Annotated in this window: 30 protein-coding genes and 1 tRNA gene (1 of these 31 cut by a window edge); 19 read left to right on the top strand and 12 right to left on the bottom strand. The window is 73.9% G+C overall.

Translation table 11 applies throughout. The annotated features are described in order from the left end of the window. The first annotated feature begins 292 nt into the window (after positions 1-292). From A4V12_RS12070 to A4V12_RS12060, 3 genes are read left to right on the top strand one after another with little or no spacing between them, the layout of a single operon-like run. Positions 293-1,174: an ABC transporter permease gene (locus A4V12_RS12070; RefSeq protein ID WP_064069307.1), complete on the top strand. Its 882-nt coding sequence runs from the start codon at positions 293-295 to the stop codon at positions 1,172-1,174. Further along, positions 1,150-1,977 (top strand): ABC transporter ATP-binding protein, encoded by an 828-nt coding sequence (locus tag A4V12_RS12065; protein WP_064069299.1) that lies wholly within the window; start codon positions 1,150-1,152, stop codon positions 1,975-1,977. The genes A4V12_RS12070 and A4V12_RS12065 overlap by 25 nt, the downstream gene beginning before the upstream one ends. Beyond that, the gene (locus tag A4V12_RS12060) at positions 1,974-3,359 is read left to right on the top strand and encodes an LLM class flavin-dependent oxidoreductase (protein WP_064069298.1); all 1,386 of its coding nucleotides are present in this window, start codon (positions 1,974-1,976) and stop codon (positions 3,357-3,359) included. Before A4V12_RS12065 ends, A4V12_RS12060 begins: the two co-directional genes overlap by 4 nt. A 144-nt stretch (positions 3,360-3,503) precedes the next feature. Here the strand turns inward: A4V12_RS12060 and A4V12_RS12055 are convergent, their stop codons facing one another. After that, on the bottom strand, positions 3,504-3,974 hold the full coding sequence (locus A4V12_RS12055) for a DUF309 domain-containing protein (protein WP_064069297.1): 471 nt from the start codon (positions 3,972-3,974) through the stop codon (positions 3,504-3,506). A 261-nt stretch (positions 3,975-4,235) separates the two neighbouring features. Between A4V12_RS12055 and A4V12_RS12050 the strand changes: the two genes are divergently transcribed. Continuing rightward, positions 4,236-4,309, top strand: a tRNA-Pro gene (locus A4V12_RS12050). A 348-nt stretch (positions 4,310-4,657) separates the two neighbouring features. On the opposite strand, the gene A4V12_RS12045 is transcribed toward A4V12_RS12050, so the two are convergent. Next, on the bottom strand, positions 4,658-4,843 hold the full coding sequence (locus A4V12_RS12045; RefSeq protein ID WP_064069296.1) for a DUF1737 domain-containing protein: 186 nt from the start codon (positions 4,841-4,843) through the stop codon (positions 4,658-4,660). 384 nt (positions 4,844-5,227) lie between these two features. On the opposite strand from A4V12_RS12045, the gene A4V12_RS12040 reads away from it, so the two are divergent. After that, positions 5,228-5,770, top strand: a complete 543-nt coding sequence (locus A4V12_RS12040) for a hypothetical protein (RefSeq protein WP_064069295.1) — start codon at positions 5,228-5,230, stop codon at positions 5,768-5,770. A 54-nt stretch (positions 5,771-5,824) separates the two neighbouring features. Here A4V12_RS12040 and A4V12_RS12035 read toward each other — a convergent pair whose 3' ends face one another. Beyond that, positions 5,825-6,004 (bottom strand): hypothetical protein, encoded by a 180-nt coding sequence (locus A4V12_RS12035; protein WP_064069294.1) that lies wholly within the window; start codon positions 6,002-6,004, stop codon positions 5,825-5,827. Positions 6,005-6,363: 359 nt separating this feature from the next. On the opposite strand from A4V12_RS12035, the gene A4V12_RS12030 reads away from it, so the two are divergent. Beyond that, positions 6,364-7,872: a DUF4246 domain-containing protein gene (locus tag A4V12_RS12030; RefSeq protein WP_064069293.1), complete on the top strand. Its 1,509-nt coding sequence runs from the start codon at positions 6,364-6,366 to the stop codon at positions 7,870-7,872. A gap of 80 nt (positions 7,873-7,952) precedes the next feature. Here A4V12_RS12030 and A4V12_RS12025 read toward each other — a convergent pair whose 3' ends face one another. Together A4V12_RS12025 and A4V12_RS12020 are read right to left on the bottom strand one after the other, a co-directional pair. Then, the gene (locus A4V12_RS12025) at positions 7,953-9,341 is read right to left on the bottom strand and encodes an endo-1,4-beta-xylanase (RefSeq protein WP_064069306.1); all 1,389 of its coding nucleotides are present in this window, start codon (positions 9,339-9,341) and stop codon (positions 7,953-7,955) included. 241 nt (positions 9,342-9,582) lie between these two features. After that, positions 9,583-10,608, bottom strand: a complete 1,026-nt coding sequence (locus A4V12_RS12020) for a LacI family DNA-binding transcriptional regulator (protein WP_079136994.1) — start codon at positions 10,606-10,608, stop codon at positions 9,583-9,585. Between the two features lie 200 nt (positions 10,609-10,808). Between A4V12_RS12020 and A4V12_RS12015 the strand changes: the two genes are divergently transcribed. Genes A4V12_RS12015 through A4V12_RS12000 form a run of 4 tightly spaced genes read left to right on the top strand, consistent with a single transcriptional unit; the run spans position 10,809 to position 16,401 of the window. After that, complete coding sequence (locus A4V12_RS12015; protein WP_423551274.1) at positions 10,809-12,077, top strand: ABC transporter substrate-binding protein; 1,269 nt, start codon at positions 10,809-10,811, stop codon at positions 12,075-12,077. A gap of 18 nt (positions 12,078-12,095) precedes the next feature. Continuing rightward, the gene (locus A4V12_RS12010; protein WP_079136993.1) at positions 12,096-13,130 is read left to right on the top strand and encodes a carbohydrate ABC transporter permease; all 1,035 of its coding nucleotides are present in this window, start codon (positions 12,096-12,098) and stop codon (positions 13,128-13,130) included. Next, positions 13,127-13,945, top strand: a complete 819-nt coding sequence (locus A4V12_RS12005) for a carbohydrate ABC transporter permease (protein WP_064069289.1) — start codon at positions 13,127-13,129, stop codon at positions 13,943-13,945. The genes A4V12_RS12010 and A4V12_RS12005 overlap by 4 nt, the downstream gene beginning before the upstream one ends. An 8-nt stretch (positions 13,946-13,953) precedes the next feature. After that, positions 13,954-16,401, top strand: a complete 2,448-nt coding sequence (locus tag A4V12_RS12000; protein WP_079136995.1) for a beta-glucosidase — start codon at positions 13,954-13,956, stop codon at positions 16,399-16,401. 96 nt (positions 16,402-16,497) lie between these two features. On the opposite strand, the gene A4V12_RS11995 is transcribed toward A4V12_RS12000, so the two are convergent. The 6 genes from A4V12_RS11995 to A4V12_RS11970 all read right to left on the bottom strand — a co-directional run bounded on the left by A4V12_RS11995 (position 16,498) and on the right by A4V12_RS11970 (position 27,265). Next, the gene (locus tag A4V12_RS11995) at positions 16,498-18,717 is read right to left on the bottom strand and encodes an NADP-dependent isocitrate dehydrogenase (RefSeq protein ID WP_064069288.1); all 2,220 of its coding nucleotides are present in this window, start codon (positions 18,715-18,717) and stop codon (positions 16,498-16,500) included. A gap of 37 nt (positions 18,718-18,754) precedes the next feature. Beyond that, a complete protein-coding gene (locus A4V12_RS11990; RefSeq protein WP_064069287.1) occupies positions 18,755-23,278 on the bottom strand; it encodes a non-ribosomal peptide synthetase in 4,524 nt (1,507 codons plus the stop codon). Then, positions 23,275-25,062, bottom strand: coding sequence for an AMP-binding protein (locus tag A4V12_RS11985; protein ID WP_064069286.1), 1,788 nt, complete (start codon positions 25,060-25,062; stop codon positions 23,275-23,277). The genes A4V12_RS11990 and A4V12_RS11985 overlap by 4 nt, the downstream gene beginning before the upstream one ends. Beyond that, entirely contained in the window at positions 25,059-25,325 is a 267-nt protein-coding gene (locus A4V12_RS11980) for a phosphopantetheine-binding protein (protein WP_064069285.1), read from the bottom strand. The genes A4V12_RS11985 and A4V12_RS11980 overlap by 4 nt, the downstream gene beginning before the upstream one ends. Before the next feature lie 348 nt (positions 25,326-25,673). Then, the gene (locus A4V12_RS11975) at positions 25,674-26,438 is read right to left on the bottom strand and encodes a peptidoglycan recognition protein family protein (RefSeq protein ID WP_064069284.1); all 765 of its coding nucleotides are present in this window, start codon (positions 26,436-26,438) and stop codon (positions 25,674-25,676) included. Between the two features lie 173 nt (positions 26,439-26,611). Further along, positions 26,612-27,265 (bottom strand): class I SAM-dependent DNA methyltransferase, encoded by a 654-nt coding sequence (locus tag A4V12_RS11970; protein WP_064069283.1) that lies wholly within the window; start codon positions 27,263-27,265, stop codon positions 26,612-26,614. A gap of 128 nt (positions 27,266-27,393) precedes the next feature. On the opposite strand from A4V12_RS11970, the gene A4V12_RS11965 reads away from it, so the two are divergent. From A4V12_RS11965 to A4V12_RS11955, 3 genes are all read left to right on the top strand, one after another. Beyond that, the gene (locus A4V12_RS11965) at positions 27,394-28,836 is read left to right on the top strand and encodes a WGR domain-containing protein (protein WP_064069282.1); all 1,443 of its coding nucleotides are present in this window, start codon (positions 27,394-27,396) and stop codon (positions 28,834-28,836) included. Beyond that, positions 28,833-29,321 carry a hypothetical protein gene (locus A4V12_RS11960; RefSeq protein WP_064069281.1) on the top strand — a complete coding sequence of 163 codons (489 nt, stop codon included), beginning with the start codon at positions 28,833-28,835 and terminating at the stop codon, positions 29,319-29,321. The genes A4V12_RS11965 and A4V12_RS11960 overlap by 4 nt, the downstream gene beginning before the upstream one ends. 120 nt (positions 29,322-29,441) lie before the next feature. Then, positions 29,442-30,023, top strand: a complete 582-nt coding sequence (locus A4V12_RS11955) for a DoxX family protein (protein ID WP_064069280.1) — start codon at positions 29,442-29,444, stop codon at positions 30,021-30,023. A gap of 227 nt (positions 30,024-30,250) precedes the next feature. Here the strand turns inward: A4V12_RS11955 and A4V12_RS37995 are convergent, their stop codons facing one another. Beyond that, positions 30,251-30,406, bottom strand: a complete 156-nt coding sequence (locus tag A4V12_RS37995; RefSeq protein ID WP_199831265.1) for a DUF6131 family protein — start codon at positions 30,404-30,406, stop codon at positions 30,251-30,253. Between the two features lie 144 nt (positions 30,407-30,550). On the opposite strand from A4V12_RS37995, the gene A4V12_RS11950 reads away from it, so the two are divergent. The 6 genes from A4V12_RS11950 to A4V12_RS11925 form a co-directional block, all read left to right on the top strand. Then, positions 30,551-31,765 (top strand): FAD-dependent monooxygenase, encoded by a 1,215-nt coding sequence (locus tag A4V12_RS11950; protein ID WP_064069279.1) that lies wholly within the window; start codon positions 30,551-30,553, stop codon positions 31,763-31,765. A 756-nt stretch (positions 31,766-32,521) separates the two neighbouring features. Then, on the top strand, positions 32,522-33,793 hold the full coding sequence (locus tag A4V12_RS11945) for an MFS transporter (protein ID WP_064069278.1): 1,272 nt from the start codon (positions 32,522-32,524) through the stop codon (positions 33,791-33,793). Then, a complete protein-coding gene (locus A4V12_RS11940; protein WP_064069277.1) occupies positions 33,750-37,478 on the top strand; it encodes a non-ribosomal peptide synthetase in 3,729 nt (1,242 codons plus the stop codon). Before A4V12_RS11945 ends, A4V12_RS11940 begins: the two co-directional genes overlap by 44 nt. Positions 37,479-37,547: 69 nt before the next feature. Beyond that, positions 37,548-42,575 carry a non-ribosomal peptide synthetase gene (locus A4V12_RS11935; RefSeq protein WP_064069276.1) on the top strand — a complete coding sequence of 1,676 codons (5,028 nt, stop codon included), beginning with the start codon at positions 37,548-37,550 and terminating at the stop codon, positions 42,573-42,575. Between the two features lies 1 nt (position 42,576). Then, the gene (locus tag A4V12_RS11930; protein WP_064069275.1) at positions 42,577-43,293 is read left to right on the top strand and encodes a thioesterase II family protein; all 717 of its coding nucleotides are present in this window, start codon (positions 42,577-42,579) and stop codon (positions 43,291-43,293) included. Between the two features lie 26 nt (positions 43,294-43,319). Then, on the top strand, positions 43,320-43,893 hold the 5' portion of the coding sequence (locus tag A4V12_RS11925) for a glucose 1-dehydrogenase (protein WP_064069304.1). The gene runs 284 nt beyond the window's last position; only the first 574 of its 858 coding nucleotides appear in the window; its start codon is at positions 43,320-43,322; its stop codon lies beyond the right edge, outside the window.

Genomic DNA, 43,893 nt, shown 5'->3' with positions numbered 1-43,893 from the left:
CGCGCGGCGGCCGCCCCGGCCCAAGGGCCCTGCCCCCCCGCCCCCCCCCGCCGCCCCCCCCGCCCCCGCCCCCCCCGCCGCGCCCCTCCCCGGGCCCGCCCCCCCCGCGACCGTGGCCGGCACCCGCCCCGGCGAGGGAGGCCCGGCCGCACTCGCCCCCGGGCCCGTTGGGAAGCTGGGCCCTGAGCGGGCCACCGGTCCAGGCCCCGGCGCCGACCGCCCGCCTGTCCCGGGCCCCAGCCCCCGACACGGCTCCGACGCCGACTCCGACCCCACCCCCGACCCCGGCCACATCCCCGACCCCACCCCCACCCCCGACTCCGGCCCGCACACCCGTCCGAAGGCCGCGGCCCCGTCCGGGCCCGAGGCCCCACCCGTGCGGCGGGCCGGGACCCGCCGGGGGCGCCTCGGCCCGGCCCGCCCGGTGCCCTTCGGCCGGCTGCTCGGCCCCGCGCTGCTCGTCACCGCGTGGTGGGCCGCGTCCGCCGGCGGACTGCTCGATCCGCGGATCCTGTCGGGACCCGGCACCGTCGCCACCACGGCGTTCGACCTCGTGGCCGACGGCCGCCTCCAGGGCAACGTGCTCATCTCCCTCCAACGCGCCGGCCTGGGGCTGCTGTTCGGTGTGGCCGCGGGCGTCACGCTCGCCGTGGCCGCGGGCACGAGCCGCACCGGCGAGTACCTCGTCGACGGCCCTCTCCAGATCAAGCGCGCCATCCCCTCCCTCGCCATGCTGCCGCTGCTCATCCTCTGGCTCGGCATCGGCGAGGAGATGAAGGTCACCGTCATCGCGCTCGGTGTCGCCGTGAGCGTGTACATCAACACGCACGCCTCCCTCACCGGTATCGACCACCGCCATGTCGAACTCGCCGAGGTCCTGCGGCTCGGCAGGTGGCGGTTCCTGCGTTCGGTGGTCGTCCCCGGCTCGCTGCCCGGCTTCTTCGTCGGGCTGCGGCTCGGCGTCACGTCGTCGTGGCTGGGACTGATCGTCGTCGAACAGATCAACGCCACCAGCGGCATCGGTTACATGATGTTCCAGGCCCAGCAGTACGCCCAGTCCGACGTGATCATCGTGGGGCTGGTGGCGTACGGCACCTTCGGCTTCGCCTCGGACGCCCTCGTACGCGCCGTCGAAAGGAGGGCCCTGTCATGGCGCCGCACCCTGGCGGGCTGACCGCACCCGTCCCCCCGGCCGTCCGCGCCGACGCGCCTCCCGCCGTACGCATCCGGCGGCTGGTCCGCCGCTTCGGCGACCGGACGGTACTGAAGGACGTCGATCTCGACCTCGCCCCCGGCGAGTTCACCGCGCTGCTCGGGCGCAGCGGCTCCGGCAAGTCGACCCTGCTGCGCGCGGTCGCCGGACTCGATCACGACGTCGTCGGTTCGGGCGACATCACCGTGCCCGACCGGGTGTCGCTGTCGTTCCAGGACTCCCGCCTGCTGCCGTGGCTCCGGGTGCTGGACAACGTGGTGCTCGGACTGCGCGGCCCCCGGGCCCGCGAACGCGGCCGCACCGCCCTCGCCGAGGTCGGCCTCGCGGGCCGTGACCGCTCGTGGCCGCACGAGCTGTCCGGGGGTGAGCAGCAGCGTGCCGCCCTCGCCCGCGCCCTGGTGCGCGACCCGCAACTCCTGCTGGCCGACGAGCCGTTCGGTGCCCTCGACGCGCTGACCAGGATAAGGATGCACGGGCTGCTGCGTGAGCTGTACGAGCGCCACAGGCCGGCCGTGCTGCTGGTCACCCATGACGTGGACGAGGCGGTCGAACTGGCCGACCGCGTGCTCGTCCTCGACGAGGGCCGCGTCCTCCTCGACCTCACCGTCGACCTGCCCACCCCCAGGGCTCCCCGGGACCCCGGATTCCAGGAGTACCGGGAGACCCTGCTCACCGCCCTGGGAGTGACGGCCCCCGCCGCCCCGGCCTCCGCCGTCCCCGCCGTCCCCGCCGTCCCCACCCCCCCAGAAGGAGAGTCCCCATGACCGGCAGGACTGACCGCAAACCCCTGCACCTCAACGCGTTCCTCATGTCGGTCGGGCACCACGAGGCCGCCTGGCGGCTCCCGGAGAGCCCCGCCGGCGGCGGTACCGACGTCGGGCACTACCAGAACCTCGCGCGCATCGCCGAACGCGGACTGCTGGACTCGGTCTTCCTCGCCGACAGCCCCGTGCTGTTCGGCGACCCGGGCCGGCGTCCCGCCGGCAAGCTGGAGCCGACCGTCCTGCTGACCGCGCTCGCCGCCGTCACCAGCCGGATCGGGCTCATCGCCACCGCCTCCACCAGCTACAACGAGCCGTTCAACCTGGCCAGGAGGTTCTCCTCGCTCGACCACGTCTCGGGCGGCCGGGCCGGCTGGAACATCGTCACCACCGCCGGGGCGGACGCGGCCCGCAACTTCGGCCTCGACGACACCCCGCTGCACCACGACCGCTACCGGCGCGCCGCCGAGTTCGTCGAGGTGGCCACCAAGCTGTGGGACAGCTGGGCCGACGACGCCGTGATCGCCGACAAGGAGCGCGGTGTCCACGCCCTCGCGGACCGCGTGCGCCGCATCGACCACCGCGGCACCTTCTTCCGGGTGGACGGGCCGCTCAACGTGGCGCGCTCGCCCCAGGCGTACCCGCTGCTCGTCCAGGCCGGGTCGAGCGAGGACGGCAAGGACTTCGCGGCACGCTACGCCGAGGCCGTCTTCACCGCCCAGCAGACGCTCGACGACGGCGTCGCGTTCTACAAGGACGTCAAGCGACGGGCCCTCTCCCTCGGTCGGGACCCCGACGGCATCAAGATCCTCCCCGGCATCGTGCCGGTCATCGGCGACACCGAGGCCGAGGCCCGCGAGCTGGACGCGGAGCTCGACCGGCTCATCTCGCCCGAGTACGCCAAGCGCCAGCTCGCCCGGCAACTGCACCTGGACCCCGACGACCTCCGCCTCGACCGGGAGCTGCCCGACGCCCTTCCCGCGGAGGACGAGATCGAGGGTGCCAAGAGCCGCTTCACGCTCATCGTCGAACTGGCCCGTCGCGAGCGCCTGACCGTACGACAACTCATCGGGCGCCTCGGCGGCGGCCGGGGGCACCGCACCTTCGCGGGAACGGCCGAGCAGGTCGCCGACACCATCGAGCACTGGTACGACAGCGGCGCCGCAGACGGGTTCAACATCATGCCCGCGGTGCTGCCCTCCGGCCTGGAGCGGTTCGTCGACGAGGTCGTCCCCCTCCTCCAGGAGCGGGGCCTGTTCCGCACCGAGTACACCGGCACCACCCTGCGCGACCATTACGGCCTGCGGCGCCCTGCCAACCGGATCTTCGACACGGTCGAGCCGGGCACCGGGCAGCCTGCCATCGGCCTGGTGGAGACCGGATGACGGACCGCCCCGACGGGGCCCGGCCCGGGCCGCCACCGCCAGGCCCCCGGCCCCGCCGCCCCGCCGCGGGCCGGGGGCCGGGTCCCGGGGAAGGCCCGGGCCCGCAGCCCCGCCACAATGCCCGCCCCCTCAGCCCCCCAGCCCTCAATCCCGCAGCCTCGGCGCCTCCGCCGCCGGGTCCACCGGACCGCCCAGCCGCGCGGCCAGCGACCGCGCCCACGCCCCCAGGCCCTCCACGTCGATCCCGTACGGACGGTGGGTGAACGCCCCGATCCGGTCCGCGCCCCGCAGCAGCAGGCGCGCGCCGCCCGCCGAGTTGCCGCGGGCGCCGTGCGTCAGCCCCACCGCCAGCTGCGCCAGCCCCCGCCACAGCTCCCGCTCCTCCTCGGGACCCGACTTCCAGGCGTCCTCCAGGACCTCGTGGGCGTGGAAGGGCATCCCGGCGTCCAGCAGACGCTGAGCCTCCCGCACGGTCTCGTCCGGCGTCCGGACCACCCCTTCGGGCTGCCGCTCCACCCCCGTCTCGCCGTACGGCAGGGGTCGCCCCAGCCCGTCCCTGGGGCGCGCGCTGCGCGCCCGCCCCTCTTCGTCCCGGTCCCTCCGTGTCCTGTCCACACCCCGATTGTCACCCGGCCGGCGGATGCCGTCCCGGCCATGCCCGCCGACCGGGGCACGTCCGCGCGCCGTCCGCCACCAGGAGGACCTCCTCCCCGTCCCCGTACGGACAGGTACGGGCCCGTGGCGCTGGCGCCCTCACCACCCGAGCCCGCGCCCGCTCCGGCCACGCCCACCTGGCCCGCGACACGGACCCCGCCCCGGAGTGAGGTAATCTTTTCCTGCGCGCCGACCCCGGCTCCGGCCGAGGAACACGCGCATCGGGACGTGGCGCAGCTTGGTAGCGCACTTGACTGGGGGTCAAGGGGTCGCAGGTTCAAATCCTGTCGTCCCGACTCGAACGAGTCGCAGGTGAGGGCCGGTTTCGGAGACATCCGAAACCGGCCTTTGCCAACTGCTCGGCGATGTGCTCGGTGCTGTCGAATCCGCAGGCGGACGCCTCCGGACCCCGCGTACGCGAACCGGCGTGCGGAGCCGGATGCCGGGGCGGTCGGGCACGGCGAAGTCACGAGCCCGAGCCACAGGTGCACCGGCATGACCAGCGACCGGTCCACGAAGACCGACCGGCAGGGCGGATGGGAACAGGCCGTACAGGCCACCCAGGCGAGCATCACAACTCGCCCAGCCCGTGCGGCTCTTCCTCCGTCACGGGCCGACCATGGTCACCGCGGTCCTCACGGTCCCTACGACTGCGCCGGCCAGACCAGCGCCTGGGCGACGATGACGTTCTCCCCGTTGAAGGTGACGGCGGGGCCTTGGTGCAACTCGTAGCCGAGGCTCAACGCTTCGCTCACACGGTGGCAGAACGCGGCATCGTCCGGCCCGGTCAGGACCCGGTAGACGGGCAGTCCATCAGGCGGTGTGCTCATGAGCGAAGGATCTCACAGGCCCCAGGCGCCCTTGAGGCCCCGGCTCAATCGCTCCCAAGGCCGCCAGCGCTTCACTCCGGGGCTGGTGGAGCCTCTTCGAGGCGGTGTGGGTCGCCGCACCGCGGCAAAGCCGCGCCTGCGTGCCGGGTGCCGGGTGCCGGGTGCCGGCGTCTACCGGCTACCCGCTCTGCGGCGCCGCGGGCGCGGCGCTGCGAGAAGCGCGTGGGCGCGCCGCTCGTGGAGCGGGAGGCGCGAGACCCGCCCATGCCCGGGCCGCCCACTTCCGGCGGCAAGCAGCTGTCCGGCCCTGAGGGGCGCGATGGCGACGGGCCCGGCGGTAAATCGAGATACCGCGAGGCCGGTGCCGGTGCATACTCCTTCACCGTGGACACCGAAACGGGCGAGCTGCAGCGCCTGCGGACCGGTCCGGGACCCGACCACGATCAGCAGCGTCCGTTTCTGGTCCGCGTCCGCTTCGCTTCCGAGGATCCGGCCCGGGTCATCGAGAATGTGCGTGAGGTGCTGACGTGCGTGGTCACGCAGAGGGGGGACTGGCCGGCGTTCGAGCACTGGCCGCGGCTGTTGCCGGCCTGGTTCGTCCAGCGGTGCGCGCCCGAGCATCCTGAGCCGGAAACCGCCGGGCCGTTCGACGCCGAGGCGTGGTTGCGCCGGTGGCGGGCGATGACGCGGCAGCAGAAGGCGGCTGCCTGCCGGGGGCCGTGGATGCTCTCGGACTGGCTGCACTGCTTCGACCCGACCGAGGAGGGGGCCGGAGAGGACCGCAGCTGGTGGTGGTGGGACGCGGGAGTGGACGAACCGCATGGCGGCTGGGTGCAGGTGGTGACCACCGGCTGGCCCTTCGGCAGCGGTTCCTTGTCCTGGCTGATCGAGGCCGGCGGGGGTACGCACCTGGTGTACGGACCGTGAACAGCGACTCGGCGGGGGCACGACCGACGGCGGGAGTACGGGTGCGGGAGTGCGTCACGTGCGCGCGGTCGGCGGGGTCGTCGCGTACTGCGGGCGGCCGGTGGGCCGGTAGACCTGGATCGTCACCCCTGTGGCGGTGGATCGCGAGTCGATCAGGTCAAGCGCTGCGTCCGGGCCGGTGTGGGGGAACAGCCGCGTGCCCTGGCCGACGACGACCACGGGGTAGGTGAGCATCCCTTCTCGCGTGGCGGCTGTGTGTCATGACCGCACCGGAGCCCGGATCTCATCGGCCGGGCGGGGCTCCCTGCTGCAAGTACCCCGAACCGGTCCCGACCGGCATCCGAACCTCGGCGAGCCGGTCCTCGACCGGTACGGGCTGGAACGTGAGGGCCGGCGCCCGCGCGAGCCCGGCCTGCCGGGTCCGGGAGCGACCGCCACGGGTCCCCGCGGGATCAGGGGCGGGGTCGCCGGCCGGGGCCGATGTGGGGGCGGGGGCGGGGGCGGTGTGCGGCCGCAGTGGGCGCGCGGCTGCGGTGTCGGTCCGCTCGGCTATCCTTCCCGCCACCGCACACCGACTGTAGGGACCACGAGACTTGACCGGCCTGCCCGCCTTCCCGCTGCCCTTCCACACGTCCCGTCACACGACGTTCGCGACGCCCCGCACACTGCGCGAGCTCCAGATGATGCAGTGCAGCGCGCACATCCGGGCCAAGCCGGACTGGTTCGACAAGATGCACGACGCCGGCATCGTCGCCACCTGGACGCGGGAAGCGATCGCCCAGGGCCTCACCGAGGCCCAGGTGCGGTACGTGCTCGCCGAACTCGCCCACTACGCCGCCCTGCGGGACGCACGGACCGGCATCGAGGTGTCCGCCGTCGACGGGGTGTGGCAGTCGGACACCCTGATCGACGACGCGCTCAGGGCCCGGCTGCGCGAGGCGGTCCGGGTCCTGGAAGAGGTCCCCGAAGAGGAGCGGGACTGGCATCCCGGATCCGGCGGACAGGTGCTCGACCTGGTCCATCCCTCACTGTTCTGCCTGGTGAGGGAGGTGAGCGGCGCACCCGAGCGGGCATGGCGGAACCCGACGGACCGCTGCGAGAAGTACGAGTTCTCGGAGAGGTTCCAGTGGCTGCCCACGGACGTCGACGTCCACGACGACGGTGGGGTCGCCTTCCGCTCGTACATCAACAACGTCCACCCCGAGGCCCACCGCGAACTGGCCGCCCTCCTGCCCGACCTGTTCGCGCGCATGCTCCCGCTGCTGGAGAACGTGCTCACCGACCTGCGGCATCCCCGGCCCCTGCGGATCGAGGCCGACCCCTACGGCTGGTACGACTCGGAACCGGAGTACCCGGACAAGTCCTCCTACGGTGACGACGCGGCCTACGCGGAAGCCCTGCGCGCCTGGGAGCTGGCCCAGGACGACTGGTGGGAGAACCGCCGCCCGGTCGTCCCGGACGCCCCTGCCTTCACTCCGCCCGAGCCGCCCGACGCGTCCGCCCGGGTCGACCTCCGCGGCCGCCGTCTCCAGGTGATCGTCAAGCTCGCCACCGTGCACCTCACACCGGACCAGCCCGAGTACCCGGGCGGTTCCTGGCACGTCGAGGGGATGCTGAACGAGCGGATCGTCTCGACCGGCATCCACTACTGGGACAGCGAGAACATCACCGAGAGCCGGCTGGGTTTCCGGGCGGCACTCGACGACCCCGACTACGAGCAGAACGACGACAACGGGCTGCGCGAGGTCTACGGCCTGGAGGACGAGGACGCACTGAACCAGGTGTTCGGATCGGCGTCGACGCCGGCGGGGCGCTGCCTGGCGTTCCCGAACGTCCTCCAGCACCGCGTCGGCCCGTTCCGCCTCGCGGACCCCACCCGGCCGGGACACCGCAAGATCCTCGCGTTCTTCCTGGTCGACCCGTCGACGACGATCGTCTCGACCTCCGACGTGCCACCGCAGCAGCCGTGGTCCGACACCTCCACCATGACGACGGCGCAGGCCAAGGCGTACCGCGAAGAACTCATGCGGGAGCGCAAGTTCTTCATCGACGAGCACAACGAGCAGCTGTACGAGCGGGAGTTCTCCCTCTGCGAGCACTGACCCCGTGCGGCGGTGCGCGCGGCGGGCGGCGGGCGGCGGCTCCGTGGCCCGCCGCCCGCCACGCGCGGCCGGGGGCGGCGTCAGGACGCGGTGCAGGCGCCCAGCACGGGCGGCGCCGTGCTGCCGTTGGTCATGACGGTGAACCCGAAGGTGGTCGAGGCCCCGGCGGCCAGCGAGCCGTTGTGGCTGGGCCTCATGGTCATGACGTTCCCGCTGCCGTCCCAGGCGGGGGAGCCGTTCCAGGTCGCCGAGACCCTCTGCGGCGGCGTCACCGTCACCGTGGTGGTCCAGCCGGTGATGGGGGTGCTGCCCGCGGTGACCGTCACCTGACCGTTGAAGCCGCCGTTCCACTGCGCGGTCGTGGTGTACGAGACGGAGCAGCCCGCGCTCCCGCCCCCGCCCCCTCCTCCGCCGGTGCCGCCGAGCGCGGCCAGCACGGCGTCGTAGGCGGGCTTCTTGGTGTAGCTGCCGTCGAAGAGCAGCGGGGTGCCGCCGCTGCGCCACGAGTACTTGTCGGTCACGCCCCAGACCGTGATGCCGGTGCAGCGGGTGACGGCCAGGCAGGCGCCCACCACGTTGCCGTAGGCGGTGGCCTGCGCGCTGCCCGAGCCCTCGATGTCCAGCTCCGTGATCTGGACGTCGACGCCCAGGTCGGCGAAGCGCTGTAGGTTCGCCCGGTAGTCGGCGGGCACCGGTGACGCGCTGTTGAAGTGGGACTGGAAGCCCACGCAGTCGATGGGGACGCCCCGGGCCTTGAAGTCCTTCACCATGGCGTGGACGGCGTTGCTCTTCGCGTTCACACCGTCGGTGTTGTAGTCGTTGTAGCAGAGCTTGGCCGACGGGTCGGCCGCCCGGGCCGTGCGGAACGCCTCCTCGATGAAGCCGTTGCCCAGCTTGTCCTGGAAGGGCGAGCTGCGGCGGGCGCCGCTGCCGCCGTCCTGGAACGCCTCGTTGACCACGTCCCAGGCGAACACCTTGCCCTTGTAGTGCTGCATCACCTGGGTGATGTGGTGGTTCATCGCCGACCGGAGGTCGCTCGCACCCAGGCCCGCCACCCAGCCGGGGAGCTGCGAGTGCCATACGAGCGTGTGGCCGCGCACGGACATGCCCCGGCCCTGGGCGTGAGCGACGATCCGGTCCGCCGGGCCGAAGGCGAAGGTGCCGCGGGTCGCCTCGACGGCGTCCCACTTCATCTCGTTCTCGGGGGTGACCGAGCCGAACTCCCGGTCCAGGGTGGAGACGTAGCCGGCCTCGCCCAGGTACTGCGCCGAGACGGCGGCGCCGAAGTAGCGGCCCTTGGCGGCGGCAGCCGATCCGAGGGTGCCGGCCGCCTCCGCCGCGCCGGTGAGCGTGGTGACGCCCGCGGCGGCGAGCAGGCCCGCCGTTCCCAGGATCAGTGCGCGGCGGGCCCGGGAGCGCCGGGCCGGACGCGGGGGCCGTACGTGGCCCTGCGGAGCCACTGTAGTCATGGTCATGTCAACCTCCTCTGACGGAGGCCGGACGGGTTCCGGCCCCGGGGCGTACGGGGGACGCGCGCGGATCGATGAGGGCGTACGAAAGTTTCGGAAGTTCTGCCGAATGTGCGTGGAGACCATACGGCCGCCCGCCCCGGCGGTCAACCACCGGCGCACGGGCCCGGGGCGGGCGCACCGCCGATACGGCAGGGCCGGCCCCCGGTGGAGGACGGGGGCGGCGCCGGCCGCCGTCGCCTCAGGCGTCCGGGGGCGGCGGCGCGGTGCTCTTGCGGACCACCAGCCGGGTGGCCAGCTCCATGCGCAGGGCGGCCTTCCCGGGGTCGCGGGGCCGCAGCAGCATCTGGGCGGCCTCCTCGGCCATCTGCCGCAGCGGCTGGTGGACCGTCGTGAGCGCCGGGCTGGACCACTGGGCGAGCGGGACGTCGTCGTACCCCACCACCGACAGGTCCCGCGGCACACCGAGGCCCTTCAGGCGGGCGGCCTCCAGGACGCCGAGCGCCTGGAGGTCGCTGCCGGCGAAGATCGCGGTGGGCCTGCCGGGGCCCTCGAGCAGTTCCATGGCCCGGGAGAACCCGCCCTGGACGTGGAAGTCGCCGAACCGCACATGGCGGGGGTCGACCGGGAGGCCCGCCATGGTCATGGCGGAGCGGTAGCCGTCGAGCCGGGCCAGCGAGCACATCATGTCCTCGGGTCCGGTGATGATCCCGATGCGTTCGTGGCCGAGGTCGACGAGGTGCCGGGTGGCCGCCATCCCCCCGGCCCAGTTGGCGGAGCCCACCGACGGCACGTCCGGCTCCGGGTCGCCGGCCGGGTCGATGATGACGAACGGGATCGCCCGTGACCGCAACTGCTTCTTGACCCGGTCCGGGAGGGTGGAGAAGACCAGGACCACGCCGAGCGGACGCCGCCGCAGCACTCCGTCCACCCAGTCGGGGCCGGGCGCGTGGCGGGTGCCGCTCTCGGTGAGGACGACGGCGGCGCCGTGCGCCTTCGCGACGTTCTCCACCCCGCGGATGAGCTCCATCGCCCAGACGCTCTCCAGCTCGTGGAAGACCAGCTCGATCAGGGGCGCCTGGGGCGTCCCGGCCGCCCGCCGCCGGTAGCCGTGCGCCTCCAGCAGCTGTTCCACCTTGGTGCGGGTGAGCAGCGAGACGTCGGACCGGCCGTTGAGGACTTTCGAAACCGTCGAGAGGGACACCCCGGCCCGGGTGGCCACCTCCGCCAGGGTGACCCGGCCCTCCGCCCCGTCGTCATCGCGCATGCGACGAAGGATAGGACACGCCCCGAGGTAACGGTTCGGTCGCGTGGACGCACGCCCGTTGACCTCCCGGGACGACTGCCCCTACGGTCCCGCAGCACCAAGACTTTCGGTAATCATGCAGAAACTTTCGAAGGGTGGGGCATGTGAAGGGGCATGTGAAAGGGCTCGGAAACCCGGGGGCGCACCTCCGGCGCACGCTGGTGAGCGGTCTCGCACTGGCGCTGGCACTCGGCCTCGCGGCCTGCGGCGGTGGCGGCGCCTCCTCGTCCGGCGCGGCCGAGTTCCACGTCCTCGTCTACGGCGACGCCACCAACAAGGTGGAGCAGCGGCTCGTCGACGAGTTCAACAGGACGTCGGAGGTGAAGGCCGTCCTGGACACCATTCCCGGAGCCGACTACCAGCAGAAACTCCAGACGATCATCAACACCCCGCAGGCCCCGGACGTGTTCTTCAACTGGGGCGGCGGGAGCATCCGGCCGTACGTCGACGCCGGGCTGCTGCTGCCGCTCGACGGGTTCACCAAGAGCGACCCCGCGCTGGCGTCCGCCTTCCTGCCGTCCGTCTACGAGACCGCGGTCGTCGACGGGAAGCCGTACGGCATCCCCATGCGCGGCACGCAGCCGGTGCTGCTGTTCCACAACAAGAAGGTGCTGGCCGACGCCGGTGTCGAACCGCCGCGGACCTGGAGCGGCCTGCTCGACGCGGTCAAGGCGCTCAAGGAGAAGGGCGTCACACCGATCGCCCTGGGCGGCGGCGACAAGTGGCCGACCCTGATGTGGTTCGAGTACCTCTACGACCGCGTCGCGGGACCCGGGCTCTTCGCCAAGGCGCTGGAGGGCGACCGGAGCGCCTGGGAGAGCGCCGACAGCCGGAAGGCGCTCGGCATGCTGAAGCAACTGGTCGACGCGGGCGCGTTCGGCGACAACGCCGACTCCGTGAAGTTCACCGACGGGGGCTCCCCGGCGCTCCTGGCGAGCGGCCGCGCCGGCTTCGAGCTGATGGGCTCGTGGGCGTACGCCACCCAGCAGGAGGCCGACGCCGAGTTCGCCGGGAAGGACCTCGGCTACACCGCCTTCCCCGCCGTCGAGGGCGGCAAGGGCGACCCCGCGAACCTCGTCGGCAACACCAACAACTTCTACTCCGTACTGAAGAAGACCCGGCACCCGGAGGCCGTGGCGGAGTTCCTGAAGCTCATGTACTCCGACCGGTTCGTCAAGGAGCAGCTGTCCGTCGGCAACCTCCCGACCACCACGAACACCGAGAAGTTCCTCGGCACCGCGGCCAACCCCGCGTACTCCCGCCACCAGTACGAACTGGTCGAGAAGGCGCCGTCGTTCCAGCTCTCGTGGGACCAGGCCTACCCGCCGGCCGCCATGACGCCCATCCACCAGGCCGTGCAGGAGTTCTTCGCCGGACGGACCGACGCGGACGGCTTCATCAAGGCCATGCAGGCCCTTCCCACCGCCTAGGCAGACATGTCCTCACACATGAAGACGCGGATACGGAAACAGACGCGGAGCCGGACGGCGACGGGGGCGGGCGGCGACGAGCGGGGCCGGGTACGGACCGCTCGGCGGTCCGCCGGCGGCGGCCGTGCCCCCGACCGCGGGCGCGGGGCGTCACGGCGGGCGCGGGAGCGGTACGGAAGCCGGGTGGGCCGGCCCGGCTTCGTCTGGGCCGTCCCCGCCACGGTGTTCTTCGGCCTCTTCGCGATCACGCCGCTGATCATGGTCGCCGCCCTGTCCTTCACCAGCTGGAGCGGACTGGGACCGCCGCGGTTCGTCGGCGTGGACAACTGGACCCGGGTGTTCGCCGACCCCGTCATGATCGAGAGCGTCTGGCTGAGCCTCCTGGTCACCTTCCTGGGCGTGGCGGTCCAGACCCCGCTGAGCGTCCTGCTCGGAGTGTGGGCCGCCGGACAGCAACGCAACCGCGCCGTGCTGTCCGCGATCTACTTCGTCCCCCTGCTGCTGTCCACCACCGCCGTGTCGGTGCTCTGGCGCGCGGTGCTCGACCCCAACTTCGGGGTGCCCTCCCGGGCGGCGTGGCTGTTCGGCGACGGCAACCTGTTCGGTACCCAGGCCGGTGCCATCGGCGTGCTCGCCTTCGTCAGCACCTGGCAGTTCACCCCGTTCCACACCCTCATCCACCAGGGCGCCGCCCGCGCCGTCCCCCGGGTGCTGTACGAGGCCGCGGAGATCGACGGCGCGGGCCGGGTCCGGCAGTTCTTCCACATCACCCTGCCGCAACTGCGCAACTCCGTGATCACCTCGACGATCCTGATGGTCGTCGGCGGGCTCACCACCTTCGAGACCGTGCTCATCCTGACGCAGGGCGGGCCCGGCACGGACACCACCATCACCGCCTATTACATGTACCAAAAGGCCTTCAAGGGCTTCGACTTCGGCGCCGGAGCGGCCGTCGCCCTCGTCCTCGTCGTCGCGGCCACCCTCGTCTCCCTGATCGTGGTGCGCGTCTCCGGCTACGACAGGATGCGCAGCGACATGGAAGGCGTGTCATGAACCGACGCCCCAACCACCTGGCCGGCGCGGGATCGCTGGTCTGGCTCCTGCTGGTCGGCCTCCCCCTGTACGTGATGATCACGGCGACCCTGCGGACGCGCTCCGACTACGCCCGGCGAGGGCCCCTCGCGCTTCCCGAGCGGATCACCCTCGACAACTACACGGGCGCGTTCTCCACCGGCTTCGGGCGGTACTTCCTCAACACGCTGACCGTCACCGTCTGCGTGGTCGGCCTGGTGCTGCTGCTCGTCCCGCCGCTGGCGTACGCGATCGTCCGCAGCCGCTCGCGCTTCGCCTCGTCCGCCTTCCGGCTCTTCCTGCTCGGCCTGGCCGTTCCCGCCCAGGCCGTGATCGTCCCGATGTTCTACCTCATCAGCGAGGCGGGTCTCTACGACAACCTGCTCGGCGTCGTCCTGCCGACGGCGGCGTTCTGCCTGCCCGTCTCCGCGCTGGTGCTCAGCGGGGCCATGCGCGACATCGGCCCGGAGCTGTACGAGGCGATGGCGATGGACGGGGCGTCACCGCGCCGGATGTTCTTCCAGCTGGTCCTTCCGCTGTCGAGGGGCGGCCTGTCGACGATCGTCGTGTTCTCCGCCCTCCAGGCCTGGAACGGCTTCCTGTTCCCCCTCGTCCTCACCCAGTCCGACTCCACCAAGCTGATCACCCTGGGCCTCTACGACTTCCGGACGGAGCACGGGATCGACATCCCGGGACTGCTGGCCGCGGTGGTCCTGTCCATGGTGCCCGTCCTGCTCGTCTACCTGTTCGCCCGTCGCGCCCTGGTCCAGGGCCTGATGGGCGTGGGAGGAAAGTGACCGCCGACATGGCAGCCCACACGACCACCGACCCCACGCAGACCGACACCGATACCGACACCGATACCGACACCGACACCGACACCGATACCGACACCGACGCCACCGCCGTCCCGGTCTGGAACGACCCCGCACTCGACATCGACACCCGCGTCGGTGCCCTGATCGCCGAGATGACCACCGAGGAGAAGATCGCCCAGCTCTTCGGCGTCTGGGTCGGGGCATCGGCCGACGGGGCCGGAGTCGCTCCGCACCAGCACGACATGGAGGAGGCCGTCGACCTCGACGCCCTCCTGCCCGCCGGGCTCGGGCAGCTGACCCGCCCGTTCGGCACCGCACCGGTCGACCCCGCCCTCGGCGCGCTGTCCCTGGCACGCACCCAGCAGCGCATCGTCGCCGCCAACCGCTTCGGCATCCCGGCCGTGGCCCACGAGGAGTGCCTCGCCGGCTTCGCCGCCTGGAAGGCCACCGCCTACCCCGTACCGCTGTCCTGGGGAGCCACCTTCGACCCCGACCTGATCCGGCGCATGGCCCGCGCCATCGGGACGGACATGCGCTCCGTCGGCGTGCACCAGGGGCTCGCGCCCGTCCTGGACGTGGTGCGCGACGCCCGCTGGGGCCGCGTCGAGGAGACCATCGGCGAGGACCCCTACCTCGTCGGCACCATCGCCACCGCCTACGTCCAGGGCCTGGAGTCCGCCGGAGTCGTCGCCACCCTCAAGCACTTCGCCGGCTACTCCGCCTCCCGCGCCGGACGCAACCTCGCCCCCGTCGCCATGGGGCCGCGCGAACGGGCGGACGTCGTCCTGCCGCCCTTCGAGATGGCCGTCCGCGAGGGCGGCGCGCGCTCGGTGATGCACGCCTACACCGACACCGACGGCGTCCCCTCCGCCGCCGACGAGGAACTACTGACCGGGCTGCTGCGCGGGACCTGGGGCTTCGACGGGACGGTCGTCGCCGACTACTTCGGCATCGCCTTCCTCAAGACGCTGCACGGCGTCGCGGACAGCTGGGCCGACGCCGCCGCCACCGCGCTCCGCGCCGGGGTCGACGTCGAACTGCCCACCGTGAAGACCTTCGGCGAACCCCTCCGGCAGGCCGTCGCCGACGGCCGCGTACCCGGGGAACTCGTCGACCGCGCCGTCCACCGGGTGCTGCGGCAGAAGGCCCGGCTCGGCCTGCTCGACGCGGGCTGGAACCCCGTCCCGCCGGCGCTGGAGGGGGCCTGCCTCGACGACCCGGAGGCCCTGCGCGGCACGGTCGACCTGGACGGGCCCGCCAACCGGGACCTCGCCGCCCGGATCGCCGACCGGGCGGTGGTCCTCCTCGGCAACGACGGCACCCTGCCGCTCACCGGCCCCCGCACCATCGCCCTGGTGGGCCCGCACGCCGACCGGCCCACGGCCGTCCTGGGCTGCTACTCCTTCCCCGTCCACGTCGGCACCCAGCACCCGGACACACCGGCCGGCATCGGCCTGCCCACCCTCCGCGAGGCGCTGGAGCGGGAGTTCCCCGGCGCGACCGTCCGCACGGCCTACGGCGCGGACGTCGACGGCGACGACACCTCCGGCTTCCCCGAAGCCCTGCGCGCCGCACGTGAGGCGGACGTCGTCGTCGTGGCGCTCGGCGACCGTGCCGGGCTCTTCGGCCGCGGCACCAGCGGCGAGGGGTGCGACGCCGGTTCGCTCGCCCTGCCCGGCGTACAGCAGGAGCTGCTCGACGCCCTGCTCGACACCGGCACGCCGGTGGTGGCCGCGCTCTTCGCCGGCCGCCCCTACGCCCTGGGCCGGGCCGTCGACGAGGCGGCCGCGGTCGTGCAGTCGTTCTTCCCCGGCGTGGCCGGCACGACCGCCGTGGCGGGAGTCCTCAGCGGCCGGACCAACCCCTCGGGGCGGCTGCCCGTCAGCGTGCCGCGCACCCCGTGGGCGCAGCCCTCCACCTACCTGGCGCCACGGCTCGGCCGGGCCACGGACGTGTCCAGCGTCGACCCGACCGCCGCGTACGCCTTCGGCCACGGCCTGTCGTACACGGCCTTCGCGTGGACGGACCTCACGGTCGGCGACGGCACCGCCGCCACCGACGGCGAGTTCCGGCTCGCCTTCCGGCTGCGCAACACGGGGGAGCGGGAGGGGACGGAGGTCGTCCAGCTGTATCTGCACGACCCCGTGGCGTCGGTCGTCCAGCCGGTGCAGCGGCTCGTCGGGTACGCGCGGGTGCCGCTGGCCCCGGGGGAGTCGTGCCTCCTGGAGGCGACGGTCCCGGCGGACGTCGCCGCGTTCACCGGCCTCGACGGGCGCCGCGTCGTCGAGCCGGGGGAGCTGGAGCTGCGCCTGGCCGCCTCCAGCAGCGACATCCGCCTGACCGCGCGGGTCGCCCTGACGGGTCCTGCCCGGTACGTGGACCACACCAGGCGCCTCCACGCCCGGATCGGCCCGGCCACCGCGCCACCGCGCTGAGACGGCGGCCCGCGCGGGCGGTCCCGCGGACACCACCGCCCCGGCCGGGTGACCCGGCCGGGGCGGTGGCTGTCGTGCGGTGCCGGCGCCGAGGCGTCAGGCGAGGGTGGCGAGGGCCTGGTTGAACGTCTGCGACGGGCGCATGACGGCCGAGGCCTTGGCCGGGTCGGGCTGGTAGTAGCCGCCGATGTCGGCCGGCTCGCCCTGGACGGCGATCAGCTCCTCGACGATCGTCCCCTCCTGCTCGGACAGCGTCTGGGCGAGCGGGGCGAACGCCTTGGCCAGCTCGGCGTCGTCGCTCTGCGCCGCCAGCTCCTGGGCCCAGTACAGGGCCAGGTAGAAGTGGCTGCCGCGGTTGTCGATGCCGCCGAGGCGACGGCTCGGCGACTTGTCCTCGTTGAGGAACGTCGCCGTCGCGCGGTCGAGGGTGTCGGCCAGGACCTGGGCGCGGGCGTTGCCCGTGGTCTGCGCGAGGTGCTCGAAGCTGACCGCGAGGGCGAGGAACTCGCCCAGGCTGTCCCAGCGCAGGTAGTTCTCCTTCACCAGCTGCTGGACGTGCTTGGGCGCGGAGCCACCGGCGCCCGTCTCGAACAGGCCGCCGCCGTTCATCAGCGGGACCACCGAGAGCATCTTGGCGCTGGTGCCCAGCTCCAGGATCGGGAAGAGGTCGGTCAGGTAGTCGCGCAGCACGTTGCCGGTGACCGAGATGGTGTTCTCACCCCGGCGGATCCGCTCGACGGACAGCTTGGTCGCCTCGACCGGGGACAGGATGCGGATGTCCAGGCCCTCGGTGTCGTGCTCCGGCAGGTACCGCTCGACCTTCTCGATGAGCACGGCGTCGTGCGCGCGGGTCGCGTCCAGCCAGAACACCGCCGGGTCGCCGGTCGCGCGGGCACGGGTGACGGCGAGCTTCACCCAGTCCTTGATCGGCGCGTCCTTGGTCTGGCAGGCGCGGAAGATGTCGCCAGCGGAGACGGCCTGCTCCAGGACGACGTTGCCGGCCTGGTCGACGAGACGGACGGTGCCCGTGGTGGGGACCTCGAAGGTCTTGTCGTGGCTGCCGTACTCCTCCGCCTTCTGCGCCATCAGGCCGACGTTGGGTACGGAGCCCATCGTCGACGGGTCGTAGGCGCCGTTGGCGCGGCAGTCGTCGATGACGACCTGGTAGACGCCGGAGTAGCTGCTGTCCGGCAGGACGGCGAGCGTGTCGGCCTCCTGGCCGTCCGGGCCCCACATGTGGCCGGAGGTGCGGATCATGGCCGGCATGGAGGCGTCGACGATGACGTCGGACGGGACGTGCAGGTTGGTGATGCCCTTGTCGGAGTCCACCATGGCGAGCTCGGGGCCCTCGGCGAGCTCGGCGTCGAAGGACGCCTTGATCTCGGCACCCTCGGGGAGGGACTCCAGGCCCTTGTAGATGCCGCCGAGACCGTCGTTCGGGGTCAGGCCGGCCGCGGCGAGCTTCTCGCCGTACTGCGCGAACGTCTTCGGGAAGAAGGCGCGCACCACGTGACCGAAGACGATCGGGTCGGAGACCTTCATCATCGTCGCCTTGAGGTGCACGGAGAACAGCACGCCCTCGGCCTTGGCACGGGCGACCTGCGCGGTCAGGAACTCGCGCAGCGCGGCGACGCGCATGACGGAGGCGTCGACGACCTCGCCGGCCTGGACGGGGACGGACTCGCGCAGCACGGTGGTGGTGCCGTCGTCGCCCGCCAGCTCGATGCGGAGCGAACCGGCCTCGCTGACCACCACGGACTTCTCGGTGGAGCGGAAGTCGTTCTCACCCATGGTCGCGACGTTCGTCTTCGACTCGGGGGTCCAGGCGCCCATGCGGTGCGGGTGCGTCTTGGCGTAGTTCTTGACCGAGGCGGGCGCACGCCGGTCGGAGTTGCCCTCGCGCAGGACCGGGTTCACGGCGCTGCCCTTGACCTTGTCGTACCGGGCGCGGATGTCGCGCTCCTCGTCGGTCTTCGGGTCGTCCGGGTAGTCCGGCAGCGCGTAGCCCTGCTGCTGCAGCTCGGCGACCGCGGCCTTCAGCTGCGGGATCGAGGCCGAGATGTTCGGCAGCTTGATGATGTTGGCGCCGGGCGTCTTGGCCAGCTCGCCGAGCTCGGCGAGGGCGTCGTCGATGCGCTGACCCTCCTCGAGGTACTCGGGGAAGCCGGCGATGATGCGGCCCGCCAGCGAGATGTCGCGGGTCTCCACGCGGACGCCGGCCGTCGAGGCGTACGCCTGGACCACGGGCAGGAACGAGTGCGTGGCCAGGGCCGGGGCCTCGTCAGTGTGTGTGTAGATGATGGTCGAGTCAGTCACCGGGTGCTCCGCTCCACGTCTGCAACATTGCTCGACATCAAGATATCTCGTGATCGACCTGTTCTCGACAGGGGCCCGGAACCTTCCCCGCGGGCGGGGGCGGCAGGAACCCGTCGCGGACGAAGGAGCCGACGCAGCGGTCCAGGAGCGCGTCGTCGACCTCGGGCGGAACCACCCCCGAGCCGTGCAGCGCCCGGCGCGTCGCGGACGAGTCGAACAGCGGGGAGCCGGCTCCGGCGGAACCTCCCCGGCCGCGGCCCGCCGGGGCGGGGTCGCACGGCGGAGGACCCGGCCGGGCCGGCGTGGCCCCGCCCTCCGGCGGGAGGAGGCCCAGGAGCGGGTACGCCGCGTTCCGCGGGTGCCGCTCCACGTGCCGGTGCCAGTCCTCCAGCGGGACGCCGTCGAGCCGGTACCCCAGCGCCCTCAGGCGGTCCGCCACCTCCGTGAACGGGCGCAGCCGCTCGCTGGAGAGGTGGAAGACGCCCCCTGCCGCCGCGGGGTCGGCGGACAGCACGGCGATCGCCCCGCTGACGTGGTCCACCGGCACCAGGTCGAAGTCCGAGACGTAGTCGTCCGGCGCCAGACCCGCCTGCACGCACCCCTTCACCAGCAGCCACAGGAAGTCGGACGTCTGGCACACCCCGGTGGCCCGGGAGGCGCCGATCCTCGTGGGGCGGTACACCGTCACGGGCAGGCCGCGGTCCCGCGCCTCGGCGACCAGGGTCTCGGCCACCCACTTCGACTCGGCGTACCCGTTGCGCAGCAGCGTGACGTCACCCAGCGGGTGGCCGGGCAGGACCCGCCCCACAGGCGGGCCCGCCGGCGGGAAGACCCCCACGGTGGAGACGTGGTGCACGGGCACCGTGCGGTGGGCGGCCGCCAGGCGCAGCACCTCGGCGGTCCCGTCGACGTTGGCCGCCCTCAGCCGCTCGTAGCCGTACGCCAGGTTCACCTCGGCCCCGCAGTGGAACACCGCGTCGACGGTACGGGCCAGCTCGTCGAACCGGTCCCGCCCCAGCCCGAGCCGCGGCAGCGTCAGGTCGCCGGGCACCACCACGACGCGGTGCGCGCGGGAGGTGTCCCGGAGCCGGTAGCGCTCCAGCGCGGCGCGCAGCCGGCCGGCCGCGGCGTCCGCGTCCGGGGCGCGCACCAGGCAGTGCACGACCGCGCCGGTCCGCTCCAGCAGCTCGCGCAGGAGGAACGCGCCGAGGAACCCGGTGGCGCCCGTCAGCAGGACGTGACGCGGGTCGGCGGCCACCCGCACCACCTCCCGGGCGGGCGCGATGTCAGGCGCGAGGGTCTCCGGGCCGATGGCCGGCACGGCCCGCCTCCGGGAGGCGGCGACCCGCGCCAGGCCGCGGAGCGTGGGCGCCGCCACGACGTCGGCGGGCCGGACGTCCAGCCCCAGCTCCGTACGGAGGCGGACGGACAGCCGCACGGCCAGCAGCGAGTCGCCGCCGAGGGAGAAGAACGACCGGTCCGGATCGGTGTCATCGGTGCGCAGCACCTCGCGCCAGAGCGCGGCCAGGCCGGCGGGCACCCCGGGCGCGCCCCGGCCGGCCGGCCCGGGGCCGTCGTCCTCGGCGCGCCCGCCCGATCCGTACAGCCGGTGCACGGCAGCCCGGTCCGTCTTGCCGCTCGCGGTGAGCGGCAGCCCGGGGACGCGGACCACGGACGCCGGGAGCAGGTACGGGGGGAGCCGGTCGGCGAGCGCCGCGCGCACCTCCCGCGGGCCGGGCGCCCCCGGAGCGGTTCCGGTGTAGTACGCCACGAGCCGCCTGGTGTCCGCGTCCGTCCCGTCCACGTGGACGACGGCGTCCGTCACCCCCGGCACCGCCTTCAGGGCGGCCTCCGCCTCGCCCGGCTCCACCCGGTACCCGCGGATCTTGACCTGGTCGTCGTCGCGCCCCAGGAACCGGATCGTGCCGTCCGCCAGGAAACGCCCCAGATCGCCGGTGCGGTACAGCAGGCCGCCGCCGGACGGCGCCGTGCCGAAGGGGTCCGGCAGGAAGCGGCTGCCCGGCCCCGGGGACCCGGACAGGTGCCCGAGCGCCACGGCGTCCCCCGCCACGCAGATCTCCCCGGCCGTGCCGACCGGAACCGGCCGCTGCCGGCCGTCCAGGACGTACACCCGGCTCCCCGGGACCGGCCGCCCGATCGGTGGCCGCTCCGGCCACTCGGCGGGCGCCCCGGTGAGCCGGTGGGCGGTGACCACATGGGTCTCCGAGGGGCCGTACTGGTTCTCCAGGTACGCGCCGGGGCAGCCGGCGGTGAAGAACCTCCGGATCGCCGGGGTCACGTACAGCTGCTCCCCGGCCGTGATCACCTCGCGAAGGCTCCCGGCGCCGCGGCCGGTGGCCACGGCGTACTCGGCCAGCTGCTGGAGGGCCACGTAGGGGAGGAACAGCCGGTCGACCGCGTGCCGCGCGATCAGGTCGAGCACCCGGTGCGGATCGCCGCGCGTCCCGTCGTCCGCGACGACGAGCGTCCCGCCGCACGCCCAGGTGGCGAAGGTCTCCTGGAACGCCACGTCGAAGCCGAGCGGTGCGAACTGGAGCGTGCGGGACCCGGTGCCCGCCGCCGAGCGGCGGCGCTGCCAGTCCAGGAGGGCGGCCAGGGAACGGTGGGGCAGCGCCACGCCCTTGGGGTGCCCGGTCGAGCCGGAGGTGTACACGATGTACGCCACGTCGTCCGGGGCGGTCGCGGCAAGAGGCCCGCCGGTCGTCGCGTGCGAGGGCCCGGCGGCCGGCGGGTTCCCGGGAGCGTCGTCCACGAACAGGACGGGCACCCCGGTGCCGGGCAGGTCCGGAGTCGCCCGGGTCGTCAGGAGGGCCGCCATACGGCTGTCGCGCACGACGCGCACCGCGCGCCCGGCCGGGAGGGACGGTTCCAGCGGCACACAGGCGGCGCCCGCGCGGAGCACGCCCAGCACGGCGACGAGAGCCTCCACCGACCGCCCTATGCGGATGCCTATCCGCTCACGGGCGAGCCCCTGGGACACCAGCAGGCGGGCCACGTCCCCGGACGCCGCCCACAGCTCCCCGTACGTCACGGTCCGCGCGCCGTCCACCACGGCGGGGGCGTCCGGCACCGCCCGTACCGTCCGCGCCACCAGCTCGTGGGCGTGCGGCGGCGGCCAGGGACCCTCCGGCCGGGGACCCGCGCTCAGCACCTCCGTCACCAGCCGCCGTTCCGCCTCCGGCATGACGTCCAGATCGTCCACGGCCGCGTCCGGGTTCCGCGTCGCGTCGGCGAGGAGGGCGAGGAAACGGCCGGCCAGGAGCTCGGCGGTCGACGGGTCCAGGAGGCCCGTCGCGTACTCCAGCAGGGCGCGGTAGCCACCGCCCCCCTCGACCGGGACGAGTTCGAGGAACACGTCGAACTTGGCGGTGCCGTCGTGGCCGTGGAGGCGTTCGGCCGAGATCCCCGGCAGCCGCAGCCCGGGCGCGTGGGCGTCGTCCACCGTGAACACCACCTGGAACAGCGGGAACCGCCCCGGCACCCGCTCGCCCGCCAGCTCCGCGACGAGCCGGCTGTGCGGCACGTGCCGGTGCGCCATGGCCCCGCGCACCAGCGCGGTGCTCTGTCCGACCAGCTCGCGGAACGTCTGCCCCGGCCGGACCCGCTGCCGCAGCGGCAGCACGTCGCTGAGGCACCCGATCAGCGGTTCCAGTTCCAGCTTGTCCCGCCGGGTCACCGGGGTGCCCAGGACCACGTCGTCCTGCCCGGCCAGCCGCGTCACCAGAGCGGTGAGGGCGGCGGTGAACAGCGCGAACGGCGTGGCGCGGAGCCGGCGGCAGGCAGCGCGCACCGCGCCGGCCAGCTCCGGGCCGATCGTGAAGCGGTGCAGTCCGCCCCGGTGGTCCGGCACGGCCGGGCGGGGCCGGTCCAGCGGGAAGGCCGACTCGGCGGGGGCACCGTCCAGGACCCGGCGCCAGTACTCCATCGCCTCGTCCGGGGCCGTCCGGGCCCGTGCCTCCTCTCGCCGGCGCTGGGCACGGGCGTAGGCGCCGAACGTCGTCGGCAGCGGCGCCCACCGCGGCGGCCGGCCCTCGACGGCCGCCCGGTAGCCCTCGCTGAACTCCTCGTCCAGCAGCCGCAGCGACCACCCGTCGATCACCGCGTGGTGCAGCGCGACCGCCAGGACCGCGTCCCGCTCGCCGGTGCGCAGCAGCGTCGCCCGCAGCAGCGGCGGCCGGTCGGTCGGCAGGGGACCGGAGACGGCCGCCCGGATCGCCCCGGGCAGCGCCTCGGGGCCCACGTCCAGGACGGCCAGCGGAACCGGTGCGGGCGGGAACACCCGCTGCACGGTCCGGCCGTCCTCCTCCATCAAAAGGGCGGAGCGCAGCGGCTCGTGGCGCGCGACGACACCGGTCAGCGCCGCCCGCACGGCCCGGACGTCGAGGTCACCCCGGAGCCGGTGGATCCACGACTCGACGTACCGCCCCGCCCCCGTCCCGGACGGGTCGCCCTCCTGGAAGCGGTCGTTGAGCCAGATCGACTCCTGCTCGGACGACATGGGGTGGGTGACGGGCGCGTCCCCGTCCGTGTACGGCGTCACGCGCCGGCCTCCGTGCCCCCGCCGAGCGGGCCGAGCGTACGCAGCAGCGCGGACCGGTCCAGTTTCCCGTTCGCGGTCAGCGGCAGCTCCGCCGCCGCGCGCACCAGGTCGGGCACCAGGTGGCGGGGCAGCCGGGCGGCGAGCTCCCGCCGCACGGTCCGGGGGATTGGCGGGGCGCCGGCGGTGGCCCGCGTGTAGAACAGCGCCAGCCGCTCGTACCCGCCGTTCGCGCCCGGCACGGGGACGACGGCGCAGTCGGCCACGCCCGGCAGGGTGCGCACGACGGCCTCCACCTCCTCCGGCTCGACCCGGTGTCCGCGCACCTTGACCTGCCGGTCGGCCCGGCCGGTGAAGTGCACGACGCCGTCGGCGTCCTGGAAACCGAGGTCCCCGGTCCGGTACATCCGGGTGGGTACGCCGTCGGCGGCGACGGTCGGGAAGGCACGGGCGGTCAGGTCCGGGTCGCCCAGGTACCCCAGCGCGATGCCGTCGCCCGAGACGCAGATCTCCCCGGTGGCCCCCGGCCCGGCCGGCCGGTCGCCGTCCAGGACGTGCACCCGGCGGCCCGGCACCGGCGCGCCGACCGGTATCCCGGACGGGACGTCGCAGTCGGAGCGGCGCACCCGGCGGGCGGTGGTGAACACGCAGGTCTCGACGGGCCCGTAACCGTTGGTCAGGACGACGGACGGGTGGCGGTCGAGGAAGGCGCGCACCCGGGGCACGGAGAGCCGCTCACCGCCCGTCAGCACGTGGCGCATCCCCTCGAAGCAGCCCGGGTCCTCGTCGACGAACAGGTGGAACAGCGACGCCGTGAGCCACACCGTGTCCACGCCCTCGCGCTCGACGAGGCCGCGCAGCGTGCCGGGCATCAGGTAGCCGCCGCCGAGGAGCACGCTCGTCCCGCCGTTGACCAGCGGGCCCCAGGTCTCCAGCGTGAAGCCGTCCCAGGACACCGGAGCCGCCTGGGGCATCACCGGCGGCCCCGTACCCGTGGAGGTGAAGGGCGCGAAGCCGCCGTCGAGGAGGCTGAGGGTGGCCCGGTGCCCCGAGACCACCGCCTTGGGGCGGCCGGTGGTGCCCGAGGTGAAGAAGACCGTGGCCGGGCAGGCCCCGTCCACCGGTGGCCGGGGCCCGCGCGGCCCGGCTCCCCGGCGCCCGGCCGGATCGCCGGACGGTCCCTCGGACACGGCGTCGTACGGGACTTCGTACGGGGTTCCGCGCGGTGCTCCGGCCGCGAGGTGGGGAGGGGCCTCGTGCGGTGCTCCGCCCAAGAGATGGGGCGGGACGTCGACCGGGACCCGGGAAGGGGCTCGGGACGTGGTCCCCGGGAGCAGTCCCCGCGGGGCCGGCGCGCACCTCGGGACCCCGTCCTGGGCGCCGCCCAGGTCCTCCGCCGCGACCGTCACGCGCGGCGCCAGCCCGGCCGTCACCGCACGCAGCCGCCCGGCGGGCCAGCCGGGATCCAGTGCGGCGTACGCCGCGCCCGTCTTGAGCACACCGAGGAGGGCCGCCACGAGCGTCGCCGAGGGCGCCAGGACGACCGGCACGAACACACCCGGTCCGGCGCCCCGGGCGAGCAGTTCCGCCGCCCACGCGTCGGCCGCCGCGTCCAGCTCCGCGTACCCGATCCGCAGGTCGCCGTCGACCAGCGCGACGGCGTCGGGGGTCAGGGCCGCGTGCCGCTCGACGGCCTCATGGATCAGGGTCGCCGGGCTCCCGGCCGCCGGGCTTCCGGCCGCCGCGGTGGCGCCGGTGACCCCGGGGGCCGCGGCGGCGCCGGTCATCGCGCGCCCCGGACGGCGGCGACGGCCGACGCGAACCCGGCGAGGTCCTCGCTGTCGAGCAGGGTCTCGGGCGGTACCTCCACGTCCAGTTCGCGGCCGACGCGCAGGCATATCCGTATGGCGTCCAGGGACGTGCCGCCGAAGTCGTAGAAGCTGTCCGTCAGCCGGTGCGGTCCGGCGCCCGTCACCTCGGCCACGACGGACAGTACGACGTCCACCACGCCGTCCACCACGTCGTCCTCGGCGGGCCAGGTGCTGTCCATGCTCACGTGGGGGGCTGACACCCTCGGATTCCCTTCTGGTCACTCGGCTCGAAACCGCCACCGTCGGACCGGTCCTCTCGAACAGGTCCCGCGAGCCTTCGCACATCCTGCCCCATGCCCCGCGCGTCCGTACCGGGGCGGCGGGCACGTGAATCGTCGCCCCATGTGCTCGTTTCCCCAGGCGGACGGTTTCCGGCGCGGGCGGGAACGGGAGAGGGCTGCTCGAACGGAGCGTTTCGAAGGAAGTGCGGCCGCCCGCCGGAAGTGCCACAACGTGTCTCGGAAGAGCGGGCGTTCGGCTCCCCTCCCTTCCCCGCCCTCTTCCGTGCGGCTCGGCCGCCCGTGTGCCTACCGGCGCTGCAACCGGGCCGCCCGCGCGCCGATCTCCGGCAGCTCGGCGTACAGGGCGGCGCCCGGACAGCGCGTCGGATACCCGTCCGAGTGGCCGCCGACCACGGGCAGCACCGCCTTCGTCCCCTTCGGGAAGCGCGCCTCGTCGTGCGTCGACACCAGGGTGACCCGTCCGCGCGGATCGGGACCCCGGGGCCCGAGCTTCCAGGCGACCAGCCGTGCGAGCGCGTCCAGCATCGGCTCGGGCACGGTCCCGCCGCGCTGGAACGTGCCGATCGCGGCGATGCCGACGGTCCCCTCGTTGAACCCCGCGGTGTGCGCCCCGATCACGGGCCGGTCGACACCGCCCGCCCGCCCCTCGTAGATGGTGCCGCACGCGTCCACGAGGAAGTTGTAGCCGATGTCGTCCCAGTGCCTGCCGTACGCGTGCCCCGCGTACAGGTCGCGCAGCGTCCGCGGCACGGTCGCGCAGTCGTAGCCGTTGGGGGTGCTGGTGTGGTGGATGACGACGGCCTTCACGGCCGGGGCGTACCGGGCGCCGGGCGCGGTGTCCACGCTGTCGGCGTGCCAGGCCCGGCGCGGCACGATGGCGGGCCGTGGTCCCTGGTGGCTGACCTTCCGCGGCCGTTCGCGGTCCGGCGGCGACGAGGCCCTTCCCGGCAGGATCCCGGAGGGGTGCAGCCACAGGGAGGTCGCGGCGAGGAGCACGAGCACCGCCAGCGCGGCGGCGCTGCGGTACCGGCGCCTCCGCATCAGCTGCATGCTCCACCCTCCGCTCGTCGGCACGCGGCCGCGCGGTGGTGCCGCGCCCACCCCGGCCGGGGCCGTCACCGCCATCGTCCCCGGGTGACGGCTCCCGCGCCCGCCGGACTGCTCCGAGTGGCTGGGGCGCGCGTGCCGGGGCACGGAGCCCGGCGGGATCCGGGGGACCCGCCCTACGTCCGGGCCGGTTTGCGGGCCAGCAGGAAGGCCTGCGGTGTCCGCTCCGTCGGGTGCGCCTCACGCAGCAGCCGCGCCTCCACGGTGAACCCGGCCTCCGCCAGCAGGGCGGCGAGCCGGTCGGGGGACCACCGGTGGAAGTCGAGCGCGACGGTGCGGCCGAACGCCTCGGTCAGGCGCAGCGGCTCGTCGCCGACCTGGAACGCCAGCAGCAGGTGGCCGCCGGGCGCCAGCACCCGGTGGAACCGGGCCAGCACGCCCGGCACATGCCCGGGCTCGATGTGGATGAGGGAGTACCAGGCGACGACGCCGCCCAGGACGCCGTCCCCCAGGTCCAGGTCCGTCATCGACCCCTCCTGGAACCGCAGATCGGGGTACGCGGTCCTGGCACGCTCCAGCATGCCGGGCGACAGGTCGATGCCGAGGACGTCGAGCCCGAGGGTCGTCAGGTGCGCCGCGACCCGGCCGGTGCCGCAGCCGATGTCGGCGACCCGTCCGCCCCCGGTGCTCCGCACTGTCGCGGCGAAGGCCGCGAGCATCGCGCGGTCCAGCGGCTTGGCGTCGAGGTCGCCGCGGACGTACTCCTCGTAGTCGGCGGCCATGGCGTCGTAGGACTCACGGGTGGCGCGCTGTCCGGGTGTCTCGGTCATGGACCGTGATCCTAGGGAGTGCCGGGGCGCCGCCGGCCCGCGGGCCGATTGTCAGTGGTGCCTTCTACCTTTCGGGAAGTGGGACGCGCGGATCAGGCCGCGCGGTCCGTCCTGGGGAGGGGTCTGCCATGTCGACGACGTCGACGACGTATCTGGAGCTGTCACAGGACGGCGGCGGTGCGCACAAGTTCTACGAGGTGACGGTGGCGGGCCAGGTGGTTTCCGTGCGCTACGGGCGCATCGGCGCGGCCGGGCAGACGCAGACGTCGACGTTCGCGACCCCGCAGAAGGCGCAGGCCGCGGCGGCGAAGAAGGTGGGCGAGAAGGTGCGCAAGGGGTACGCGCCGGCCGTCCCCGGGCAGCGCGCGCCCCGGGCGGTCACCCGCCGTCAGGTCTCCTCCGCGCCGTCGACCGCGCGGGCGGTGGCGCCGGTGCTGTGGCGGTTCCGCACCGGCTCGGCGGCCTTCGGCATCCACGTCGACGCCGACCGCTGCTGGGTCGGCAACCAGTCGGGCGACGTGTACACCCTGGACCACGCGGGCGAGGTCCTCGCCCGGTACAGCCTGCCCGACGGGGTCAAGTGCCTGGTCGCCGACGACTTCTGGATCTACGCCGGCTGCGACGACGGCCGGGTGTACGACCTGTCGTCGAAGCTGCCGTTCGCCGCGTACGACATCGCCGCGGACGTGGACATCTTCTGGCTGGACATCCACGAGGGCGTGCTGAACGTCGCGGACCGGGGCGGCCGGCTCACGGTGATCGACCACGAGGACGAGCACCAGTGGTCGCGCGGCGGCCGGGGGGAGCACGCCTGGATGGTGCGCGCCGACGACCGGGCCGTGTACCACGGCCACTCCTCGGGTGTGACGGCCTACGCCCCGGACGGCGGCGGGGAGTTGTGGCACACGCGCACCAGGGGCGCGGTGCTGTTCGGCTGGCAGGAGTCCGACGCGGTGTACGCGGGCACGGGGCAGCGGGTGGTGCAGCGGCTGTCCAAGACGGACGGCGCGCTGGAGGCGACGTACGCCTGCGACAGCGCGGTCTACTCGTGCGCCACCTCGCCCGGCGGCCGGTTCGTGTTCGCCGGTGACGCCGCGTCGTCGGTGTACTGCTTCGACCGCGACGGCACGCGCCTGTGGAAGCTCGGCACGGGGGGCGGTTCCGCCCTGTCGATGCAGTACCACGAGGACCGGCTGTACCTGGTCACCACGGACGGCTCGCTGGTGTGCGTGGACGCGAGCGAGGCCGCGATCACGGCCGCCCAGCAGGGCACCGTGCCGGTCGCCCGGGACGTGAAGCTCGCCGCCGCGCTGCCCACGTACGCGCCGGCCACCGCGGTGGCCTCGGTGACGACGGTGACGGCCGCGCCGGCCGGCGCGGTGGTCGTGGAGTGCGTCCAGGAGGGCGGGCGGATGCGCGTGCACGTGGTGTCGGACGGTTACGAGCGTTCGTGGAGGGTCCAGTTCCCGCGCGCGATACGGGAGCCGGGCGCGCGGTACGTGGTGGACGCCCTGCACCCCGCGTCGGGAGGCTTCTACCGGGTGCGGGGTGACATCAGGAGGCTGCTGTGACCGACGAGGGGTTCGAGGCCGCGACGGGGGACGGGCCCGCTCCGCCGGCGACGGCGGGTGCGGCGGAGCGACGGGCCGCCGAAGTGCGGGTGGCGTTCGAGGGGCTGTTGCAGATCCGGCGCCTGACCGGCACGGCGGGCGGGGACCCGGCGGCCGTGCCGGCGGTGTGGGAGCGCAACCGGCCGGTGCGGGCGGTGGCCCTGGCCCTGGAGGCGGCCGGGGTCGCGCCCTCTGCGGTGGACGCGGAGGGGCGCCGGGTGGCGACGGGGTACCGCGTGGCGCCGGGGGAGGGGCCGGGGACGGTGCGGGTCGAGTGGGTGGGCCCGCCGGGCGGCGGGGCGGCCCAGCAGGAGGAGGACGCCCTCGGCGCGTGCGCCCGCGTGCTGGGCCCCCTGGGCTGGGAGGCCCTGCTGTACCGCGGCCCGCGCAAGCGCCGCTTCCTGGAGGTGGAGCCCGTGCCCGCCGGCGGGCCGCCCGCCCGGTGAGCGGCGGCCCGTTCCGGGGCGGCCGCTCACCCGGACGGCGCACCAGCACCGTCCGCCGGGGGCCGCACCGGGCGACAGTGGACGGGTAGGTGTCCGACTCCGTCCTGCCCGGGAGCCCCCATGAGTGCCAGCCCCATCAACCGACGCGACCTCGGTCTGTTCGTCCTGCGGGTCGGCACCGGCGCGGTGCTCGCCGCGCACGGCACGCAGAAGCTGCTGGGCTGGTTCGGCGGGGGCGGCCTGGAGGGAACGTCCAAGGCCATGGAGGCGATGGGCTTCCGCCCCGGCCGCCAGAGCGCCGTGGCGGCCGGCCTCGGCGAGGCGGGCGGCGGGGCGCTGCTGATGCTCGGGCTCGCCACCCCCGCCGCCGGGGCGGCCGCGGCGGGTGCGATGGCCGGCGCGGTGGCGGTGCACGCGCCGGCCGGGTTCTTCAACCAGTCCGGCGGCTACGAGTACCCGGCCTTCCTCGGGTTCACGGCGGCGGCCATCGGTGTCACCGGCGCCGGCCGGTACTCGCTGGACCACGCCACCGGTCACCGCTTCGACCAGCCCTGGACCCTGGCGGCGGCCTTCGTCGGCAGCGCCCTCGCCGCGGCGGCCGTGGTCGGCAAGCGGGCCAAGGAGCAACTCGCCGACGCCGCCGGGTCCGATGACGGCGGCAACGGCGGCACCGCGGGCGACATGGCGGGTGCGACCGGCTGAGGGACTCCACCCGCGCGCCGGACCGGAGGCGCCCGCCGACGCATCCGGGTTGCCCGACGGCGGCGCACGGCCCGCCGGGCCACCCCCTCGGCGCCTCTCCGCCACCTCCTCGGCGCCGCCCGGCCCCCCGGCGCCCGCCCGCGGACGGCGGCCGGCCCGGTCCGGCGCCCCGGTCACCCGGCGGGGCGCACGGACCGGGCCGGCCCGTTGTGCAGGGAGGAGCCGCGTCAGTAGTAGTGACGCCGTCCGCCGACCGCGTGCCCCATGGCGCCCAGGATCCACAGGACCGCGCCGATCACGAGCAGGATGACACCGATGGTCCACAGAATGCCGATACCGGCCACCAGGCCGATGACGAGCAGGACAAGGCCGAGGATGATCATGACGCCTCCGATCAGGAAAGTCCCACTACAGGTCAGATCCCCCGCCCTGACGTGGCCAAACCAACCAAATCCCTACTAATCGGGCGACACCCTGCTACGTTTCCTGGTCGGACCGGCCAACGTGTGACGTCCAGGGGAGTGTGCGTGAAGGTCACCTGCGTCGGCGGCGGGCCCGCCGGCCTGTACTTCTCGATCCTGATGAAGCTCCGGGACCCGTCCCACGAGATCACGGTCCACGAGCGTGACCCGGCGGGGTCGACCTACGGGTGGGGGGTCACCTACTGGGCGGGCCTGCTCGACGTGCTGCGCCGCCACGACCCGGTCTCCGCGCACGCCGTCGCCGAGAGGTCGGTCCGGTGGAGCGACGGCGTGGCCCACGTCCGCGACCGCTCGACCGTGCACCACGGCGACCAGGGGTTCGGGATCGGCCGGCACGCCCTGCTGGACGTCCTGGCGCGCCGGGCCGAGTCCCTGGGGGTGCGCATCGCCCACGAGCACCCGGTCGACGCCGACCGGGCGGCCGGCGGGGCCGAGGCGTTCGACGCCGACCTGGTGGTCGCCTGCGACGGCGCCAACAGCCGGCTGCGCGGCCGGTACGCCGCCCACTTCGGCACCGACGTCGTGACCGGGCGGAACAAGTACGTCTGGCTCGGGACCACGCAGGTCTTCGACGCCTTCACCTTCGCCTTCGTCGAGACGGCGCACGGCTGGATCTGGGCCTACGGCTACCGGTACGGCGAGGACCGCAGCACGTGCGTCGTGGAGTGCTCGCCCGACACCTGGACGGGCCTCGGCCTCGACCGGGCGGGCCACGCCGACGGGCTCGCCCTGCTGGGCCGGCTGTTCGCCGAACCCCTCGGCGGCCACCCCCTCATCGGTGACCCGCGCCCCGACGACGGCGGGGCCCGCTGGCTGAACTTCCGCACCGTCACCAACCGGACCTGGTACCGGGACAATCTCGTCCTGCTCGGCGACGCCGCCCACACCACTCACTACTCGATCGGCGCGGGCACCACCCTCGCCCTGGAGGACGCCATCGCCCTCGCCGGCGCCCTGCACGGCGGCTCCGGCGTCCGGACCGCCCTCGCCCGCTACGAGCGGGAGCGCCGGGCCGCCCTCGTCCCCTCCCAGAGCGCGGCCCGCTACAGCGCCCGGTGGTACGAGGACCTGCCGCGCTACATGGGCCTGGAGCCGGAGGAGATGTTCGCCCTCCTCGGGCAGCGCCACTCCCCGCTGCTGCCGTACGTCCCGCCGCAGCTGTACTACCGGATCGACCGCGCGGCCGGACGGGTCGAGGCGCTGCGCACCCTCAAGCGACGGCTCGGCCCGGCGCTCGCCAGGGCGCTGCACGGGCGGTGACGGCGGGGCCGCCGGCCGGCCGCCCGGAGGGGTGAACTGCGGGAAAACCGCCGGTTCACCGCCCGCAAGGCGAGCAAATTGTGTCGTGATCATGACTGAAAAGCGCGGGTATCCGCAAGGAACCCGATCAGCTGGCCGGACACACCGCCCACCGCACCCCTTCCGCGGGTCGTCCGGCCGGCCGCCCGCACCGCCTCCCGGGCACCGCGTACCCCGCGTACGCGCCCCGTGGCGGAGGGGTGGACCCGCCCGCCGCCGCCATTCGCCGTGATCAGCCGCGTGCGCCCGGCCGGCACCCCGGCCCCGGCTCCCTCCCCCGCCGGCCGCCCCGGCCCCCGGCCCGCGGGGGAGAGCGAGCGAAGCCCCGCCCGGCCCGCTCCGCGGCGACGGGGCCGACCGCCCGAACTCAAGCTCCAGAACAAGCCATTCCGCCTGGCTCCACCGTCATTGACGCGTTTCGTGCGAACTGTTAGAACGAGCGGCGGAAATTGCGCGCTGCTCCGGCAGCCCGCATTACGGGGGTGGGGGCACTTCTTGAGGACACTCGCACGGGGGATTCCGGACTCCAGAGCCGGAAACGAGCACGCCTGACAGGTCATACACAAAAACGCCGGGACCGCCGACGCATGCCCGCGCGCATGCCGGCACAGCACGCCCTGGCGTCTCTCCCATTCGCACACCCACGGCGGTGTTGGCGCATTTCATGCCACCCGCTGACTTCGCTTGCCCATCTCGGCCTACTGAACGGTGTGGAACGTGAAAGCATATCTGGCCATCCTGCGCATCGGTGACTACCGGTTGCTCTGGTCGGCTCTGGTGCTCAACCTGCTCGGCGACGGTGCCACCTACGCCGCCCTCGCCTGGATCACGGTGGAGGAGGCGGGCGCCGCCGGACTGGGAATCCTGGGCGTCTGCCTCACCCTCCCGGTGATCGCCGGGGGGGCCGTCGTCGGCCCGCTTCTCGACCGGTTCTCCCGGCGCAAGCTCTTCATCTACGACTCGGTGTTCCGGGGCGTTGTCGTCGCGCTGATCCCGCTCCTCGCCTTCGCGGACTCCCTTCACGTCTGGCACCTGTACGTCGTGGCGCTGGTGTACGGCTTCCTCAAGATCATTCCGCTGGCCGGCACACCCGCCGTGCTGCCCGAACTGGTGCCCGCCGACAAGCTCCAGGCGGCCTCCGGCCTGGAAGCCACCGCCATGGGCGCGGCCAACGTCCTCGGCCCGGCCATCGGCGCGGGTCTGATCACCCTCTTCGGCGCCCCCAACGTCCTGCTCCTGGACGCCGCGACCTACCTGCTCTTCGCCTTCCTGATCAGCCGGATCAAGGCCCCGATGGGCCGCCCCGAGCCGGCGGAGACCACCGGGGACGCACCGCAGCGGCCCGGCTGGGCGCCCGTCTTCCGGCTCATCGTCCGCGACCGGTTCCTGCTCGTCCTGACGCTCTCGTTCGGTGCCTTCAACGTCTCCGCCGGCGCCCTGGTGGTCGCGCTGCCGTGGCTGGCGAAGTTCGAGTTCGGCAGCGGGCCCGGGGTCCTCGGCCTGATGCTGGCCGTGATGGCGGCGGGCGAACTCATCGGCTCGCTGGTCTCCGGCGCCGTACAGACCTCCGAGAAGCAGATGCTCCGCATCGGTGTCTTCCAACTGCTCTCCGGCGCCGTCCTGTTCTTCCTGATCCCGACCGCGCTGCCCTGGATCCTGCTCGGACTGGCGCTCAACGGCATCCTGTCGGCGCCCATGACCGTCCTCGGCGGCGTGGTGCGGATGACCCGGGTGCCCAACGAGATGCGGGGCCGCGCCATGACGCTGATGCGCACGGTGATGGCGGGCGCCCTGCCCGCCGGCTCCGCGCTCGGCGGCTTCCTGCTCACCGACAGCCACTACCAGGGTCTGATCGTCGCCGTCGCCGCGCTCGCCGCCGCGCCCGGCATCCTGACGGTCGTCCTCTTCCGCCGCACCCCGTTCAGATTGGGGGTGACCGCGGCCGATGACCAGCAGACCAAGAACGACACCGTCCCTTCCGGCTCCTGACGCCGGCGAACCCGTCCTGCTCGTCACCGACCACCCGCGCACCCTCGACAGCGGCACGGCGCCCTTCCGCACCCTCACCGTCGACCTGCCGCCCCTGCCGGGCCACGGCGCCGGCGCGGAGGAGGGCGCCCTGCTCCTCGCCGCGTACGCCGTGCTGCTGCACCGGTACACCGGCCGCCGCCGGCTCCTCGTCGACACCGACGACGGGTCCCTGGAGCTGACCGTGGACCCGGCCGGACCGGTCGCCGCCCTGCTGGCCGGGTGCGCCGCGCCGCGGCCCGCCGGACCCCCGGCCGGCACCGCCGTGCGGTACGCGGACCACACGTCCCCCGGCGCCCCGGAGGCACCCGGCGAGGCGTGCGAGCTGCTCCTGGCCCGCGAGGGGGACCGGGCCCGCCTCGCGTACCGCTCCTCCCTGTTCGAACCGGCCACGATGGAACGATTCGCCGGGCACCTGCTGCGCGTACGGGAGTTCCTCGCCCGCCGGCCCGGCGCCACCGTCGGCGAGGCGGACCTCCTCGCCGAGGGCGAACGGGAGCTGATCCTCGGCTCCCTCAACGACACGGCCGCCGACTGGCCGGACACGGCCACGGTCCACGGGCTCTTCGCCGAGCAGGCCCGGCGCACCCCGGAGGCGACCGCCGTCACCTGGACCGGCGGGCGGATGGACTACCGCGAGCTCGACCGGCGGTCGGCGGACCTGGCGGCCGCGCTGCGCACCTGCGGAGTGCGCACCGGCGACCGGGTCGGGCTCCGCGCTGCGCACGGCCCGGAACTGGTCGTCGCGGCGCTGGGCATCCTCCGCGCCGGAGCGGCCTACGTCGCACTGGAGCCCGACCACCCGGCCGAGCGCACCGGCTGGCTGCTGGCCGACTCCTCGGTGCGGGTGCTGGTCACCGGCCCCGGCCTCCCGGCGGACCCGCCCTTCGACGGCACGGTCCTGACCGTGGACGCCCGGGACCACGGGCACGCCGCCGCCACCGGGCTCACGGACACCGGGGCGCGGCCCCCGGCCGACCCCGCGTCCGCCGGAGACCTGGCGTACATCTGCTACACCTCCGGCACCACGGGCACGCCGAAAGGCGTCCAGGTCACGCACCGCAATGTGGTCCGGCTGGTCAAGGGAACGGAATACGTACCGTTCGGGCCGGACACCAGAATGCTGCCCACCGGTTCCGTCGCCTTCGACGCGAGCACCTTCGAGATATGGGGCCCGCTGCTGAATGGCGGAAGTCTCCACATGGCCGACCGGGACGTCATTCTCAACGCCCGGGAATTGGGCCGGGAAATGAGCACCCGGCGGATCACCACCATGTGGCTGACCTCCCCGCTCTTCAACCAGCTGGTGGAGCAGGACGCGAAAGCGTTCCGCCCCCTGAGGGAACTCGTCGTCGGCGGTGACGCGCTTTCCTCCCCGCACGTGGCGAAAGCCCTCGACGCGTGCCCGGAACTGACCGTGGTGAACGGGTACGGGCCGACGGAGAACACCACGTTCTCCCTCACCCACCGCGTCACCCGCGACGACCTGGACGGCCGCCGCATTCCCATCGGCCGGCCGATCGCCAACTCCACCGCGTACGTCCTCGACGAGGCGGGACGCCTGTGCCCCGTCGGCGTGCCGGGCGAACTGTGCCTGGGCGGGGCGGGCGTCACGCTCGGCTACCTGGGCCGGCCGGACCTCACCGCCGAGCGGTTCACCGAGGACCCCTTCGTCCCCGGCGGCCGGATGTACCGGAGCGGAGACCTGGCGCGCCTGCGGCCCGACGGAGTCATCGACTTCCTCGGGCGCCGCGACCACCAGGTCAAGATCCGCGGGTTCCGCATCGAACCCGCCGAGGTCGAGAAGGCCATGCTCGGCCACCCCCGGGTCGCCGAGGCCGTCGTGACGGCCCGGCCCCGGCCCGGCCGCGGCGACCTGCGGCTGTGCGGCTACTACGCCGGCCCCCGGCCGCCCGGGCCGGAGGAACTCCGCGACCACCTCGCCCGCACCCTGCCCGGCCACATGGTCCCCACCCACCTGGTGCCCCTGGAGCGGCTGCCGCTCAACCACACCGGCAAGGTGGACCGCGGCCGGCTGCCCGACCCCGACGGCTCACCCCTGCTCGCCGCGACCCCGTACACCGCGCCGGCCGACGACATCGAGCGCACGCTCGTCGAGCTGGCCGAGGCGGCACTCGGCCTGACCGGCATCGGCACCGGCCACGACCTGCGCGACCTGGGCGCCGACTCGCTCACCGCCACCCTGATCGCCGCCGGCGCCCAGGAACGGCTGGGCCGCCACTGCCCGGCGGGCGCGGTCCTGCGCAGCGGTACGCCCGCCCGTCTCGCCGCCCTGCTGCGGGACTCCACCGCCACCGCCGCGGCCCGCATCCCGGCCGCGCCCGACGCCGACACCTACCCGGTGACCCCGCAGCAGCGGCAGGTCTACCTGGAGCAGATCAAGGACGAGCGGGCGGTGCACTACAACGTGCCCGTCACCCTCGACCTGCCCGCCGGCACCGACCCGGCGCGCCTCGGCGACGCCCTGCGGCGCCTCCCGGCGTACCACGAGGCGCTGCGCACCCGCTTCACCGTCGAGGGCGGCGAGGTCCGCCAGCGCGTCGAGGACCACGCCGAACCCCCGGTACGGGTCGTCGACGACCCGCGCGACGCCACCCCGCCCGGCGCGTTCGTCCGCCCCTTCGACCTGGCGCGGGCACCGCTGTGGCGCGCCGAGGTGCACCGCGCGGGCGAGGGCGTCCGGCTGCGGATGGACCTGCACCACATCGTCGTCGACGGCTTCTCCCTGACCCCGCTCATGGAGGACCTGGCGCTGCTGTACGCGGGCGGCGAACCCACCCCGCCCGCCCGCAGGTACCGGGACTACGCGGTGTGGCTCCAAGGGCGCGACGCCACCGCGGCCCGCGAGGCGCAGGCCCCCCACTGGGAGGAGGTGTTCGCCAAACCGGTCGACCCGGCGGACCTGCCGACCGACCGGCCCCGCCCGCCGCTGCGCGCACTCGACGGCGACGTCCTCGCCTTCGCCCTCGGCCGCGAGCGGACCGACCGGATCCGCGCCGTGGCACGCGCGCACGACGTCACACCGTTCGCCGTGCTGGCGTCGGCGTACGCCCTGCTGCTGGCCGGGCTCAAGGGCACGGCCGACATCACGATCGGCACCCCGGTGTCCGGCCGCACCGTCCCCGGACTGCACCGCACCGTGGGCATGTTCGCCAACACCGTCGTCCTGCGCCTCGACGCCGACCCCGCCCTGCCGTACGACGCCTTCCTGCGGCGTACCGGCGAGGCCGCCCAGGAGGCATCCGCGCACCAGGACTTCCCGTTCGAGGAGGTCGTGGCCCGGACGGCCCCCGGACGCGACTACAGCCGCACCCCGCTGTTCGACGCGCTCCTCGCGCTGCACAGCGCCCGCTACCTCTCCGTCGACTTCCGGGGAACCCGCGTACCGCTGCGCCTGGAACAGACCGGACAGGCCGTCTTCGACCTCAACATGCAGATCCACGAGACCCCCGGCGGCCTGGACGTCGCCTGGCAGTACGCGGCCGGCCTGCTGCGCCGCGACACGGTCGAGACCTGGCGCGACACCTTCACCTCGCTGCTCGACACGGCGACCACCGACCCGACCACTTCCCTGGGCGCACTCCTGCCCGCCCCCTCCGGCTTCGACCTCGACTTCGATCTCTGACTGCACACGGCACCACGCACACGCACAGCCCGTCACGCACTCACTCGCAGCTCGATCCAGGAGACACCTATGCCGTCGCACCACCCCGAGGCAGCACCCTCCGCGCAGGCCGCCCACTGGCGATCCCAGCTGGCCGCGCTCACGGAGACCTCCGGCTTCCTGTCCGACTTCCGCCCGCCGGCGGACCGGGAGCGGGTGCCCACCGCCACCCACGCGGTACGCCTCGGACCCGAACTGACCGCCCGCCTCGACCGCGTCAGCCGCGACCGGCCGGAGCAACTGCACATCGTCCTGACCGCCGCCCTGATCGCCCTCGTCGGCCGCAGCACCGGCCAGGAGGACGTCGTCGTCGCCCAGCCCACCCGCGGCGCCGCCCCCGGCCACGCCGGCGGACCGCTCCTGCTGCGCACCGCCCCCACCGGCACCCTGCGCGAACTCCTCGCCCGGGTCGCCGCCGCCGTCAAGGAGGCCGAGCGCCACCAGGACTGCGACATCGCCGCCCTCGCCGCCGAACTGGGCCGCGCCGACGCCTTCGACACCGCCATCGAGCTGACCGGCTTCCACGACGCCGGGTACGCCACCCCCGCCGCCACCCGCTTCACCGTCTCCCGCGAGGACGACGGACTCGTCGTCACCGTCACGTACGACACCGACCGCCTCGCCGAGGACTCCGTCCACCGCATCGCCGGCCACTACGCCCTGCTGCTTGACCTCGCCACCTCGGAACCCGACCGGCGGGTCACCGACCTGTGGCTGTGGACGGACGAGGACGCGGCGATCATCGAGGCGAGCAACGCCACCGAGCGGCCCTTCGACCGCGATGCCACCCTGCACGGCCTGTTCACCGCGCAGGCCGCCCGCACCCCCGGGGCCCCCGCGCTCCTCACCGACGCCGGCACCGTGACGTACGGCGAACTCGACGCCCGCTCCGACCGGCTCGCGCACACCCTGCGCGGACGCGGCGTCGGCCCCGGCACCGTCGTCGCCCTGGTCGCCGAGCGCTCGCCCGAGATGATGACGGGACTCCTCGCCGTACTGAAGGCGGGCGGCGCCTACCTGCCCGTCGACCCCTCCTACCCGCAGGCCCGCATCGACTTCCTCCTCGCCGACAGCGGGGCGCGCCTCGCGCTCACCCAGGCCCGGTTCACCGCACTGCTCGGCGACACCCCGGCGCTCGACCTCGAGGACGCCGCCGCGTACGCCGGTGCCGACGCCCCGGCAGCCCCCGCGGGCGGCGCCGGCGACGTGGCGTACGTCATCTACACCTCCGGCTCGACCGGCCGCCCCAAGGGCGTGCAGGTGGAGCACCGCAGCGCCGTCAACCGGCTCGCCTGGATGCAGAACGCCTACCCCCTCGCGGCCGGCGACGTCATCCTGCAGAAGACCTCCGTCTCCTTCGACGTCTCCGTCTGGGAGCTGTTCTGGTGGTCCCTCGCCGGGGCCGCCCTCGCCCTGCCCGCACCCGGCGCCGAGAAGGACCCCGCCGAGCTGCTCGCCGCGCTCGACCGGCACTCCGTGACGACCCTGCACTTCGTGCCGTCGATGCTCAGCATGTTCCTCGGCCACCTCGACCGGTTCGGCGACGCCACCCGGGCCCGGACCGTACGGCAGGTCTTCGCCAGCGGCGAGGCCCTCACCCCCGCCCAGGCCGCGCACTTCGCCGAACTGCTCCCCGAGGCCCGCCTGATCAACCTCTACGGTCCCACCGAGGCGACCGTCGATGTCACCCACCAGCCCGTCACCGGCCTCGACCGGGCCGCCCACCGCGCCCGGCTGCCCATCGGCCGGCCGATCGACAACATCCGCTTGCACGTCCTCGACGACCAGGGCCACCCCTGCCCCGTGGGCATGCCCGGTGAACTCCACGTGGCCGGCGTCGGCCTGGCCCGCGGCTACCTCGACAGACCGGAGCTGACCGCCGAGAGGTTCACCGGCGGCGCCGCGGTCGGCGAGGAGCGCCTCTACCGCACCGGCGACCGCGCCCGGTGGCTGCCCGACGGCACCCTCGACTACCTCGGGCGCGTCGACCTCCAGGTGAAGGTCCGCGGCTTCCGCGTCGAACCGGGCGAGATCGAGGAACGGCTGCGGGCCCACCCGGACGTCCGGGACGCCGCGGTGGTCGCCGTCGACGACGGACTGACCGCCTCCCTGCGGGGCTTCGTCGTCCCGGCCGGCGAAGCACCGGCCGAGAGCGCGCTCAAGGACCACCTGCGCGAGGCGCTGCCCGCCTACATGGTGCCCGGCCGCATCCTCGCCCTCGACGAACTGCCGCTCACCCCCAACGGCAAGCTGGACCGCGCGGCCCTGCGCAGCCCCGACGCGCTGCGCCCGAAGCCCGCCGGCCACGTCGCCCCGCGCACCGAGCACGAGAAGACCCTCGCCGAGATCTGGCGCGAGGTCCTCGGACGCGACCGGATCGGCGTCGACGACAACTTCTTCGCCCTCGGCGGGAACTCGATCCACTTCGTGCCGGTCCTCGCCAAGGCCCGCGAGGCGGGCCTGGAGTTCACCTTCCAGCAGCTCTTCAAGCACCAGACCATCGCCCGGCTCGCCCGCTGCATCGAGGACGCGGACGAGTCCGCGACGGCCGAGGCGGACGTCGCGGCCCGCGGCGCGTTCCGGCCCTTCGAGCTGATCGGCGACGCCGACCGGGCCCTGCTCCCGGAGGACGCAGAGGACGCCTACCCGCTCTCCATGCTCCAGGCCGGTCTGATCTTCCAGACCGAGATCACCGGCGGCCTCGGCCAGTACCACGACGTGCTGAGCTACTCGATCACCGGCACCTTCGACACCGAGGCCTTCACCGAGGCCGTACGCCTCCTCACGGCGCGCCACCCGATCCTGCGCACCACCTACCACCTCACCGGCTACAGCGAGTTCCTCCAGATCGTGCACCGGGAGGTCGCCCCGCCGCTGACCGTCGCCGACCTGCGCCACCTCGACGCCGCCGGGCAGGAGACCTGGCACCAGGAGTGGCTGGCCGCGGAGAAGGCCCGCCGCTTCGTGTGGGAGGAGGGCGGACTGGTCACCCTGCACGTCCAGGTGCTCGGCGACGACCTGTTCCGCTACACCGTCAGCCAGCACAACTCGGCACTCGACGGCTGGTCCATCTCCCTGCTCCACACCCAGCTGTTCGAGCTGTACCACCAGCTGCGCGAAGGCCGCGACACCTCCCGCCCGCCCGTCGACAACCACCTGCGCAACTTCGTCGGCCTGGAGACCGAGGCACTGCGCTCCCCGCAGTCCCGGGACTTCTGGCTGAAGGTGCTCCAGGACCCGCACCCCGCCGACGTCCCGCCCCGGCCCGGTGCCGAGCCCACCGACGACTTCCGCGTCGTCCTGCGGGACGTGCCCCTGCCGAGCGGGCTCACCCAGCGCATCGAGGCCACCGCCGACGCGCTGTCGGTGCCCTTCAAGGACGTGCTGCTCGCCGCCCACATGAAGGTCCTCGCCCTGGTGTCCGGCCAGGACACCGTGATGACCGGCTACGAGCACAGCGGCCGGCCCGAGCTGCCGGGCGCGGAGACCACCCTCGGCCTGCACCTCAACACCGTGCCCTTCCAGGTCGACCTGGCCGGCGGGACCTGGGCCGACCTGATCCGCCGCGTGTACCGCGCCGAGGTCGACCTGCTGCCCCACCGGCGCTACCCCATGGCCCGGATGAAGCAGGACCTCGCCACCCAGCGCGTCCTGTTCAGCACCACCTTCAACTTCACCCACTTCTACCTGCTCCAGAACCTGAAGAAGCTGCCGGAGTTCTCCATGCTGGACATGCGGGTCGACTCCGAGACGGAGTTCCCGTTCCGCACCGAGTTCTCCCGGCACTTCTTCGACGACGAGCTCCAGCTCTGCCTGCACTTCCACACCCACCTGTACGACGAGGCGCAGATCGACCGCATCGGCGGCTACTTCGTGCGGGTGCTGGAGCTGATGGCCGCGGAGCCCGACGCGCCGCACGACGCCCACGCCCTGCTCGCGGACGAGGACCTCGCCCTGCTGGGCCGCACGCCCGGCCCCGCCACCCGGGCGGCGGACCCGGCCGCCACCACCGCCGGCAGCGCGTCCGAGGCCACCGTCACCCGCATCCGGGAGGCCTGGGCGAACGTCCTCGGCACCCCGCCCTCCGCCATCGCCCGCGACGGCGACTTCTTCGCCCTCGGCGGCAACTCCCTGTCGGCGCTCCGCGTCGTGCTGGAACTCGACGGACTGGTCACCCTCTCCGACCTCACCCGCATCTCACGCCTCGGTGAACTGGCCGCCCTGGTGGACGAGCGCTCCGCGCGCGAGGACGGCGCCGGCCAGGAGGACGGCGAGCTGCTCCAGCGGCTGACCAGCGCCCCCGGCGAGGCCGCCCTCGGAGCGGTGATCTGCGTCCCGTACCCCTGCGGCCACCCGGTGAACTTCAAACCGCTCGCCGAGGCGATCGAGAAGCTCACCCCCGACCTCGTCGTGTACGGCGTCGAACAGCCGGGCCACAGCCCCGAGCGCCGGGGCGAGTTCACCGACGTCACCGAGACCGTGGTGCGGATCGTCGACGAGATCGAGCAGCGCGCCGACCTGCCGCTGATCCTCTGGGGCCACTGCGGCGGCGCCGCGGTCACCGTCGAACTGGCCCGCGTCCTGGAGGAGCGCGGCTTCGACCTCCGGCACGTCTTCATCGGGTCCAAGCTGCTGCCGCCCGCCTCCGACATGCGCGAGTCCATCGCCATGATCGACGGCTGGAGCGACGAGGAGATCATCACGTACATGGTCGAGGAGACCGGCTACAGCGAACTGGACGGCCTCGACCACCGCTACATCTCCTTCCTCGGCGACTCGTTCCGCCACGACGTGTGCGGCGGCTACCGCTACTTCATCGGGCGCACCGAGCAGCCGTCCGGACGGCGCATCGAAGCGCCGTTCACGGTCGTCGTCGCCGACGACGACGAGGGCCTCACCCACGCCGCCGAGGCCCACCGCTCCTGGGAGCTGCTCGCCGAGGACGTGCGCTTCCAGCGGCTGGCGTCCGGCGGCCACTACTTCGTACGAGGAAACCCCGCCGGCACCGGCGAACTGATCGAGCGGGCGTGGGCCACCACGACCGAGATGGAGGGCTGACATGCCGCAGATACCCGTCCTGTGCTTCCCGTTCGCCGGCGCCGGCGCCTCGGTGTACCGCCGCTGCCAGGAGTACGGCAGCGACACCGTCCTCATCACCCCCGTCCAGCTCCCGGGCCGTGAGGAGCGCTTCGGCGAGCCGCTGCACACCGATGTAGTCGCCGCCGTCGACGACCTGCTGCCGTCCGTCCTCGACCGGATCGCCGGCAGCCCCGCCGTCGCCCTGTTCGGCCACAGCCTCGGCGCCGTCCTCGCCTACGAGATGGCCCACCGGCTGTGCGCCCTGGGCCGGCCCGAGGTGGTCAAGCTCATCGTCAGCGGCTCGCCCGGCCCCTGGACGCAGCGCCGGACCAGGGCCACCGGCCTCACCGACGAGGCGTTCCTGGCGCAGGTGCGGGAGTTCGCCGGGTACACCCACCCGGCACTGGAGCACCCCGACCTGCGCGAGATGCTCCTGCCGCCGCTCCGCGCCGACGTGGAGATGCACGAGAACTACCGGGCGCCCTCCGGCAAGCCCCTCCCCGTCCCCGTCGTGTCCGTACGGGGCGACCACGACGAACTCGTCTCGCGCGACGAGGCGGGGGAGTGGGAGGCGGCCACCACGGCCGCGTACCACCACGCCGAACTGCCCGGCGGGCACATGTACGTGGTGGAGTCGCCCGACGGCCTGATGCGCCTGCTCGACGCCGAGCTGGCCGGACTGGCGGTGCGACGGTGACCGCACCCGCCCCGACGGCACACGACGTGCCGACCGCACCGGCCGGGCGCCCGCCCGGCCGGCTCGCCGGGAGGACCGCCCTGGTCACCGGCGCCGCACGCGGGATCGGCCGGGCGTGCGCGGTGGCGTACGCCCGGGCCGGCGCCGACCTGCTCCTCACCGACATCGGCCGCGACCTGCCCGGGGTGCCCTACCCGCTGGGCACGGCCGACCAGCTGGCCCACACCGCGCTCCTCTGCCGCGAGCAGGGCGCCGGGTCCGTCGTCACCGTGCCCGCCGACGTCCGCGACACCGAGGACGTCCGCGCCGTGGTGGACGCGGCCCTCGACCGGTTCGGCAGGATCGACGTCCTGCTCAACAACGCCGGGATCGCCGCCCCCTCGGGCAAGACCGTGCACGACATCACGCCCGACGAGTGGGACCTGATGCTCGACGTCGACGTCTCCGGCGCCTGGCGGATGATCCGGGCCGTCGGCGGAGCCATGACCCGGCAGCGCTCGGGCAGCATCGTCAACGTCGCCTCGACCGCCGGCCTCGTCGGCTACCGCCATTTCGCCGGGTACGTCACCGCCAAGCACGCGCTGGTCGGCCTCACCAAGG

This window comes from Streptomyces noursei (assembly GCF_001646665.1).
Taxonomy (GTDB): Bacteria; Actinomycetota; Actinomycetes; order Streptomycetales; family Streptomycetaceae; genus Streptomyces; species Streptomyces lavendulocolor.
Note: the sequence above shows the minus strand (reverse complement) of the source record. Positions and strands in the feature narration are given on the sequence as shown.

Bases quoted from the DNA above. Each gene is read 5' to 3' on its own strand.
- A4V12_RS12025 (WP_064069306.1), bottom strand. From the start codon at position 9,341: ATGACTACAGTGGCTCCGCAGGGCCACGTACGGCCCCCGCGTCCGGCC.
- A4V12_RS12060 (WP_064069298.1), top strand. From the start codon at position 1,974: ATGACCGGCAGGACTGACCGCAAACCCCTGCACCTCAACGCGTTCCTC.
- A4V12_RS11955 (WP_064069280.1), top strand. From the start codon at position 29,442: ATGAGTGCCAGCCCCATCAACCGACGCGACCTCGGTCTGTTCGTCCTG.
- A4V12_RS11980 (WP_064069285.1), bottom strand. From the start codon at position 25,325: ATGGACAGCACCTGGCCCGCCGAGGACGACGTGGTGGACGGCGTGGTG.
- A4V12_RS11930 (WP_064069275.1), top strand. From the start codon at position 42,577: ATGCCGCAGATACCCGTCCTGTGCTTCCCGTTCGCCGGCGCCGGCGCC.
- A4V12_RS11985 (WP_064069286.1), bottom strand. From the start codon at position 25,062: ATGACCGGCGCCGCCGCGGCCCCCGGGGTCACCGGCGCCACCGCGGCG.
- A4V12_RS12065 (WP_064069299.1), top strand. From the start codon at position 1,150: ATGGCGCCGCACCCTGGCGGGCTGACCGCACCCGTCCCCCCGGCCGTC.
- A4V12_RS37995 (WP_199831265.1), bottom strand. From the start codon at position 30,406: ATGATCATCCTCGGCCTTGTCCTGCTCGTCATCGGCCTGGTGGCCGGT.
- A4V12_RS12000 (WP_079136995.1), top strand. From the start codon at position 13,954: ATGGCAGCCCACACGACCACCGACCCCACGCAGACCGACACCGATACC.
- A4V12_RS12020 (WP_079136994.1), bottom strand. From the start codon at position 10,608: ATGCGCGATGACGACGGGGCGGAGGGCCGGGTCACCCTGGCGGAGGTG.
- A4V12_RS11965 (WP_064069282.1), top strand. From the start codon at position 27,394: ATGTCGACGACGTCGACGACGTATCTGGAGCTGTCACAGGACGGCGGC.
- A4V12_RS11975 (WP_064069284.1), bottom strand. From the start codon at position 26,438: ATGCAGCTGATGCGGAGGCGCCGGTACCGCAGCGCCGCCGCGCTGGCG.
- A4V12_RS12010 (WP_079136993.1), top strand. From the start codon at position 12,096: ATGAAGACGCGGATACGGAAACAGACGCGGAGCCGGACGGCGACGGGG.
- A4V12_RS12005 (WP_064069289.1), top strand. From the start codon at position 13,127: ATGAACCGACGCCCCAACCACCTGGCCGGCGCGGGATCGCTGGTCTGG.
- A4V12_RS11935 (WP_064069276.1), top strand. From the start codon at position 37,548: ATGCCGTCGCACCACCCCGAGGCAGCACCCTCCGCGCAGGCCGCCCAC.
- A4V12_RS12035 (WP_064069294.1), bottom strand. From the start codon at position 6,004: ATGCTCACCTACCCCGTGGTCGTCGTCGGCCAGGGCACGCGGCTGTTC.
- A4V12_RS12045 (WP_064069296.1), bottom strand. From the start codon at position 4,843: ATGAGCACACCGCCTGATGGACTGCCCGTCTACCGGGTCCTGACCGGG.
- A4V12_RS11970 (WP_064069283.1), bottom strand. From the start codon at position 27,265: ATGACCGAGACACCCGGACAGCGCGCCACCCGTGAGTCCTACGACGCC.
- A4V12_RS11940 (WP_064069277.1), top strand. From the start codon at position 33,750: ATGACCAGCAGACCAAGAACGACACCGTCCCTTCCGGCTCCTGACGCC.